Annotated in this window: 51 protein-coding genes and 1 tRNA gene (1 of these 52 running past the window's edge); 16 read left to right on the top strand and 36 right to left on the bottom strand. The window is 61.7% G+C overall.

Annotation, left to right across the window (positions count from 1 at the left end):
- The 4 genes from P3T25_RS30460 to P3T25_RS30445 all read right to left on the bottom strand — a co-directional run.
- Positions 1-176, bottom strand: the beginning of a protein-coding gene (locus tag P3T25_RS30460; protein ID WP_429360570.1) for a ribonucleoside-diphosphate reductase subunit alpha. It extends 2,830 nt beyond the left edge of the window; only the first 176 of its 3,006 coding nucleotides appear in the window; it begins with the start codon at positions 174-176; its stop codon lies off the left edge, out of view.
- Between the two features lie 529 nt (positions 177-705).
- Positions 706-1,302 (bottom strand): 1,6-anhydro-N-acetylmuramyl-L-alanine amidase AmpD, encoded by a 597-nt coding sequence (gene ampD, locus P3T25_RS30455; RefSeq protein WP_429360568.1) that lies wholly within the window; start codon positions 1,300-1,302, stop codon positions 706-708.
- Complete coding sequence (locus P3T25_RS30450) at positions 1,299-1,640, bottom strand: PP0621 family protein (protein WP_154558133.1); 342 nt, start codon at positions 1,638-1,640, stop codon at positions 1,299-1,301. The genes ampD and P3T25_RS30450 overlap by 4 nt, the downstream gene beginning before the upstream one ends.
- Before the next feature lie 10 nt (positions 1,641-1,650).
- A complete protein-coding gene (locus P3T25_RS30445; RefSeq protein ID WP_154558134.1) occupies positions 1,651-2,577 on the bottom strand; it encodes a cytochrome C assembly family protein in 927 nt (308 codons plus the stop codon).
- An 81-nt stretch (positions 2,578-2,658) separates the two neighbouring features.
- On the opposite strand from P3T25_RS30445, the gene ffh reads away from it, so the two are divergent.
- Both ffh and P3T25_RS30435 read left to right on the top strand, forming a co-directional pair.
- Positions 2,659-4,026, top strand: a complete 1,368-nt coding sequence (gene ffh / locus P3T25_RS30440; RefSeq protein ID WP_171926735.1) for a signal recognition particle protein — start codon at positions 2,659-2,661, stop codon at positions 4,024-4,026.
- Positions 4,027-4,169: 143 nt separating this feature from the next.
- Positions 4,170-4,721 (top strand): hypoxanthine-guanine phosphoribosyltransferase, encoded by a 552-nt coding sequence (locus tag P3T25_RS30435; protein ID WP_012434394.1) that lies wholly within the window; start codon positions 4,170-4,172, stop codon positions 4,719-4,721.
- Between the two features lie 135 nt (positions 4,722-4,856).
- Here P3T25_RS30435 and P3T25_RS30430 read toward each other — a convergent pair whose 3' ends face one another.
- On the bottom strand, positions 4,857-5,456 hold the full coding sequence (locus P3T25_RS30430; RefSeq protein ID WP_171926736.1) for a MarC family protein: 600 nt from the start codon (positions 5,454-5,456) through the stop codon (positions 4,857-4,859).
- 12 nt (positions 5,457-5,468) lie between these two features.
- Positions 5,469-7,205, bottom strand: a complete 1,737-nt coding sequence (locus P3T25_RS30425) for a proline--tRNA ligase (RefSeq protein ID WP_154558136.1) — start codon at positions 7,203-7,205, stop codon at positions 5,469-5,471.
- Between the two features lie 372 nt (positions 7,206-7,577).
- On the opposite strand from P3T25_RS30425, the gene P3T25_RS30420 reads away from it, so the two are divergent.
- Both P3T25_RS30420 and P3T25_RS30415 read left to right on the top strand, forming a co-directional pair.
- Entirely contained in the window at positions 7,578-8,321 is a 744-nt protein-coding gene (locus P3T25_RS30420) for an RNA pyrophosphohydrolase (protein WP_154558138.1), read from the top strand.
- A 76-nt stretch (positions 8,322-8,397) separates the two neighbouring features.
- Entirely contained in the window at positions 8,398-8,955 is a 558-nt protein-coding gene (locus P3T25_RS30415) for a CNP1-like family protein (RefSeq protein WP_154558139.1), read from the top strand.
- 114 nt (positions 8,956-9,069) lie between these two features.
- Here P3T25_RS30415 and proB read toward each other — a convergent pair whose 3' ends face one another.
- The 4 genes from proB to rplU form a co-directional block, all read right to left on the bottom strand.
- A complete protein-coding gene (gene proB, locus P3T25_RS30410; protein WP_093645233.1) occupies positions 9,070-10,188 on the bottom strand; it encodes a glutamate 5-kinase in 1,119 nt (372 codons plus the stop codon).
- A 73-nt stretch (positions 10,189-10,261) separates the two neighbouring features.
- Positions 10,262-11,386 carry an Obg family GTPase CgtA gene (gene cgtA / locus P3T25_RS30405; RefSeq protein ID WP_154558140.1) on the bottom strand — a complete coding sequence of 375 codons (1,125 nt, stop codon included), beginning with the start codon at positions 11,384-11,386 and terminating at the stop codon, positions 10,262-10,264.
- A gap of 229 nt (positions 11,387-11,615) precedes the next feature.
- Positions 11,616-11,879 (bottom strand): 50S ribosomal protein L27, encoded by a 264-nt coding sequence (rpmA, locus tag P3T25_RS30400; RefSeq protein WP_007180330.1) that lies wholly within the window; start codon positions 11,877-11,879, stop codon positions 11,616-11,618.
- A gap of 25 nt (positions 11,880-11,904) precedes the next feature.
- Complete coding sequence (gene rplU, locus P3T25_RS30395) at positions 11,905-12,216, bottom strand: 50S ribosomal protein L21 (RefSeq protein ID WP_007180329.1); 312 nt, start codon at positions 12,214-12,216, stop codon at positions 11,905-11,907.
- 239 nt (positions 12,217-12,455) lie between these two features.
- Here rplU and P3T25_RS30390 point away from each other — a divergent pair, with 239 nt between their 5' ends.
- The 9 genes from P3T25_RS30390 (at position 12,456) to P3T25_RS30350 (ending at position 20,571) form a co-directional block, all read left to right on the top strand.
- On the top strand, positions 12,456-13,448 hold the full coding sequence (locus tag P3T25_RS30390; protein WP_054040757.1) for a polyprenyl synthetase family protein: 993 nt from the start codon (positions 12,456-12,458) through the stop codon (positions 13,446-13,448).
- 36 nt (positions 13,449-13,484) lie between these two features.
- A tRNA-Pro gene (locus P3T25_RS30385) sits at positions 13,485-13,561 on the top strand.
- Positions 13,562-13,764: 203 nt separating this feature from the next.
- Complete coding sequence (locus P3T25_RS30380) at positions 13,765-15,069, top strand: HlyC/CorC family transporter (protein WP_171926738.1); 1,305 nt, start codon at positions 13,765-13,767, stop codon at positions 15,067-15,069.
- A gap of 132 nt (positions 15,070-15,201) precedes the next feature.
- The gene (locus P3T25_RS30375) at positions 15,202-16,509 is read left to right on the top strand and encodes a GspE/PulE family protein (protein ID WP_171926739.1); all 1,308 of its coding nucleotides are present in this window, start codon (positions 15,202-15,204) and stop codon (positions 16,507-16,509) included.
- Complete coding sequence (locus tag P3T25_RS30370) at positions 16,506-17,735, top strand: type II secretion system F family protein (protein WP_429360562.1); 1,230 nt, start codon at positions 16,506-16,508, stop codon at positions 17,733-17,735. Before P3T25_RS30375 ends, P3T25_RS30370 begins: the two co-directional genes overlap by 4 nt.
- A 26-nt stretch (positions 17,736-17,761) precedes the next feature.
- The gene (locus P3T25_RS30365) at positions 17,762-18,703 is read left to right on the top strand and encodes a prepilin peptidase (RefSeq protein WP_154558144.1); all 942 of its coding nucleotides are present in this window, start codon (positions 17,762-17,764) and stop codon (positions 18,701-18,703) included.
- 3 nt (positions 18,704-18,706) lie between these two features.
- A complete protein-coding gene (gene coaE / locus P3T25_RS30360; protein WP_429360559.1) occupies positions 18,707-19,315 on the top strand; it encodes a dephospho-CoA kinase in 609 nt (202 codons plus the stop codon).
- A gap of 200 nt (positions 19,316-19,515) precedes the next feature.
- The gene (gene zapD / locus P3T25_RS30355; protein WP_030100922.1) at positions 19,516-20,271 is read left to right on the top strand and encodes a cell division protein ZapD; all 756 of its coding nucleotides are present in this window, start codon (positions 19,516-19,518) and stop codon (positions 20,269-20,271) included.
- A gap of 102 nt (positions 20,272-20,373) precedes the next feature.
- A complete protein-coding gene (locus P3T25_RS30350) occupies positions 20,374-20,571 on the top strand; it encodes a DNA gyrase inhibitor YacG (RefSeq protein ID WP_171926742.1) in 198 nt (65 codons plus the stop codon).
- Positions 20,572-20,670: 99 nt separating this feature from the next.
- On the opposite strand, the gene P3T25_RS30345 is transcribed toward P3T25_RS30350, so the two are convergent.
- From P3T25_RS30345 to ltrA, 5 genes are all read right to left on the bottom strand, one after another.
- On the bottom strand, positions 20,671-21,093 hold the full coding sequence (locus P3T25_RS30345) for an NUDIX domain-containing protein (protein WP_154558147.1): 423 nt from the start codon (positions 21,091-21,093) through the stop codon (positions 20,671-20,673).
- Positions 21,090-21,959, bottom strand: coding sequence for an ATP-binding protein (locus P3T25_RS30340; RefSeq protein WP_154558148.1), 870 nt, complete (start codon positions 21,957-21,959; stop codon positions 21,090-21,092). Before P3T25_RS30340 ends, P3T25_RS30345 begins: the two co-directional genes overlap by 4 nt.
- Positions 21,960-22,001: 42 nt before the next feature.
- Positions 22,002-23,243, bottom strand: a complete 1,242-nt coding sequence (gene argJ, locus P3T25_RS30335; RefSeq protein ID WP_429360556.1) for a bifunctional glutamate N-acetyltransferase/amino-acid acetyltransferase ArgJ — start codon at positions 23,241-23,243, stop codon at positions 22,002-22,004.
- Positions 23,244-23,395: 152 nt separating this feature from the next.
- Entirely contained in the window at positions 23,396-26,206 is a 2,811-nt protein-coding gene (gene secA / locus P3T25_RS30330; protein ID WP_429360631.1) for a preprotein translocase subunit SecA, read from the bottom strand.
- A 202-nt stretch (positions 26,207-26,408) separates the two neighbouring features.
- A complete protein-coding gene (gene ltrA, locus P3T25_RS30325) occupies positions 26,409-28,109 on the bottom strand; it encodes a group II intron reverse transcriptase/maturase (RefSeq protein WP_429360554.1) in 1,701 nt (566 codons plus the stop codon).
- A gap of 1,232 nt (positions 28,110-29,341) precedes the next feature.
- Between ltrA and P3T25_RS30320 the strand changes: the two genes are divergently transcribed.
- Positions 29,342-29,827, top strand: a complete 486-nt coding sequence (locus tag P3T25_RS30320) for a DciA family protein (protein WP_054040773.1) — start codon at positions 29,342-29,344, stop codon at positions 29,825-29,827.
- Between the two features lie 81 nt (positions 29,828-29,908).
- On the opposite strand, the gene lpxC is transcribed toward P3T25_RS30320, so the two are convergent.
- The 18 genes from lpxC to coq7 all read right to left on the bottom strand — a co-directional run bounded on the left by lpxC (position 29,909) and on the right by coq7 (position 50,365).
- Positions 29,909-30,826 (bottom strand): UDP-3-O-acyl-N-acetylglucosamine deacetylase, encoded by a 918-nt coding sequence (gene lpxC, locus P3T25_RS30315; protein WP_097390468.1) that lies wholly within the window; start codon positions 30,824-30,826, stop codon positions 29,909-29,911.
- Between the two features lie 290 nt (positions 30,827-31,116).
- Positions 31,117-31,620: a peroxiredoxin gene (locus P3T25_RS30310; RefSeq protein ID WP_171926746.1), complete on the bottom strand. Its 504-nt coding sequence runs from the start codon at positions 31,618-31,620 to the stop codon at positions 31,117-31,119.
- Between the two features lie 248 nt (positions 31,621-31,868).
- Positions 31,869-33,065: a cell division protein FtsZ gene (gene ftsZ, locus P3T25_RS30305; RefSeq protein ID WP_054040778.1), complete on the bottom strand. Its 1,197-nt coding sequence runs from the start codon at positions 33,063-33,065 to the stop codon at positions 31,869-31,871.
- Positions 33,066-33,197: 132 nt separating this feature from the next.
- Entirely contained in the window at positions 33,198-34,430 is a 1,233-nt protein-coding gene (gene ftsA, locus P3T25_RS30300; RefSeq protein WP_074282118.1) for a cell division protein FtsA, read from the bottom strand.
- Between the two features lie 27 nt (positions 34,431-34,457).
- Positions 34,458-35,210: a cell division protein FtsQ/DivIB gene (locus P3T25_RS30295; RefSeq protein ID WP_154558151.1), complete on the bottom strand. Its 753-nt coding sequence runs from the start codon at positions 35,208-35,210 to the stop codon at positions 34,458-34,460.
- Positions 35,211-35,245: 35 nt separating this feature from the next.
- Positions 35,246-36,187, bottom strand: a complete 942-nt coding sequence (locus P3T25_RS30290; RefSeq protein ID WP_429360550.1) for a D-alanine--D-alanine ligase — start codon at positions 36,185-36,187, stop codon at positions 35,246-35,248.
- Between the two features lie 5 nt (positions 36,188-36,192).
- Positions 36,193-37,596 (bottom strand): UDP-N-acetylmuramate--L-alanine ligase, encoded by a 1,404-nt coding sequence (gene murC, locus P3T25_RS30285; RefSeq protein WP_154558152.1) that lies wholly within the window; start codon positions 37,594-37,596, stop codon positions 36,193-36,195.
- Positions 37,593-38,711, bottom strand: a complete 1,119-nt coding sequence (gene murG, locus P3T25_RS30280; RefSeq protein ID WP_429360548.1) for an undecaprenyldiphospho-muramoylpentapeptide beta-N-acetylglucosaminyltransferase — start codon at positions 38,709-38,711, stop codon at positions 37,593-37,595. The genes murC and murG overlap by 4 nt, the downstream gene beginning before the upstream one ends.
- Positions 38,708-39,988 (bottom strand): putative lipid II flippase FtsW, encoded by a 1,281-nt coding sequence (ftsW, locus tag P3T25_RS30275; protein WP_154558154.1) that lies wholly within the window; start codon positions 39,986-39,988, stop codon positions 38,708-38,710. The genes murG and ftsW overlap by 4 nt, the downstream gene beginning before the upstream one ends.
- On the bottom strand, positions 39,985-41,496 hold the full coding sequence (gene murD / locus P3T25_RS30270; RefSeq protein WP_171926749.1) for a UDP-N-acetylmuramoyl-L-alanine--D-glutamate ligase: 1,512 nt from the start codon (positions 41,494-41,496) through the stop codon (positions 39,985-39,987). The genes ftsW and murD overlap by 4 nt, the downstream gene beginning before the upstream one ends.
- A gap of 23 nt (positions 41,497-41,519) precedes the next feature.
- Positions 41,520-42,689: a phospho-N-acetylmuramoyl-pentapeptide-transferase gene (gene mraY / locus P3T25_RS30265; protein ID WP_154558156.1), complete on the bottom strand. Its 1,170-nt coding sequence runs from the start codon at positions 42,687-42,689 to the stop codon at positions 41,520-41,522.
- Positions 42,690-42,706: 17 nt separating this feature from the next.
- Complete coding sequence (locus P3T25_RS30260; protein ID WP_171926750.1) at positions 42,707-44,119, bottom strand: UDP-N-acetylmuramoyl-tripeptide--D-alanyl-D-alanine ligase; 1,413 nt, start codon at positions 44,117-44,119, stop codon at positions 42,707-42,709.
- Positions 44,116-45,663, bottom strand: coding sequence for a UDP-N-acetylmuramoyl-L-alanyl-D-glutamate--2,6-diaminopimelate ligase (locus tag P3T25_RS30255; RefSeq protein WP_154558157.1), 1,548 nt, complete (start codon positions 45,661-45,663; stop codon positions 44,116-44,118). Before P3T25_RS30255 ends, P3T25_RS30260 begins: the two co-directional genes overlap by 4 nt.
- Complete coding sequence (locus P3T25_RS30250; RefSeq protein WP_429360544.1) at positions 45,660-47,525, bottom strand: peptidoglycan D,D-transpeptidase FtsI family protein; 1,866 nt, start codon at positions 47,523-47,525, stop codon at positions 45,660-45,662. The genes P3T25_RS30255 and P3T25_RS30250 overlap by 4 nt, the downstream gene beginning before the upstream one ends.
- On the bottom strand, positions 47,522-47,872 hold the full coding sequence (gene ftsL / locus P3T25_RS30245; protein ID WP_115781101.1) for a cell division protein FtsL: 351 nt from the start codon (positions 47,870-47,872) through the stop codon (positions 47,522-47,524). Before ftsL ends, P3T25_RS30250 begins: the two co-directional genes overlap by 4 nt.
- Positions 47,869-48,822, bottom strand: coding sequence for a 16S rRNA (cytosine(1402)-N(4))-methyltransferase RsmH (gene rsmH, locus P3T25_RS30240; protein WP_154558159.1), 954 nt, complete (start codon positions 48,820-48,822; stop codon positions 47,869-47,871). Before rsmH ends, ftsL begins: the two co-directional genes overlap by 4 nt.
- A gap of 15 nt (positions 48,823-48,837) precedes the next feature.
- Positions 48,838-49,266: a division/cell wall cluster transcriptional repressor MraZ gene (gene mraZ / locus P3T25_RS30235; protein ID WP_025647927.1), complete on the bottom strand. Its 429-nt coding sequence runs from the start codon at positions 49,264-49,266 to the stop codon at positions 48,838-48,840.
- 466 nt (positions 49,267-49,732) lie between these two features.
- Positions 49,733-50,365: a 2-polyprenyl-3-methyl-6-methoxy-1,4-benzoquinone monooxygenase gene (coq7, locus tag P3T25_RS30230; protein ID WP_429360541.1), complete on the bottom strand. Its 633-nt coding sequence runs from the start codon at positions 50,363-50,365 to the stop codon at positions 49,733-49,735.
- 302 nt (positions 50,366-50,667) lie between these two features.
- Between coq7 and P3T25_RS30225 the strand changes: the two genes are divergently transcribed.
- Positions 50,668-51,852, top strand: a complete 1,185-nt coding sequence (locus tag P3T25_RS30225; RefSeq protein WP_429360539.1) for a porin — start codon at positions 50,668-50,670, stop codon at positions 51,850-51,852.
- A 214-nt stretch (positions 51,853-52,066) separates the two neighbouring features.
- Here P3T25_RS30225 and P3T25_RS30220 read toward each other — a convergent pair whose 3' ends face one another.
- Together P3T25_RS30220 and P3T25_RS30215 are read right to left on the bottom strand one after the other, a co-directional pair.
- Complete coding sequence (locus P3T25_RS30220; RefSeq protein ID WP_429360537.1) at positions 52,067-53,740, bottom strand: long-chain fatty acid--CoA ligase; 1,674 nt, start codon at positions 53,738-53,740, stop codon at positions 52,067-52,069.
- Positions 53,741-53,886: 146 nt separating this feature from the next.
- Positions 53,887-55,965 (bottom strand): molybdopterin-containing oxidoreductase family protein, encoded by a 2,079-nt coding sequence (locus tag P3T25_RS30215; RefSeq protein WP_154558163.1) that lies wholly within the window; start codon positions 55,963-55,965, stop codon positions 53,887-53,889.
- Between the two features lie 178 nt (positions 55,966-56,143).
- Between P3T25_RS30215 and P3T25_RS30210 the strand changes: the two genes are divergently transcribed.
- Entirely contained in the window at positions 56,144-57,340 is a 1,197-nt protein-coding gene (locus tag P3T25_RS30210; RefSeq protein WP_429360534.1) for a M20 aminoacylase family protein, read from the top strand.
- Between the two features lie 93 nt (positions 57,341-57,433).
- On the opposite strand, the gene P3T25_RS30205 is transcribed toward P3T25_RS30210, so the two are convergent.
- Positions 57,434-57,671 (bottom strand): hypothetical protein (locus P3T25_RS30205; RefSeq protein ID WP_429360532.1); only part of this gene is annotated, 238 nt, incomplete at its 5' end.

Below are 57,671 nucleotides of genomic sequence, written 5' to 3'. Positions count from 1 at the left end.
ACGGCGATGGCGATTTTCGACGGCTCGAACGACACCACGCTGCCGTTACGACGGATCACCTTGTAGTCGGCGTAGGTCACTTGCGGCGCGAGCGCCTGGGCGCCTTGTGTCTGGCCGAAGGTCTGGCCAGCCGGTGAACCCTCGTACCGGGTCGTCGCGTTGTCGGTGGTTTGCATGTGCAAAGCTCCTGGTCTTGGAAATGTTGCGGAGATAGCCGCGGATTAAAACGAACGCTGCGCCGCCGCGTGCGCAAGCGATGGGGTGCAGGAAAAAGGCCGGCTGAGCCGGGTGGTGGGATGCGACAGCGGTGAAGCCTGATTCGAATTGATAACGGTCTTCACCATGTGTGTCGCGATCACTTGCTATGCCCTTTTCCTGAATGTTTCTGGGCGCTGCCGCTTCTCTCGACCGGCCACGCCGCAGGAATTTTTATCGCTGCCCGGAATGCTTGCGGCGCCGTGCTTGGGAAGCGGGGCGCCGCAGACTTATGCACTCAGTTATGCACAGAGTTATACACACCGGACACAAGATATAGTGCAAAACTGAATTTCTGACACCAAGTATAGTGTAGTTTCAAGACAGGTCAAATCGTTTTATTTGCTTTCAAAGGCTTGACTTTTGCATAGCGCGACGCGAAGCCGACTCCCCGGAGAACAAGGCAGCGCCTTGTTCTCCTCGCATCACGCGAGGTTGCGCGAAGGGTCGTTACAGCGTTTTGGAAAACTTGAGATAGGGGAAGTACTGATCCGCCAACGCGGTGTCGCGCTGCAGACGCTGCCACTCGAAATGCGGCCCTGGATCGGTCTTACGACCCGGGGCGATGTCCGAGTGACCGGCAAGCCCTTCGACCGGATAGCGGGCCTTGAGCGCCGTCACAAGTGCACCGAGCGTGCGATATTGCGCCGCTTCGAAAGCAGTCGTATCACTGCCCTCCAGCTCGATGCCGATCGAGAAATCGTTGCAGCGCTCGCGGCCGAAAAAATTCGACGGCCCGGCGTGCCATGCCCGCTCGTTGCAGGACACGAATTGCTCGAGCGCGCCATCGCGATGAATCACGAAATGCGCCGACACCCGCACGCCGCGCAGATGCGTGTCGTAGTACGGGTGAGCGTCGCAGTCGAGTGTGTTCTGGAACAGTTCGGCGATCGCCGTGCCGCCAAACTCATCTGGCGGCAGGCTGATGTTGTGGACGACGATCAGCGTCGGCACGGCCCCTTCGGGCCGCGCTTCGAAATTCGGCGATGGCAGCTTGCGTGCGGCGGCAACCCAACCGTCGGCATCGACGGTGAACGCGACGTTCATCGAGCGTCGCGGCCCGAGGGACGCGCGCCATGACGCTGCGCGTGCGCGGCGCTGCAGAAAGGCTGCCCCGCCACCACCACGGAGTCGCTCTTCGGCGCGTGCACGCCGCACTCGGCGCAACGGATCATCGGCTCGGCGAGCTGGGGCTGCGCTTGCGGCGCATTGGGTCCACGCGCGCCGCCATTCGGACCGCTCTGGCCTCTTGCACCGCCGGCACCCGCGGCGCCATTCGCACCGGCGCCGGTGCGTTGCGACGCTTGCGCGTCATGGCGACGCAGCGCCTTGACCAGCCACTGGCCAACGATGAACAACAGGATCAGCAGAAAAATTTGTCGCATAGCAGGACACTCACACTACAGCACGGTGCAACAGCACCTCGAATACGAAACGGCTGCCGACGTACGCCAGCAACAGCGCGACGAACGACGCCAGCACCCAGCGCAATGCCGCACGGCCGCGCCAGCCGGAAACCTTGCGCGCAGTCAGCAGCGCGCCGAACATCACCCAGGAAAGAATCGCGAAGACGGTCTTGTGATCGAGCCGCAAGGCGCGGTCGACCAGTTGCTCGCTGAACAGGATGCCCGATACCAGCGTCAGCGTGAGCAGCACGAAGCCGGCGCCGATCAGACGGAACAGCAGCTTTTCAAGTGTCAGCAGCGGCGGCAAGGTGTCGAGCCAGCTCGACAGCCAGCCGTTGCCCGCCGCAGCCGTATTGCGTTGCGACATGCCGCCGCGCATGGCATGCAGACGCCGCTCGACCAGCAGCATCAGAACCGCGTGCAGCGCCGCGATCGCGAACAAGCCGTACGCGATATTGGCGATCAGAAAATGCAGCTTGAACATCGGCGCGGCTGAATACGGCAGCACGCGCACGCCATTGAACGCCAGCGGCAATAAAGAAGCGACGCAGGCAAGCGGCAACACCAGCAGGCGCAAGCCGTCGAGTGGAAAGAAAAAGCTCTCGATCCAGTAGATGCCGGCGCCGAGCCAGAACATCGCCGACAGCGCGAACGCGAAACCGAACACCATCGCGTTTTGGGGAAAGATGGTGGTGTGCAGCAGCACGCCGTGGGCAAGCAGCGCGACAAACAGCAGCGCGCGGCCCGAGGTGCTCATGCCCGAAGCGGCCGATGAGGCCGGGATGCCCGCGGAGACGGGCACCGGCGGCACGCTCTCGAGCATGGGGCGCAAGGCGGCGTGCCGGTGCGAGCGCCAGCCGGCCACGGCTAGACCGCCGTAGAGGAGCGCAGTGAGGGCATACAGTACAATATCCATATTCGAAGTTTACACTAGGCCCCTGCTCCGCGACGTCTCCCTCATCGCGCCCCGCTCCGGCCGCACAGTTCATCGCTCCCCATGCTCGACAATCTGACTCAACGGATGGCGCGCGTCGTCAAGACGCTGCGCGGCGAAGCCCGGCTCACCGAGGCGAACACCCAGGAAATGCTGCGTGAAGTGCGCCTCGCGCTCCTCGAAGCGGACGTGGCGCTGCCCGTCGTGCGCGAGTTCATCGCCAAGGTGAAGGAAAAAGCGCTCGGCGAGGAGGTGATCAGCAGCCTGTCCCCGGGTCAGGCGCTGGTCGGCGTGGTGCAGCGCGAGCTGACCGCGATCATCGGCGGCGACTATGAAGGCAAGGCTGTCGAGCTGAACCTCGCCGTCACGCCGCCGGCCGTCATCCTGATGGCGGGTCTGCAAGGCGCCGGCAAAACGACCACGGTCGGCAAGCTCGCCAAGCTCCTGCGCGAAAAGTACAAGAAGAAGGTCCTCACCGTTTCGTGCGACGTCTACCGCCCGGCTGCTATTGCGCAGTTGAAGACGGTGACCGAGCAGGTCGGCGCGGACTTCTTCCCGTCGGAACCGGATCAGAAGCCAGTGGATATCGCGATCGCCGCGGTGGATTGGGCCAAGCGCCACTACCACGACGTGCTGCTGGTCGACACGGCCGGCCGTCTGGGTATCGACGAAGCGATGATGGCCGAAATCACCGCGCTGCACAGCACGCTGAAACCGGCGGAAACGCTGTTCGTCGTCGACGCGATGCTCGGCCAGGACGCGGTCAACACCGCGAAGGCCTTTAGCGACGCATTGCCGCTCACCGGCGTCGTCCTCACCAAGCTCGACGGCGATTCACGCGGTGGCGCGGCGCTCTCCGTGCGCCACGTGACGGGCAAGCCGATCAAGTTCGTCGGCGTCGCCGAAAAGCTCGATGGCCTCGAAATTTTCTACCCGGATCGCATGGCGAACCGGATTCTCGGCATGGGCGACATTCTCGCCCTCGTCGAAGAAGCACAACGCGGTGTGGACGTTCAGGCCGCGCAGAAGCTCGCCGACAAGGTCAAGAAAGGCGGCGACTTCGACCTCAACGATTTCCGCGCGCAGCTTACGCAGATGAAGAGCATGGGCGGCCTGTCGTCGCTGATGGACAAGCTGCCCGCGCAGTTCCAGCAGGCCGCTGCCGGCGCCAATATGGGCATGGCCGAATCGCAGATGCGCCGCATGGAAGGCATCATCAATTCGATGACACCGCTGGAGCGCGCCAAGCCCGATCTGATCAAGGCCACCCGCAAGCGCCGCATTGCCGCCGGCGCAGGCGTGCAGGTGCAGGAAGTCAACCGCATGCTGAATCAGTACGACCAGATGCGCACGATGATGAAAAAGCTGAAGGGCGGCAATCTGCAAAAGATGATGCGCGGCATGAAGGGCATGATGCCCGGCATGCGCTAAGCTTTAGCAAGACGGCGGCGCGCGTGCTTCCGTGCATAAACAACGGCACGCGCGGCTGACTCCGGATTTGTGCGGGTTTATTCTGTACCGCACGCCGTCGTTCTCACCCACACTATGTATACAGTTACCGCCCGTCAGACGTCATGAACCGCGAAGAAGCTCTCCATATTTTTAGCCACTCCGAAGAAATCGTTTCGGCCGACGACGTCAACGCGTCGATCAGCGGCATGGCTGCCGCCATCCGCAACGAGATGAGCGAGGACTTCCCGCTCGTGCTGTCGGTGATGGGCGGCGCGGCGGTGTTCACCGGCATGTTGCTGCCGCACCTCGATTTCCCGCTCGAGTTCGACTACATCCACCTGACCCGCTATCGCAACACCACCAAGGGTGGCAATGAGATGCAGTGGCGCGTGGCGCCGGCTGAGTCGGTGAAGGATCGCGTCGTGCTGGTGCTCGACGACATCCTCGACGAAGGCGAGACGATGGCCGCGATCCGCGATCGCATCCTCGCGATGGGCGCGAAGCGCTTCCTGAGCGCGGTGCTGTGCGAGAAGATCATTCCGAAGGCCAAGCCGCTGCGCCCGGATTACTGTGGTTTCGAAGTGCCGGACCGTTACGTGTTCGGTTGCGGGATGGATGCGAAAGGCTACTGGCGCAACCTGCCGACTATTCGGGCGTTGACCGAAGGGGCTTAAAGCCTAGTTGTTCTGCCGGCGCCATTTACGGCGTGCATCGGCGTAAAAAAAGCGGCCCACACGAGCCGCTTTTTGTTTGTCAGGCCGGCGATAGCACTGTTGCGCTAACGTGCTGAACCCCGCACCCGATCTCACTCAAAGTTGATGCACAAAAGAGCGGATACCCCCGAGCATCATTTCGACTGAGATCGCCACCAGCACCAATCCCATCAGCCGTTCAAAGGCCATCATCGCGCGCTCGCCGAGCCACGCCTGAATGCGCTCGGCCAACATCAGCACGATCGCGCAGACGACCATCGTGACGGTCAGCGCGCCGATCCACTCGAACATCTTGCCGGGCGCCTGCGACGTCAGCAGCATCACCGTCGCCAGCGCCGACGGGCCAGCCAGTGCCGGAATGGCAAGCGGCACAATGAGCGGCTCGCCGCCGCGCGTGTCACCGCCGAACGGACCGTCAGGATGCGGAAACACCATCCTGAGCGCAATCAGAAACAGCACAATCCCGCCACCGATGCGCAAAGACTGGTCCGTCAGACTCATCATGCGCAGGAAGCGGTCGCCGACCACCATGAAGACCAGCAGGATCGCGAAGGCGATCGCCACCTCGCGGAGAATGACGATCGTGCGCCGCTTAGGCGATACGCTGCGCAGACAACTGATAAAGAGCGGAATATTGCCGAGCGGATCGGTGATCAGAATCAGCAGGACGGTCGCGGATACGAAGGTGTACTCCACCGTCCGCTCCGCTTATTGCGCCAATGCTGCGCGAACCTTGCCGATCACCGTTTGGGCGGCGTCTTCGACCGGCAGCAGCGTCGCTTCAGCGTCGCGGCGGCCTTGATACTCGAGCTTGCCGTCCTTGAGACCACGATCGCCGATCACCAGACGATGCGGCACGCCGATCAGCTCCCAGTCGGCGAACATCACGCCCGGACGTTCGCCGCGATCGTCGAGGATCACGTCGACACCGGCTTCGACCAGTTCCGCGTACAGCTTGTCGGCCTGCTCACGCACGGCTTCGCTGCGGTCGTAACCCATCGGGCACAGCACGACCTCGAACGGTGCGATCGACTCCGGCCAGATGATGCCCTTGTCGTCGAAATTCTGTTCGATCGCCGCGCCCAGAATACGCGTGATGCCGATGCCGTAGCAGCCCATTTCCATCGGCTGCGGCTTGCCGTTCTCGTCGAGACAGGTCGCGTTCATCGCTTCCGAGTATTTCTTGCCGAGCTGGAACACGTGGCCGACTTCGATGCCACGGCAGATGTCGATCACGCCCTTGCCGTCCGGCGACGGATCCCCCTTCTTCACATTGCGGATATCGGCGATGACCGGCTCCGGCAGATCGCGGCCCCAGTTCACGCCGGTGGTGTGGTAATCCACTTCGTTCGTACCCACCACGAAGTCGCTCATGTTCGCGACTGTGCGATCCGCGACGACTTTGATCGGCTTCTTCGTGTTGATCGGGCCGAGATAACCCGGCGGCGTGCCGAAGGTCTCGATGATCTCGGCTTCGGTCGCCATGCGGAAGTCCGCCAGACCCGGCAGCTTGCTTGCCTTGATCTCGTTCAGCTCGTGATCGCCGCGCAGCATCAGCAACCAGATGGTCGGTTCGGCGCCTTCGTTTTCCGTGGCGAGAATGATCGACTTGATGGTGCGCTCGAGCGGGATGTTCAGCAGCTCGGCCACGGCCTCGCACTTTGCTTTGCCCGGCGTCGCGGTCTTCTTCATCTCTTCGGTCGGCGCTGCGCGTTCCGCGTACAGCGGCAACGCTTCGGCCGCCTCAACGTTCGCAGCGAACTCCGAGGTCGGGCAATACGCGATCGCGTCTTCCCCGGTGTCGGCGATCACGTGGAATTCGTGTGAGCCGCTGCCGCCGATCGAACCGTTGTCCGCTGCCACTGCGCGGAAATCCAGGCCGAGGCGTGTGAAGATACGCACGTACGCGTCGTACATCTTGCGATACGACTCGCGCAGGCCTTCCGCGTCCTTGTCGAACGAGTACGCGTCTTTCATGATGAACTCGCGGCCACGCATCACGCCGAAACGCGGACGGATCTCGTCGCGAAACTTCGTCTGGATCTGATAGAAGTTCACGGGCAACTGGCGGTAGCTCTTGATCTGGCCGCGCGCGATATCCGTGACCACTTCTTCGTGGGTCGGTCCGAGCACAAAATCGGATTGCTTGCGATCCTTGAAGCGCAGCAGTTCGGGGCCGTACTTTTCCCAACGGCCCGATTCCTGCCACAGTTCAGCCGGCTGCACCGAAGGCATCAACAGTTCGATCGCGCCTGCCCGGTTCATTTCTTCGCGCACGATGGCTTCCACCTTGCGGATCGAACGCAGGCCGATGGGCAGGTAGTTATAGATGCCACCGGCAACGCGGCGGATCATGCCGGCGCGCACCATGAGCTTGTGGCTGACGATCTCGGCGTCGGCGGGCGCTTCTTTCAGTGTGCCGATAAAGAAACGGGAAGCTTTCATTCAGATTTTCCAAAAGCGGCGGCTCCGGAGGGACCGCCCGAAAGGTGAAAACGGTGGGGAAACCGACACAGACCCGGCCTCGCGCCGGCACGGACTTGCCACATACCCGGCCAAAGTCTGTCCAGGAATCCGGCTCAGACCCGGCAAATGGTCCGCGTATACCAGGCAAAACCCCGGCAAAACCGGCCCGATCGCGGCGCCGAAGCCGCCGCGCAAAGCCTTTGCAGCAAGGGATAAGGCACGGAAAGACTGACAGGCTACCGCAAACGCGGGCCTTTTGCGGCGAATCGTTCCAATCTGGTGCGAATCGGTGCGTCGGGTCCGTTATCTGTTTATAATCAAAGCAATTTTAAAGGATTCGAAGGTGGTTGTATGCTGGATCGTGAAGGCTTTCGCCCGAACGTCGGCATCATCCTCTTGAACGCGCACAACGAGGTGTTTTGGGGCAAACGGCTCCGTGAACATTCCTGGCAGTTTCCGCAAGGGGGCATCAAGTACGGAGAGACCCCCGTGCAAGCGATGTATCGGGAGTTACACGAAGAAACCGGGCTGCTTCCTGAGCACGTCAAGGTGATCGGTCGCACGCGCGACTGGTTGCGTTACGAGGTGCCTGACAAGTTCATCAAGCGCGAAGTACGCGGTCATTACCGCGGCCAGAAACAAATCTGGTTCTTGCTCCGGATGGTTGGACGCGATTGCGACATTTGCTTGCGCGCCACCGACCACCCTGAGTTCGATGCGTGGCGCTGGAACGAGTACTGGGTGCCGCTCGACTGTGTGATCGAGTTCAAGCGGGATGTGTATCAGTTGGCGCTGACGGAGCTATCCCGTTTCATGCGCCGGGCTGCGCCGCGTGCGGAAAAACCTGGCGGGCACCATGGGCCGCGTTATCCCCGGATAGCGTCGTCGATGGAAAGTCCGCCGGATTCGACGATGATGACGGTCACCACCTCGGTGACCACAGTCAGCATCGAAACGTCGATTCACACGACGTTCGCGTCTGATTGCGGTCCGGGCTCCGGGTCGGTTGCCGAAGTTGGCTCCGCGTCGGAACACGAAGACGAATCGGAGCGCGAAACCGCCGGCTCGCTGTTCCGCCCTGGCGTGCGCAATTAACAATTCTGTGCGGCTGTCCACGCCGCTTCTGCTGGTGCGGCTCAATGAGCCGCACCAGTGTTTCGAGGAAACCATATTGAAAGCACTTGCTCTCGTCGTGGCGTGCGTCGCCACCGGCGCCCTGCTGGCTGGATGTTCGAGCGCCGGCAAACCTACCAATAAAGACGACAGCGAGTTTGCCTACCTGTTGGACCGGCCGAGCACCTGGGTTGAAAACAAGGTGGACGCCTTGCCGCCGCTGCCGCAAGACTCGAATCTTCTGCCCTTCGAGGTTTCGGGCAATACGCCGCTGCATTTCGCGATCGATAGAAATTCGCTTACCGTCGGGACCGACGGCGTGGTGCGCTACACCGTCGTCGTAACGAGCCCGAGCGGCGCGCGCAACGTGAACTACGAAGGGATTCGCTGCGATACGTATGAATGGCGCCAGTACGCGGGGCTGAACGCCGATCACGACGGCTGGGATCAAACCGTCGCCAACGACTTCAGGCGCATTGAGAATGGCGCGCTGAACGCCTATCAGGCTGCGCTGTATCAGGATTACCTGTGTGCGAACAAGATGCCCACGGGCAACGCCAAGCAAATTGTCGAGAACATCCGCTACAAGCGCACGCAGACCTCGTTGATTCACTAAGGCCGTTTTCGCGAGCGTCCTTCTTCGAATGTGGAAGCCGCCGCGAATGTGAAAAAGCCGTTCCAGCTCACGCCGGAACGGCTTTTTTTCTGTCGTGCGAACCGTGCTCGGGAGTCAGACCAGCACAAGGTTGTCGCGGTGAATCACCTCAGGCTCCAGCATATAGCCGAGCACCGATTCAATGTCGCCGCTCGGACGCCGCTGGATCAGCTTGGTTTCCGCGCTGCTGTAGTTCGTCAGGCCGCGCGCTACTTCACGCCCTGCCGCGCTCAGGCAAGCGATCACTTCGCCGCGCGCAAACGCGCCCTGCACACCGACGATGCCGATCGGCAGCAAACTCTTGCCGCCTTCGGTCAGCTTTTCGACTGCGCCGTCGTCGATCACCACGTGGCCGCGCACCTGCAGATGATCGGCCATCCATTGCTTGCGCGCCGCCATGCGTGCAGTGCGCGCGATCAACTGTGTGCCGATCGCCTCACCCGAGGCAAGCCGTGACAACACGTCTGCTTCACGCCCGCTCGCGATTACCGTATTGGCGCCGCTGTGCGCCGCGCGTTTGGCCGCGAGAATCTTGGTCAGCATGCCGCCTCGGCCCAAGCTCGAACCCGCGCCGCCCGCCATTGCTTCGAGCTCCGGCGCACCGGCATCCGCCTGCTGAACGAGCGTCGCGTTCGGATCCTTGCGCGGGTCTGCGGTGAAAAGCCCCTGCTGATCGGTGAGGATAATGAGCGCATCGCCTTCGATCAGATTGGCGACCAAGGCGCCTAGCGTGTCGTTGTCGCCGAACTTGATTTCGTCGGTAACGACCGTGTCGTTCTCGTTGATGATCGGCACGACGCCCAGACGCAGCAGGGTCAGCAACGTGGAACGCGCGTTCAGATAGCGTTCGCGGTCGGCCAGATCGGCGTGGGTCAGCAGAATCTGCGCAGTCTGGATCGAATGCTCGGCGAAGCGGCTTTCGTAGACTTGCGCGAGACCCATTTGACCGACAGCCGCGGCCGCCTGCAATTCGTCGATTTCGCGTGGCCGCTTGGTCCAGCCGAGCCGCTGCATCCCTTCGGCAATAGCACCCGAACTGACCAGCACCACTTCCTTGCCCTGCGCGCGCAGTGCTGCAATCTGCGCGGCCCAGCGGCCGATTGCAGCATGATCGAGGCCGCGCCCGTCATTCGTAACGAGGCTCGAGCCGACTTTCACTACCAATCGCCGTGAATCTGCGATGACGGAACGCATTGTGCGCGGTCTCCCAAGATGACGCGTGATGCATGCCGGCAGCCCGTGCAGGCGCCGGCGCTCAGGCTTGTTATTACTGCTGCGGGTCGACGCTCGAGTCGTCCGACGCAGCGGCCGGTGCTTCCGGCTTTGCGCGGAAACGCACGTCAGCAGCGAGATCTTCGGCTTCCGCCGCGCGCTGCGCGTCCGAATGCGCGGCGATGTGGTCATACACCGCGTAGCAAAGACTTTCGCAACCCTGACCGGTCAGCGCAGAGATTTCGAACACCGGGCCCTCCCAACCGTAGCCTTCAAGGAAGGCCGACACGCGCGCTTCGCGCTCGTCTTCGGGCACCATGTCGAGCTTGTTGAGCACCAGCCAGCGGGGCTTCTCATAGAGCAGCTCGTCGTACTTGCGCAGCTCGTTGACGATCGCCTTGGCTTCCGCGACGGGATCGACGGCTTCGTCGAACGGCGCGAGGTCGACGATATGCAACAGCAAGCCGGTGCGCTGCAGGTGACGCAGGAACTGGTGACCCAGGCCGGCGCCTTCCGCCGCGCCTTCGATCAGGCCAGGAATGTCGGCAATTACGAAGCTGCGGCTCGGCCCAACACGTACCACGCCGAGATTCGGCGCGAGCGTCGTGAACGGATAGTCCGCGATCTTCGGCCGCGCGTTCGACACCGACGAGATGAAGGTCGACTTGCCGGCGTTCGGCATTCCGAGCAGACCGACGTCGGCCAGCACCTTCAATTCGAGGCGCACCATACGGCGCTCGCCGGGCTTGCCGTCGGTTTTCTGACGCGGCGCGCGGTTCGTACTGGATTTGAAATGCAGGTTACCGAGACCGCCCGCACCGCCCTGCGCGATTTGCACGCTCTGGTTGTGCTCGGTCAAATCGGCGATCAGCTCGCCGGTTTCCATATCGGTGATAGTCGTGCCGACCGGCATGCGCAGCGTGATGTCGTCGCCGCCCTTGCCGTAGCAGTCCGCGCCGCGGCCGTTTTCGCCGTTGCGCGCCAAATGTTTTTTCGCGTAGCGGTAGTCGATCAGCGTGTTGATGTTGCGGTCTGCAACCGCGATCACGCTGCCGCCCCGGCCGCCGTCGCCGCCATCCGGGCCGCCGAACGGAACGAATTTCTCGCGGCGCATCGACGCGCTGCCATCCCCTCCGTCGCCGGCGATGACTTCAATCCTCGCTTCGTCAATGAACTTCATGCGTAACTCCGTCCCGTGGTGTGCTGCTAGATGGTGCTGCTGGGTTGATGCTTTCAGATGCTGCTATTTTGCCGCGCCCGCCGTGCGGTGGGCAATCGGCCGATCGGCTAACCGCGCCGATTTGGCCGTGCAATCCGCCAATTCTTCGGACAAAAAGCGCTGCAATAAAAAAAGCCCCGCGAACTTCGCGGGGCCTTTTTCCGGTCCTGAAGCCCGTGCCTGATTAAACTCAGACTGCTGCCGGGACGACGTTGACCATGTGCTTCTTCGCTGCGCCCTTCGTCGAGAAATTGACGTGGCCGTCCGTCAGCGCGAACAAGGTGTGATCCTTGCCGATACCGACGTTTTCGCCCGGGTGCATGCGCGTGCCACGTTGGCGAACGATAATGCCGCCAGCGTTGATGGCCTGACCGCCGTAAACCTTGACGCCGAGACGCTTCGATTCAGAGTCGCGGCCGTTGCGGGATGATCCGCCTGCCTTTTTGTGTGCCATTTGATTTGCTCCTTAACCGTTGCGCTTACGCGTTGATCGCGTCGATGCGCAGTTCGGTATAGTTCTGGCGGTGGCCGCCATGCTTCTGGTAGTGCTTCCGGCGACGCATCTTGAAGATGGTCACTTTTGCGTGACGACCTTGCGACACGACGGTAGCCTTGACGGAAGCCCCACTGACCAGTGGCGTACCGAACTTAATCGATTCGCCTTCGCCCACTGCGAGAACCTGGTCGAGCGTGATTTCAGCGTCAATGTCTGCCGGTATCTGTTCTACTTTAAGTTTTTCGCCGACGGCAACTTTATACTGCTTGCCACCGGTTTTTATGACCGCGTACATTGAGAACCTCACTCTGTGTTCATTTTTCCCACGCACCGCGCGCGGAAACCCGTGATTATACATAGAGTTAGCTGCTCGGTCAAAACTCATTGAGAGTCGCCGCGCGCACCGCCCGGCGCCTTGCCGTCCAGCCCCGGCACACGGCCTGGCCGTTGCCTCCGTCGCGCCGTGCCGCAGCCTGCGACCCGGAACTGTCGCGATTCGCCTTATAATTCGCGGCACTACCCAATTCAGCCATCATGTCGTCGACTGCCACCCCCTCCTCCAACGCCGCCAGCCTGCTCGCTCCGATCGCCGAAGACATGCAGCAGGTCAATCGCGTCATACGGCACCGTCTGGCGTCCGACGTGATGCTGATCAATCAGATCTCCGAGTACATCATCAGCGCCGGGGGCAAACGGCTGCGGCCAGCGCTACTGCTGCTGGTGGCGGGCGCACTGGGCGAAACCACCGGGCATCGGCACGAACTCGCCGCGGTGGTGGAATTCATTCACACGGCCACGCTGCTGCACGACGACGTAGTCGACGAATCCGATCTGAGGCGCGGCCGCCAGACGGCCAATGCGCTGTTCGGCAACGCTGCGAGCGTGCTGGTCGGCGATTTTCTCTACTCTCGCTCGTTCCAGATGATGGTCGGCGTGGGCAAGATGCGCGTGATGGAAATCCTGTCAGAGGCGACCAACATCATCTCCGAGGGCGAAGTGCTGCAGCTGCTGAACATGCACGACGCCGACGTGGACGAAGCGCGCTACATGCAGGTGATCCGCTACAAAACCGCCAAGCTGTTCGAAGCTGCAGCCCAGCTCGGCGCGGTGCTGGCCGGTTCGGACGCCAAGACGGAAGCCGCCGCGGCGGAATTCGGCCGCCGCATCGGCACCGCGTTCCAGATCATGGACGACTGGCTCGACTACACGGGCACGGCTGAATCGATGGGCAAGAACGCCGGCGACGATCTGCGCGAAGGCAAACCCACGCTCCCGCTGATTTACCTGATCGAACGCGGCACGCCCGAGCAGTCGGCGCTCGCGCGGGAAGCCATCGAGCAAGGCGGCACCGATCGTTTCGACACCATTTTCGAGGCGATCACGCGTTCCGGCGCGCTGGATCACACACTCGAGTGCGCGAAGCAGGAAGCGATGGCCGCAGCTGCAGCAATTTCTTCATTTCCGGATTCCATTTTCAAAGATAGCCTGCTAGAATTATGTTCTTACTCGACGGCAAGACAGTCTTGAACGAGACTGAAACACCGTAAGAGTCCAGTACCAAATCGGGGTGTAGCTTAGCCTGGTAGAGCGCTACGTTCGGGACGTAGAGGCCGGAGGTTCGAATCCTCTCACCCCGACCAGATTTGCCTTGTTAGTTCAAGGCTCGAAAAACCGCCCAGCTTGCTTGGCGGTTTTTTTGTTTTGGGTCGCGATTTTTTGTGCCCCGCCGACGCCTTGCCACAACATACGATTTGTCCCAGTCTTCATAGACCATCCGCGGAGGCGGCTCGCCCAGCCCCCTCTGCTATATTCTCTCCATCCCGTCCCCTATCCTTCACTACGCGTGGAACAACTTCCCTTATGGGCGCAGATCGGCGCCGTCTTTCTGCTGCTTATCTGCTCCAGCTTCTTTTCGATTTCCGAAACGGCGATGATGGCGATCAACCGCCATCGCCTGAAACACCTTGCCAACCAGAATGCGCTCGGCGCAAAGACCACTCAGGGCCTGCTCGCGCACACCGACCAACTGTTGAGCGTGGTCCTGATCGGCAACAATCTGTTCAACACGATCATCCCGGTGCTCACCACCTCGATCGCGCTGCATACCTTCGGCCATAACAATGTAGTGCTGTCGATCGCGACCGGCATCGTTGCGTTCCTGATCATCGTGTTCGCGGAAATCACGCCGAAGATCGTCGGCGCGACGTTCCCCGAGAAGATCGCCCTGCCGGCCAGCCTGCTGATCGCGCCGATGATGCGCGTCGGCAAGCCGCTCGTCTGGTTCGTCAATCTGTTCGCGAATACGATCCTGCGCGTGCTGCATATCAATACCAAAGGCGCGCAAGATCAGCGGCTCTCCACCGAAGAGCTGCGCACCATCGTGCTCGAATCGGGCAGCTTCATGCCGACCAAGCACCGCAGCATTCTGTTGAACCTGTTCGACCTCGAAAACATTTCTGTCGACGACGTGATGATCCCGCGCCGCCGCATCGAAGCGCTCGACTTTGACGCACCGTTCGAACAGATCCTGCATCAGTTGGAAACCTGTTATCACAACAAGCTGATCGTCTATCAAGGCGACATCGACCGGGTGCTCGGCGTGCTCCACGTGCGCAAGACACTGGCTGCGCTGCACAACCAGGAACTGGAGCGCGAGACGCTGCGCGAACTGCTGGCCGAGCCGTATTTCGTGCCGAGCGGCACCCCGGTATTCCAGCAACTACAGTACTTCCAGGAAAGCCGTCACCGCACGGCGCTGGTCGTGAACGAATACGGCGAGTTGCAAGGGCTGGTTACGCCGGAAGACATCATCGAAGAGCTGATCGGCGAATTCACTACGTCGATTCCGCGTAGCGCCAATTCGCGCGGCGGATGGAACGAGAACGGCGAATGTATCGTGGCGGGCAGCATGCCGCTGCGCGAACTGAACCGCTGGCTGCATCTCACGCTGCCGACCGACGGACCGAAAACGCTCAACGGCCTGATCCTCGAGATTCTCGAAGAGATTCCGGACGGCGACGTTTGCGTGCAGATCCGCGAGGTGAAACTCGAAGTGATGCGCAGCGACGACCAGGCGATCCGCACCGTCAAGCTGTTCAAACCGCCCACTCGCACGGGCGCGAAAGCCGTCAAGGCGGCGCGCGGTTAAGGCCTACACGCTGCGCAGCGTCGCACATCGGCTCGAAACGCGCCATTAGCCGATTGGCTGAATGGTGGTGCCTGCGGCGTTACCGGATGATGGAGTCGTCGTGTTCTACAGGCGGCTCATCACCGGTCTCTCATGCAAGATTCTTTTCAACGCGCGGCGTCGTTGCGGCCTGTCGCCGTCGATAGCGAAAGTCCAGCGAAACCCAGACATAACGCCTTTGCGGCCGACACCAGTGCCAGCTCCAACCTCAACTCGAGTCTCCCCGATTCCGACAACGCGCCTGCCGTACGCCTATTGACCGACACCTTGCAGGAGGCAACCCGCCGCAATGCGTCGGACCTGCACATCGAGCCGGCGGAGCACGGCTGGCGCGTGCGTTTGCGTATCGACGGCGTACTGCATGAAATCCCTCAGCCCCCTGCGCATCTGCGCGATGCGTTCATCACGCGCGTGAAGGTGCTGGCGCGCATGGATATCGCCGAGCGGCGCGTACCGCAGGACGGACGGCTGCGTATTGCCACGTCGCCCGGTCGCGTCGAAGACTATCGCGTCAACTCGCTGCCTACGCTGTTCGGCGAAAAGCTGGTGTTACGCAGGCTCGACGCACTGCCCACCGATCTATCGCTCGACTCGCTCGGCCTCGATCTACGGCAACGTGAAGCCGTCGATGCCGCGATTCGCGCGCCGCACGGCCTCGTACTCGTCACCGGGCCCACCGGTAGCGGCAAGACGCTTTCGCTGTACTGCTTCCTGCACATGCTCAACGACGAGGCGCGCAATCTGTGCTCGGTAGAGGATCCGGCGGAGATTCAACTGGCGGGTATCAATCAGGTGAGCGTGCGCGAAAAGGCTGGCCTGACGTTCGCGGTGGCGCTGCGTGCGTTTCTCCGTCAGGACCCCGATGTGATCATGGTCGGCGAAATCCGTGACGACGAAACCGCCGATGTTGCCGTGAAGGCAGCGCAAACCGGTCACCTGGTGCTGTCCACCTTGCATACGAACGACGCTCCTGCTGCTGTCGCGCGCCTGATCGACATCGGCGTCGAGCCTTACAACCTGGCCGCCGCGCTAAGGATGGTGACGGCACAGCGGCTGGTGCGGCGACTCTGCGTGGCATGCCGCGCACCGGCGCCGCAATCGGCAGCGGCGCTGCGAGCAGCGGGCTTCGGCGACGATCGTCTCGACGGTTGGCAACCATTCGCCGCCACCGGATGCGAAGCCTGCCACGGCATCGGCTACCGCGGCCGCGTCGGAGTTCACCAGGTGATGCCGGTCTCCGATGCGATGCGCGAGTTGATCGTGGCACGCGCAGGCACCCATGAGCTGGCCCGGCTCGCGCAAACCGAACAGGTCGCCACCTTGCGCGACGCAGCCCTGGCGCGTGTACGCGACGGCACGACGAGCCTGACCGAAGCGCTGGCCGCCACCGAGGTCACATGAACACAGCGACGACTCACCCACCCCCAACGCCCGAGATGCGTTTCAGATGGCGCGGCGTCGATGCCGACGGCGTACAGAAAACCGGTGCGCTCATTGCGCCGGACGTCAGCACCGCACGAGCCATACTCAAGCGCGAAAAGCTGTTCATCGTCGAACTCGCGGCACGCGGGCACGCGCCACGCCCTCAAACCCGCACCACCGACGTCACGGTGTTCACACGCCAACTCGCCAGTCTGCTGCGCGCCGGCTTACCACTCGCGCCTTCGCTAGAACTGCTGGCGCAAGCGGATGATTCGCGCCGCCAAGGTATGCCGCGGATCGTCGGCGCACTGGCACGCGACATCACCGGTGGCCTGCGCTTCTCCGCAGCATTGCAGCGGCATCCTGCGCAGTTCAACGCGCTGTACTGTCAACTTGTCGAAGTCGGCGAAGCAGCCGGCGCGCTGCCGGCCGTCCTCGCCCGGATCGCCGACGACCGTGAACGCGCTGCCGCGCAGCGTGCCAAGGTGCGCGCGGCGCTCACCTACCCGGTCGCGATCCTGTTGCTTGCGATCGCAATTACCGCCGCGTTGCTGGTGTGGGTCGTGCCGACTTTCAAGCAGATCTTCGATGGCTTCGGCGCGAAACTGCCCGCGCCCACGCAGTTCGTGCTGGCCTTGTCGGCGGGTGCCGCGCGCTGGAGCATTCCTCTGGTCGTCACGGTTTTCGCCGCGGGCTCGGCTATGACGTTTCTGCTGCGACGTTCCGAAGCTGCGCGCATTCGGTTCGCCCGCTTATCGCTGACAATGCCGGTCGCCGGTTCATTGCTGCGCACGTTGTGCGCGGCGCGCTGGAGCCGCGCACTCGGTACCTTGCTGTCGGCCGGCACACCGCTCGCGGATGCGTTCGATTCACTGACTCACGCCACCGGCAACGCTTTCTTCGATCGCGCCACGGTGGAGATCGCCGCCCGGCTGCGGCGCGGCGAACGGCTCGCCGCCGCGATGCACGCGGCGCACTGCTTTCCACCGGAGGTAGTGCAGCCGGTTGCGGTTGCCGAGGAGTCCGGGGCGCTCGACACGATGCTGATCGATGTGGCGTCGCTCGCCGATCGTCAGGTAGACGAAAAGATCGGCACGCTCTCGAGCCTGTGCGAACCGCTTGTCATCATCGTGCTGGGCACGCTGGTCGGCGGCCTGGTGATCGCGATGTATCTTCCCATTATTCAACTCGGCAACGTGGTGTAGCATCGCAGCCGAATCCCACCCTTTATATGCAGGCTACCCTTCCGCCCGTGTCAGATACTTCTTCCAGCCTGTTTTCGGGCCTGCTGTCCGGCCACGTCACAACCAGTCTCGGCCTGGCGTTCGGCAGCTTGCCCAACGGCCTGCAGATCGCATTCGCGATCGTGTTCGGTCTGGTGATCGGCAGTTTCCTGAACGTGGTCGTGCATCGGGTGCCGATCATGCTGGAGCGTGCGTGGCGCGAGGAAGTCAGCGAGGCCACCGAACAAGCGCTCGAAGACGACGGCTTGCCCGCCCGCTACAACCTGTGGGTGCCACGCAGTGCGTGCCCTCATTGCGGCCATGTGCTCAGCGCGTGGGAGAACCTGCCGGTGCTGAGCTATCTGCTGTTGCGCGGGCGCTGCTCCGCATGCAAGACACGCGTAAGCCTGCGCTACCCGCTGCTCGAAATTGCCAGCGCCGCCTTCGCGGCCGGGGCGCTCGCGCTGTATGGGCCGACCGGCATGGCACTCGCCGCCTTCGGACTGTGCGCCGCGTTGCTCGCAATGAGCGCGATCGACATCGACACCCACCTGCTGCCGGACTCGATGACGCTGCCGCTCCTGTGGGCCGGCTTGATCGTGAACTTCAACGGCATGTTCGCGAACCTCCACGATGCCGTGCTTGGCGCGATCTTCGGCTATCTGGTGCTGTGGGTCGTGCATTGGCTGTTCCGTCTGGTGCGCGGCGTCGAAGGGATGGGTTATGGCGATTTCAAACTGCTGGCGGCGCTCGGCGCGTGGCTCGGCTGGGCAGCGCTACCGCAGATCGTGCTGATCGCGGCGGTCGCTGGCGCGGTGGTCGGCCTCGCGGCGACGTGGCGCGGCCGCATGCGCTTCGAAGAACCCCTACCGTTCGGGCCGTTTCTTGCAGCGGGAGGTGCTGTTACGCTATTTCTCGGCACACCGCTTTATCTGGCGTTGGGAGGCTGAAGCATGTTTGCTGTGGGATTGACCGGCGGCATCGGCAGCGGCAAATCGACCGTGGCTGACCTGTTCGCCGCGCACGGCGTGCCGCTGGTCGACACGGACCTGATTGCGCACCGCATCACGGCGCCGCACGGCATTGCGATGCCGCAGATTGCCGCGGAGTTCGGCAATTCGTTCGTGGCGGCAGATGGTTCGCTCGACCGCACCCGCATGCGCACGCTGGTATTCAGCGACGACGGCGCGCGCAAACGCCTCGAAGGCATCACGCATCCATTGATTCGTGCGGAGACCGAACGCGAGCAGCGCGAGGCGCAAGGGCCGTACGTGATCGTAGTAGTGCCGTTGCTGGTGGAGTCAGGTAGCTGGAAGACGCGCGTGAATCGTGTGCTGACGGTCGATTGCAGCGTCGAGACGCAAATCTCTCGCGTGATGAGCCGCAACGGCTTTAGCCGTGAACAGGTGCTGGCGATCATCGCCCGCCAGGCGACGCGCGAAGCACGCCTCGCCGCAGCCGACGACATCATCGACAACGACAACGACAACGCGCCGCTCGACGCACTCAAGACGCAGGTCGATGCACAGCATCGCGTCTATCTGTCCCTAGCGAGCGCGTGAGAATACGCTGAACATGGCTTGTAGCGTGCGTGGTTTGCTCAGCCATGCAGCGGCACGCATGCAAAGCACGCGCCAAACCGCCTGAAACACGTGAAAAAAGTTGCGAAAGCGCGCTGAAAAAGTGCGTGATTGCTAGGGTAGTCTCACGGCATTAGAATGTTCTGCATTCCCGTCACCGACCACGCCCGAGGCGAGCCCGCTTGATCCTTTACGAGTATCCCTTCAACGAGCGAATCCGGACGCTATTGCGCCTCGAAGATCTGTTCGAGCGCTTCACGTTCTTTCTGACTCAGGAAGACGCCAGGGAACATCACGTCGCACTGACAACGTTGTTCGAAATCTCTGAGGTTGCAGGTCGCGCGGATCTGAAGTCCGATCTGATGAAGGAGCTCGAGCGCCAACGGCAAACTCTGGCGCCGTTCCGGGGCAATCCGGGGATCGAGCAGAACGCGCTGGAGGCCGTGCTAGGGGAAATCGAGCAGACCTTGTCAGGGCTTTCACAGATGCAGGGCAAGACCGGCCAGCATCTGGCGGACAACGAGTGGCTTGCCAGCATCCGCAGCCGCGCGATCATCCCGGGCGGCACCTGCAAGTTCGATTTGCCTTCGTACTACGCGTGGCAGCAGATCCATCCTGATCAGCGTCGGCAGGATATCGCCAAATGGGTGACGCCGCTGCTGCCGTTGCGCGATGCGGCAACAATCGTGTTGCGCCTCGCGCGCGAATCGGGTCAGGCGTCCAAGGTCATGGCGATGCAGGGCAGCTATCAGCAGATGCTGTCGGGCCGTTCATACCAGTTGATGCAGGTACGGGTGGCACCTGAATTGCGGGTGATTCCGGAGGCTAGCGCTAACAAGTACATGCTCTGGGTGCGATTCACGGTGCAGGACGGCGATTTGCGTCCGCGCGCGGTGGATGTCGACGTGCCGTTCCAGCTCACGCTTTGCAGCCTGTAACGCTTGCCCTGTAGAACTGAATCGCGGGGCCGCGCCTTTAAAGCGGCGAAAAATGCCCCTATATTCGTAACTTGTTCCGTTTCCGATTGACTGCCTGACCGTATGCCTACCGTCGTCAAATGCCCCACTTGCGGCAAGGATGTCCGCTGGACTCCAGAAAGCCGCTTCCGCCCGTTCTGCTCTGACCGCTGCAAGCAGACCGACCTCGGCGCCTGGGCCGCTGAGAAGTACAAGATAGGCGGCACGGAGGAAGAAACGCCGTCTGATGAATCGCCTGGCGGGGACTACACCCCGCATTGAGCACTGCAGGTTGCAGACGCACACCGCATGCGCGGCGTGTTGCAGTTGCGCAGGACGGCGCTGCGCACGCAGCGCCGTTTAAAACCGCCGATAATTTCCCTAGTTTTTCTCAGCCGCGAGCCATTCCAGCACGGGGATCGTCGCCGGCAACAGTGGCGAGACATCCGCCGGCAGCGCCTGCCACACAAATGCCTGGCCTTCGCGGCCGTGCGGTTCGCCGGACCACTGCGTGACCTTGCAGAAGAACAGCCGCACGTAGGCGTGCGGGTAATCGTGTTCGAGCGTGTGCCAAAGATGGCTCGTCTTGACGTCGATACCCAGTTCCTCGTGCAGCTCGCGGGCTAGCGCGGCCTCGACCGACTCGCCCGCCTCCAGCTTGCCACCCGGAAACTCCCAGTACCCCTCGTACGGCTTGCCTGCCGGGCGCTGCGCCAGCAGATAGCGTCCATCCGGCTGAATCAGCACGCCGACGGCGACTTCAGTCACCGGGCGGCCAGCCACGTTCTTCTGCGCATCGTTCATGCCGGGGTCTTCCGTCCTGACCAGTCGCGAGCGAATTGCCACGCGACGCGCCCGGAGCGCGAGCCGCGCTCCAGCGCCCACACCAGCGCATCGCCGCGCGCCGCTTCGACTTCCGCGTCGTCGCAGCCGAAATGGCGCAGCCAGTGACCGATGATCGACAGGTAGTCGTCCTGCTTGAACGGATAGAAGCTGACCCACAGGCCGAAGCGCTCGGACAGCGAGATCTTTTCTTCGACCAGTTCGCCCGGATGAATCTCGCCGTCGGCCATGTGCTTGTACGTCTCGTTGTCGCTCATGTACTCGGGCAGCAGATGGCGGCGGTTGGACGTTGCGTAGATCAGCACGTTGTCTGACTGCGCAGCGATCGAGCCGTCGAGCGCGACCTTCAGCGCCTTGTAGCCCGACTCGCCATCTTCGAACGACAGGTCGTCGCAGAACACCACGAAGCGCTCCGGCCGCTGCGCGATCAGATCGACGATGTCGCCGAGATCGTGCAGATCGTCTTTATCCACTTCGATCAGGCGCAGGCCGTCTTTCGCATAGGCGTTCAGGCAAGCCTTGATCAGCGACGACTTGCCCGTGCCGCGCGCACCCGTCAGCAGTACGTTGTTGGCCGGCTGCTTACGCACGAACTGAAGCGTGTTCTGCTCGATCAACCCTTTCTGGCGATCGATGTTTTGCAGGTCGCCGAGCGTGATCGACGAAATGGCGGGCACCGGCTGCAGATAGCCGCGCCCCTGACGCTTGCGCCAGCGAAAGGCGACCGCTGCCGACCAGTCGATCTCCGGTTCGGCGGGAGGAAGCATCGCTTCGAGGCGGACGAGTACGGCTTCTGCCCGGGTCAGAAACTTTTCGAGTTTGTCCATGGCTGTAAGGTAAGCGGCCAAAACGCCGCGCAATAAACCTGGTTACGAACGATAGTCGGCGTTGATGCTCACGTAATCGTGCGACAGATCGCAAGTCCAGATCGTGGCTTGCGCATTACCGCGGCCGAGTACGACACGAATGCCGATCTCGCTCTTTTTCATGACGCGCTGACCGTCCTCTTCACGGTAGGCCGGATTGCGGCCGCCGGCGGTGGCGACCAGCACGTCGTCCAGATACAGATCGATCTTGCCGACGTCGAGATCGTCCACGCCGGCATAGCCGATGGCCGCGAGAATGCGGCCGAGATTCGGATCCGATGCATAGAAGGCCGTCTTCACGAGCGGCGAGTGGCCGATCGCGTACGCGATCTGGCGGCATTCGCCGACGCTCGAGCCGCCTTCGACATGCACGGTCATGAATTTGGTCGCGCCTTCGCCGTCGCGCACGATCAGTTGGGCCAAGGTCTGGGCGACTTCGGTCACCGCGTCGCGCAGCGCTGCATAAGCGGGCGAATCGGTGGACGTGATCGCCGGCAGGCTCGATTTGCCCGAGGCGATCAGGATGAAAGAATCGTTGGTCGACGTATCGCCATCGATCGTGATGCAGTTGAACGAGCGGTCCGCCACGTGCTTGACCAGCGCGTCGAGCACCGGTTGCGCGACGGCAGCGTCGAACGCGAGGAAGCCGAGCATGGTCGCCATGTTCGGCTTGATCATGCCGGCGCCCTTGCTGATACCGGTGAGCGTGACCGTGTGGCCGTCGATCGCGACCTGACGCGAGGTGGCTTTCGGCAAGGTATCCGTGGTCATGATCGCCTGGGCGGCGTCGTACCAGTTGGCTTCCTTGCGGTTCGCCAGCGCCGCGGGCAGACCCGCCTTCAGACGATCAACCGGCAGCGGTTCCAGAATCACGCCAGTCGAAAATGGCAACACCTGTTCCGGCGCGATGTCCACGAGGCGCGCCAGCTCGACGCAGGTTTCGCGCGCGGCCACGAGGCCAGGTTCGCCCGTGCCCGCGTTCGCGTTGCCCGTGTTGATCACCAGCGCGCGAATCGGCTTGCCGCCCGCGCGCACGCGCTCCAGATTCTCACGGCACACCGTGACCGGTGCGGCGCAAAAACGGTTCTGTGTGAACACGCCGCCAACCGTCGCGCCTTCGCCAACGGAAATGACCAGCACGTCCTTGCGGTTCGGCTTGCGGATATTCGCTTCCGCCCAGCCCAGCGTGACGCCGGCGACAGGGTGAAGTTGAGCGGGATCGATCGAGGGGAAATTGACAGCCATGGTCGCGACCTGTCGAAGAAAATGCCGGCGTGGCGCCGGCATCGAGGGATCGGTAACTGATGGCTCGAGCCTCTAGCCGAACCACCGCGAAATCATCAACAAAACATCGTGTAAAACAAAGCGGCGCGCTTAAAGCGCGCCGCTTTTCGGCATTATGCGATCTTGCCGTGACACTGCTTGTACTTCTTGCCGCTGCCGCACGGGCACGGGTCGTTACGGCCAACCTTCGGCACGTTGTCCACGCTCACGTCCGACCCAATGGCGTGCGAAGAGCCGTGGCTCATCGCGTCGCCGATCATGGCGGCGGTAGCCGCTTCCGCAGCGGCAGGCGCTGCTGCTGCCGCTTCGGCGAATTCGGCGTGACGGAACTCGACGTTTTCGAGGTGGCTGCCTTGCTCTTCGTATTGCTCGGCGGCCTGTTCCAGCTGTTCCGGCGACTGGATCTGCACGTTCATCACCACCCGGGTGACTTCGAGCTTCACGGCGTCGAGCATCGCGGCGAACAGTTCGAACGCCTCGCGCTTGTATTCCTGTTTCGGATTCTTCTGCGCATACCCGCGCAGATGGATACCCTGGCGCAGGTGGTCGAGCGCGGCCAGATGTTCGCGCCAGCTACGGTCCAGCGTTTGCAGCATGATTGAGCGTTCGAACGCGCTGAACGATTCGCGGCCGACCTGTTCAACCTTCGATTCGTACGCTTCGTCCGCGGCGGCTTCGACAGCTTCGAGAATCTCGTCCGCGCTGATCGAGTTCGACTCGTTGATCATTTCCTGGATCGCGAGGTCGAGCTGCCATTCGTTGCGCAGCACTTCCTCCAGCTCGGGCACGTCCCACTGCTCTTCGATGCTGCCGGCCGGCACGAACTGGTGAACGATATCGGCGATCACGCCGCCGCGCATCGCGCCGATCGTTTCGGTGATGTCGTTCGCTTCGAGCAATTCATTGCGCTGCTGATAAATCACCTTGCGCTGGTCGTTCGACACATCGTCGTATTCGAGCAATTGCTTGCGAACGTCGAAGTTGCGCGCTTCAACCTTGCGCTGCGCCGATTCGATCGAACGCGACACGATGCCCGCCTCGATCGCTTCGCCTTCCGGCATCTTCAGGCGGTCCATGATCGCGCGCACGCGATCGCCCGCGAAAATGCGCAGCAGCGGATCTTCCAGCGACAGATAGAAACGCGACGAACCCGGGTCGCCCTGACGGCCGGCACGGCCGCGCAACTGGTTGTCGATCCGGCGCGACTCGTGACGTTCGGTGCCGATGATGTGCAGACCGCCCGCGGCCTTCACCTGATCGTGCAGCGCCTGCCATTCGTCGTGCAGCTTCTGGATACGGCGTTGCTTCTCGTCTTCAGAAAGCGTTTCGTCCTTTTCGATGAAGGACGCCTGTTTTTCGGCATTGCCGCCGAGCACGATGTCGGTACCGCGACCGGCCATGTTCGTGGCGATCGTGACCCGCTTCGGACGGCCCGCTTCCGCGACGATCTCGGCTTCACGCGCGTGCTGCTTGGCGTTCAGCACTTCGTGCGGCAACCCGGCCTGCTTCAGCAGATGCGAGAGCAGTTCCGAGTTTTCGATCGAGGTCGTGCCGACCAGCACCGGCTGACCACGCTCGTGGCAATCGCGGATGTCGCGGATCACCGCGTCATAGCGTTCCTTGGCGGTCTTGTAGATCTGATCCTGCTTGTCGATCCGCTTCGGCGGACGGTTGGTCGGGATCACGACCGTTTCGAGACCGTAGATCTCGTTGAATTCGTACGCTTCGGTGTCGGCCGTGCCGGTCATGCCGGACAGCTTCGCGTACATACGGAAGTAGTTCTGGAACGTGATCGACGCGAGCGTCTGGTTCTCGCTCTGGATCTTGACGTGTTCCTTCGCCTCGACAGCCTGGTGCAAGCCATCCGACCAGCGGCGGCCCGACATCAAACGGCCGGTGAATTCGTCGACGATCACGACTTCGCCGTTCTGCACGACGTAGTGCTGATCCTTGAAGAACAGCGTGTGCGCGCGCAGTGCGGCGTACACGTGGTGCATCAGCGTGATGTTCTGCGGCGCGTACAGGCTTTCGCCTTCGCCAATCAGGCCCCATTCGGCGAGCAGACGCTCGGCCTTTTCGTGGCCCGATTCCGTCAGGAAGACCTGGCGGCCTTTCTCGTCCAACGTGTAGTCGCCCGGCTTTTCGACGCCGGTGCCGTCCGCTTTCTCTTCGCCGATCTGGCGTTCGAGCAGCGGCGGCAGCGCATTCATGCGCACGTAGAGTTCGGTGTGATCTTCGGCCTGGCCGGAGATGATCAGCGGCGTACGGGCTTCGTCGATCAGGATCGAGTCGACCTCGTCGACCACCGCGAAATTCAGGGCTCGCTGCACACGCGCATCGGTCTCGTAGACCATGTTGTCGCGCAGGTAGTCGAAGCCGAATTCGTTGTTGGTGCCGTAGGTAATGTCAGCGGCGTACGCTTCCTGCTTCGCGCCGTGATCCATCTGCGACAGATTGATGCCGACCGACAGACCGAGGAAGTTGTACAGACGCGCCATCCATTCGGCGTCGCGCTGGGCCAGGTAATCGTTGACGGTGACGACGTGCACGCCACGGCCGGACAGCGCATTCAGGTACACCGGGAGCGTAGCGACGAGCGTCTTGCCTTCGCCGGTGCGCATTTCGCCGATCTTGCCGTAGTGCAGGACCATGCCGCCGATCAACTGCACGTCGAAGTGGCGCATTTTCAGCGTCCGCTTGCTGGCCTCGCGGCACACCGCGAAGGCCTCCGGCAGGAGCTTGTCGAGCGACTCGCCGCTCGCGACGCGCTGGCGGAATTCACCCGTTTTGGCGCGCAGTTGATCATCCGTCAATTGCTCGATCTGCGGCTCGAGCGCATTGATCGCCGTGACGGTCTTTTGATATTGCTTGACTAGCCGCTGGTTGCGGCTGCCAAAAATCTTCTGTAGAAAACCGGTGGTCATCGGATCGGTGTCTGCGTCGCGGCTTCGGCTGGTTCGCGGCGTGCAGTTCATGCACGTGCGCTCCGGGGTCGGAAGGGCCTCGGCGGCTTAGTCCAAGAGTGAATTGTCGGGTAGCCCGACCTTCTTACGAAGATCGGGCCCCCCGAGAACCGTACGTGCGAGTTTCCCCGCATACGGCTCAAATCTACAAACAAAGTTCTGTCTACGACAGAACCGGCTTAGTTACTGCAAGTTTACCAACGTGTACCTGCTGGTGACAGTGCGGGTGAAGCAGAACCCGGTTGGACAACTTGTCTGACCCGCCGTGCATCCGATATTCCAGATGATGGTCGTGCCAGCCTGTGTCGTCCGTCAGGGCACAGCCGCAGAGCGCACACAACCCGCTCTGCGACATGTACAGCTTTGCCCACTGTTTCCGGTAACGCATCGAGTCCCACAGACGCGTCTGCCGCAGTTGCTCGCCATATTGCTCCCACTTCGGATCAAAGGGATTAAATTCTCCTTGGATCTTCTTGTGTCTCCTGATCGCCGTACCGCTGAGTTGGTACAACTCTGTCAGGCCCCAACTGCCATCGTCCCGAACCGTCCGGACCGCGAACACCCATTGTCGAGCGTCGATTGAGTGGAAGTACTTCTGTCGCACCCAACTGCTGCTCTTTCGCGGATGCCGCCGCTTGGACCACCACCAGAGCCTCCGGAACACCAGATGCTCCATGCGGGTGTACGCCTTTTTGGCCGTAACCGGATGGTGATACTGCGCCCACCCGCGCAACATTGGGTTTAACAGTCGGATCATGTCCTCCTGCTTCACCGTCTTGTTGCTGCTAATCGTTTCCGCCACCTTGCTGTAGAACGCTTGCGCATTCTTTTTGCTCGGTTTGATGAGCATCTTTCCCGTGTACTTCCGGAAATTCCACCCAAGGAAATCGAAGCCGTCATCAATGTGAGTGATCCGCGTTTTCTCCTCCGATAACTGCAGCCCTCGAACCGCAAGGAATGCCTCCACCCAAGGTCGGACCTCTTGCTCCAGTATCTCTCTCGAGTCACCGGTTATCACGAAGTCGTCCGCGTACCGCACCACATTCACCTTCAGCCTTCTAGCTTTCATGATCCCCAGTTTTGCACCGAGATGCGCCACCAGTTCTCGTTCCAGCCCGTTCAGCGTTACGTTCGCCAACGTCGGGGAGATGATGCCTCCCTGCGGCGTACCGGCCTCAGTCGCCCGTAGCTGGCCTTGATAAATCAGGCCAGCCTTCAACCATTTCCGGAGGATTCCTCTGTCCATCGGGACATTGTTTTCCAGCCAGTCATGACTGATGTGGTCGAAGCACCCCTTGATGTCCGCTTCTAGGACCCACTTGGCCGAGGCCTCTTGGGACATACAGACGCGGATTTGGGACATCGCGTCGGCTGTCGAACGATTCAGCCTGAACCCGTAAGAGTTCAGGTCGCTCGTCGATTCCGACACTGGCTCCAAGGCCAGCAGATACAGAGCTTGCATCGCCCTGTCCCGCATGGTCGGAATGCCCAGTGGACGTTCCTTCCCATTTGCCTTGGGGATGAAGACTCTCCGTAATGGCAGAGGCTTGTATCCGCGCCGCTTCAACCTGCCGATGGCTTCCCACCGGCTTTCAGGCGAATCCCATAGCTCGCGATCGACTCCAGCCGTTCGCGCACCCTGGTTTTGCGTAACACGTCGTACCGCATACAGCTTTGCAGACAACGTGCGGGTCAGCATCCGTTGCAGGGCTTTCACCCTGCGCCAGTCACCTTCCCGCGTCGCCTTCGCAATTCGAATCTGCATCCCTCTCACGTTCCGTTCAACCCGACGCCAATCTACGGCGTACCAGCTGTCTGGCGCGTGGGAAAGCGCAGATCCGGTCTTTCGACCAGATACTTTCATGCTGCTCTCCTGCTCGAAGAAATGAATCCCGAACGGAGAACAGATCGCCCCTTGCGGGAGCGATCTGCTCCCGCAAGGGGGTAAAAATATTCAGCAATGACTAAACGTATGCATATACGGCTAGACAAGGCCGACGTTCACTCTATCCAGCTAAAGGGCTAGTCAGGCGTCTCGCGACGGTAGACCAGACGGAAGTCTGCCCGCTTTCGCGTGGGGTGATGTCTCAACCCCTATCCGGGCCATTACAGCCCGACGTTCGCTTTTTCCGTCCTCCCATACCTGCACAATCAACAGCGTCCCTTACGGTTCGCCTGCCAGCCTTAATGCGCTGGCAACCATACAGGCTTACCACGTTCCCGGCATGTCACACGACTGACTTAGGTTCTGCCTATTCCCCGGCGGCGTTGACAACGACGTAGCCCGAGATTCGAGCGGGCTATCCAACCGCACACCTTTTGGTTAGTGCCTGACAGCAGCTTAGGCACTGCAATGCTAACGAGGTTTATCAGCAGTTCACTTCCGTTAACCCTATCAGCCAGCCTAGCGCCTCAACCCCGTTGCTGCTGGGAGTGTCCAAACCGTATCCTCGCGGAACCGATTTGCCCGAAACATCCGGGGGCTACATTGTCAGAAGAGCTTCATACCCCACCGTTGCCAGTGACGCGTGTCTTCCTAGGCTACTGCTGGTCGTACAGCAGGTTCACTACCCTCGCCGTAAAACTGACGAGGTCGAACAATGACACACCGAGCTTTCGCTCGTATCAGTTCGCGAATCCGTTGCCGATGACGGCGCAGGAAATTGCATACATCACCCCGCCCAGTCGGCGGAGATGAAGCCGCTGACTGGGCGGGACCTGACGGTAATCAGGTCAATACAATGCGATCAATCGGCCGAGATGGCCCGAATCACGCTTCACAAAAATATGGGGCGCAACCCCGAGGGGCCACACACTCAGCTACTAGAAAGTGCCCCGAAGGGCCTAAAGCACATCTACTACAGTCGATGCTCGTAACGTGAGCTAACGGACACGAGCGTGCGTGTCGCACCGAATCGCGCATTTTAGCACGCGCCCCCGCCCGCGCCTGTGTCAGCCGTGCGACGCCGGCAAGGCACAGAAAGCCCGCCGCAGCGACGTCCGACGGTACGCATTGAGGCGGGTCCGCGTGCATCCCGCGCGGTACAATCGCGGCGTGAACGCACATAGGGTGCGAACGCGCCGTCACTATCGAACATGAGCCGTATTCCGTCCTTTTCAAGGCCGCCGCCCAAGCAGTTCAAAGCGCGCCGCCCGCAGCCCGTCGCCGAAGTGCTGAATCGCACCGACGCATTCGTGGCCCTGCGCGCGGGCGTCGAGCAAATTGCGGCGCTGGAAAAGGATTTGCGCGAGCTGCTGCCGGATTATCTGGCCACGAGCGTGGAGCCCAGCTTCATCAAGGAAGGCGTGCTGGCCCTATTTGCCGCGCACAACGCGCTGGCCGCCCGCCTGCGCCAGATCGAGCCGAGGTTGCTGTCCGATCTGCAGCAGCGTGGCTGGCCGGTCAACGCGCTGAGAATTCGCGTGCGGCCGCAGCCTTTGAAGGAGCCGCCGCCGGTCAAACAGGCACGCATGACGCCAGTCGGCGCGGACGCGCTGCACGCGCTCTCCCAATCGCTCGCGCCCTCGCCGCTGCAGGAAGCTTTGGCGAAAATGGCAGCGCGGCATCGGAGAAATCGCTGAACAAAAAAATAAGCGGCCCAGAAGGGCCGCTTATTTTTCATCCATTCGTTTCGGACATTTCAGCCGAAGGCGCTACACAAATTACGCAAATGCCGTCTGCGTTTCGTACGCAAAGCCGCGCGGCGCCTTCTGCGTGTCGTCGAACGTGACGATTTCGTACGCATCTTCATGCGCCAGCAACTCGCGCAGCAGCGCGTTGTTCAGGCCGTGGCCCGACTTGTATGCCGTGTACGAAGCCAGCAACGGATGGCCGACCACGTACAGATCGCCGATCGCGTCGAGCATCTTGTGCTTCACGAATTCGTCGTCGTAACGCAGGCCGTCGTTGTTCAGAATGCGGTATTCGTCCAGCACGATGGCGTTATCCATGCTGCCACCGCGCGCCAAACCGAGTTCGCGCATCATTTCCACTTCATGCGCAAAGCCGAACGTACGCGCACGGGCGATTTCCCGCACATACGACGTATTGGCAAAATCCACTTCCAGCGCCTGGCCGGTTTTATCCACAGCCGGGTGACGGAAATCGATGGTGAATTTGAGCTTGAAACCGAAATACGGATCGAGACGCGCGAATTTATCGCCGTCACGAATTTCAACCGGCTTGGTGACCTTGATGAATTTCTTCGGCGCGTTCTGTTCTTCAATACCGGCCGACTGAATCAGAAACACGAACGAACCCGCGCTGCCGTCCATGATCGGAATTTCTTCAGCCGTGACGTCGATATAAAGATTGTCAATGCCGAGGCCTGCGCATGCGGACATCAAATGCTCGATGGTCGACACGCGCGCGCCGTCTTTCTGCAGTACGGAAGCCAGACGCGTATCGCCAATCGCCATCGCCGACGCGGGGATATCCACCGGCGTGGGCAAATCCACGCGCGAAAACACAATGCCAGTGTTCGCCGCCGCCGGGCGGAGCGTCAGTTCGACCTTGCGGCCGGAGTGCAGGCCGATGCCGACTGTCTTGACGATTGATTTGATAGTGCGCTGCTTCAACATGGTGATCTTCTATTCGATTGAAAATCCCAATCGGGACTTTTTATTCCATAGCGCGAAGTATACTCCAATACCCTAAGGAGCGTCGTTACACGGAACGTATCAATCTGTTTCGCTGCATTACCCAAAGCGCGCCCGTCAGGGAAAGCGTGACGGGCCGATGTCCGGAACGGAGGCGTTTCCGGTCATCGGCCCGAGTAACGGCCCGTCACAAAAGCGTCTTATGCGCCGTTGCCCTGATACAACGCGGTAACCGCGCAGGCTCGAGGCAAAGGCATCGAACGCAATCGTGCCTAGCTCAACGTAGCGAGGATACTCCCTGCATCGCTGACTTCGAATTTGCCGGCAGCCTCGACGTTCAACGTCTTGACCACGCCGTCGTCGACAACCATCGCGTAGCGCTGGGAACGGATTCCCATGCCGCGCGCCGACAAATCCTGCTCAAGACCGAGCGCCCGCGTGAAAGCCGCACTGCCATCCGCCATCATGCGCACCTTGCCCGAGGCGTGCTGATCGCGTCCCCACGCGCCCATTACGAACGCGTCGTTGACGGACACGCACCAGATCTCGTCGATGCCAAGCGCGCGCAACTGCTCGGCGTGCTCGACGTAACCCGGCACATGTTTGGCTGAACAAGTCGGCGTGAACGCACCGGGCAACCCGAAGATCACCACGCGCTTACCCGCCGTCTGCTCGCGCACGTCGAAGCTGTTAGGCCCCAGCGTGCAACCCGCCCGCGTGTCTTCGACGAACTCGAAGAGCGTCGCGTCGGGCAGCTTTTCACCTGCTTGAATCATGCTCAGTCCCTTGCATCGATGCGAAGTACGTTCGCACGTCGTCGTGTCGCAGTGAATTCAGCGGTTGCCCAACAAAGGCTCCGCCATGCGGCGACAGTTGCCCCGTCCGCTTCGCGAATCCGAAGAGGGCACTTGTCCTTGCCGCGAATCAGACGATACGCGGCTTGTTCGCCGTTCACCCGCCACGCTCGTGCATTCGTCCGCCGGCGCTACGCAAGCAGCACCGCAACGAAAGCCTGCTCGTGCGCTCAGTCCGCCTGCTTGCGCAGGAATGCCGGAATGTCGTACGTGTCGACGCCCTTTTCCTGCAGCGCCTGCACGTGCGAAGCCGCCGTATCGCGCGACGTGCGCCACACAGCCGGCGTATCCAGCGCGCCGTAATCCGCCGTGCTTGCGTGCGACTGCGACGGTGCGTAAGCAGCGTGCGCGCTGATCGGCTGATTGTCCGTGCCGGTGCGCAGCAGCGTCATCGGTGCCGATTGCTGCTTCTTCGCCGCACGGCCCAGACCCGTTGCCACGACCGTCACGCGCAGCGCGTCGCCCATTGCATCGTCGTACACCGCGCCGAAAATCACGGTTGCGTCTTCAGCAGCATAGCTCTTGATGGTGTTCATCACTTCGCGCGTTTCCGACAGACGCAGCGAACGGCTCGACGTGATGTTGACCAGCACGCCACGCGCGCCCGACAGATCCACCCCTTCCAGCAGCGGGCTGGCCACAGCCTGCTCGGCAGCCAGACGCGCGCGATCGACGCCGGCAACCGTCGCCGTGCCCATCATCGCCTTGCCCTGCTCGCCCATCACCGTCTTCACGTCTTCGAAGTCGACGTTCACCAGACCGTCGACATTGATGATTTCCGCGATACCGGCAACTGCGTTGTTGAGAACGTCGTCTGCGCACTGGAAGCACTTGTCCATCTCGGCGTCATCGCCCATCACCTCGAACAGCTTGTCGTTCAGAACGACGATCAGCGAGTCGACGTGATCCTCCAGTTGCTGCGAACCAGCTTCTGCCACGCGCATGCGCTTGCCGCCTTCGAATTCGAACGGCTTGCTGACCACGCCAACAGTCAAGATACCCATTTCCTTGGCGATCTGCGCGACCACCGGTGCTGCGCCCGTGCCCGTGCCGCCGCCCATACCGGCGGTGATGAACACCATGTGCGCGCCACGCAGTGCGTCGGCGATGCGCTCACGTGCTTCTTCTGCTGCGGCGCGGCCCATTTCCGGCTTGGCGCCAGCGCCCAGACCCGTGTTACCGAGCTGGATCACCGCGGAAGCGCGCGAACGCGACAGAGCCTGCGCGTCCGTGTTCATCACGATGAAGTCGACGCCTTGCACGCCTTTGTTGATCATGTGCTGAACGGCATTGCCGCCAGCGCCACCTACTCCGATCACCTTGATGATGGTGCCGTTCGTTTCGGTTTCCAGCATCTGGAATTCCATGTTGCCTCCGTCAAGATAAAAAATTGCAGCCACTTCGGCCGTTATTCGGCAGGAGATCGGGCAACCTCCTGTCGCGCGCCAGCCGCCGGCACCAGCGCGTATTTACGTAAAACCGTTCGAAAAGCGAATTCGTTAGAAGTTGCCGAGGAACCAGTCTTTCATTCGCGTGAAGACCTGACCCATCGACCCCGACTGCACAGCGACCTTGCGGCCGCGCATCCGTTGCGAGCGTCCTTCGAAGAGCAGACCCATCGCCGTCGAATAACGCGGGTTACGCACGACGTCAGCGAGACCGCCCGCGTATTCCGGCACGCCAATTCGCACCGGCTTCAGGAAAATGTCCTCGCCGAGTTCGACCATGCCGAGCATCATCGACGCGCCGCCGGTCAGCACCACGCCGGAGCTAAGCAGTTCCTCGTAACCCGACTCGCGCACCACCTGCTGCACGAGCGAAAACAGTTCTTCGACCCGCGGCTCGACCACCGCCGCCAATGCCTGACGCGACAGCGTGCGCGGACCGCGCTCGCCGAGACCCGGCACTTCGATCATTTCGTCCGGATCGGCCAAGGCTTGCTTTGCAATGCCGTAGTCGACCTTGATGTCTTCCGCGTCCGGCGTCGGCGTGCGCAGCGCCATCGCGATGTCGCTGGTGATCTGGTCGCCGGCGATCGGAATCACCGCCGTGTGACGAATCGCGCCTTCGCTGAAAATCGCAATATCAGTCGTGCCGCCGCCGATATCGACCAGCACCACGCCGAGTTCTTTTTCGTCTTCCGTCAGTACCGCGAGCGACGAAGCCAGCGGCTGCAGGATCAGATCGTTCACTTCGAGCCCGCAACGGCGCACGCACTTCACGATGTTCTGCGCCGCGCTCACCGCACCGGTGACGATATGCACCTTCACTTCCAGGCGGATGCCGCTCATGCCGATCGGCTCGCGCACATCTTCCTGACCGTCGATGATGAATTCCTGCGTCAGGATATGCAGCACCTGCTGATCGGTCGGGATGTTGATCGCCTTCGCCGTCTCGATCACGCGCGCGACGTCTGTCTGCGTGACTTCCTTTTCCTTGATCGCCACCATGCCGCTCGAATTGAAGCTGCGGATATGGCTGCCGGCGATCCCGGTAAATACGTTCGTGATCTTGCAATCGGCCATCAGCTCGGCTTCCTCGAGCGCGCGCTGAATGGACTGCACGGTGGCTTCGATGTTCACCACCACGCCCTTCTTGAGCCCCTTCGATTCGCTCTGGCCGAGGCCGATCACCTCGTAGTGGCCCTCGCCCTTCAACTCGGCGACGATAGCCACTACCTTCGACGTCCCAATGTCGAGGGCGACCAGCAGATCTTTATAGTCTTTACTCATAGCGTGCTCATTGCGTGTGATGTCCGTTTACTTCTTGCCCTTGTCGGGTTCGCTGATGAAGCGCATGCCAGCGGCACGAATCGCGAAACCGTTCGGATAGCGCAAGTCCGCATACTCGATATCCTTTCCCCAACGTTGCGTCACCGCGTTCCACGCCGCGGTCAGGCGCCTGCTCCGATCGAGCAATGTGTCCTGATTGCGTTCGCGTCCAAGTTCCACCTGCATGCCGTTCGACAGCTTCACCGTCCACGCGTAACGCGGCGACAGCGTGACTTCTTCGGGCGTCGCGCCCAACGGCGCAAACCACTTCTTGAAGTCGCTATAACGCGCGACGACTTCCTTGGCCGTACCGTCCGGTCCGTCGAACGCGGGCAGCTCTTCTTCGAGCTCGCCCTGGTTCGCGGTGAACAGTTCGCCGTCCACGCTTACCAGTTGATCGCTGCCCCACGTTCCTAGCGGTTTGTACTCTTCAAGCGTGACAGCCAGTGCGTTCGGCCAAACCCTCCGCACACTCGCGTGGCGCACCCATGGCATCTGCTCGAACGCCTGGCGCGCGACGTCGAGATCCACCGTAAAAAAGTTGCCTTTCAAGCGCCCTACTACACCCGCGCGCACCGTCGGCGAATTGATGTGCTCGGTGTCGCCGTCGATCTGGATTTCGCGTAACGCGAAATTCGGACGCTGGATGAGCCAGTAACCGCCTGCCGCCAGCAGCACGAGCACCAGCAACGCATGCAATGCGTTGGCGGCGAGATTGAGCTGGCGAACGTTGTTCCACATGGAGTTGCTTTCGGGTTGCCCCGGTTAGTCCTTTGTTAATCCTTGAGCGTCAGCGCCAACACGCCGACCACCAGTTCCTGATAGCTGATGCCCACCGCACGCGCCGCTTTCGGCGGCAGCGAGTGATCGGTCATCCCAGGCGCCGTGTTCACTTCGAGGAGGTACGGGTTGCCATCTGCGTCGAGCATGAAATCGGCACGACCCCAATCGGTGCAGCCAAGTACGTCGAACGCGCGGCGCGCCAGCACTTTCAGGCGCGACTCTTCGTCAGCCGCCAGACCGCACGGAATCAGATACTGCGTGTCGTTCGCGATGTACTTCGCGTGGTAGTCGTAAAACTCGCCGGCCGGCACGATGCGGATCACCGGCAGATCCAGATCGCCGGCGATACAGGCCGTAAATTCGCCGCCGCCCTCGATGCTCTTTTCCACCACGACGATCTTGTCGTACTTGACCGCTTCAAGCAGCGCTGCCGGCAATGCGTCGGCGCTTTTCACCTTGATCACCGCGACGCTTGAGCCTTCGCTGGCCGGCTTCACGAACAGCGGCAAGCCAAGCTTCGCGACGATGTCTTTTGCGCGTGCTTCGTAGTCGTCGCCGCGCAGCACGGCCTCGAATGGCGGCGTCGGAATGCCGAGTTGCTGCCACACGAGCTTGGTGCGGAACTTGTCCAGACCCAGCGCCGAGCCGAGCACACCGCTACCGGTGTAACGGATGCCGTAAAAATCCAGCGCACCCTGAATCTGGCCGTTTTCGCCATAACCGCCGTGCAACGCGTTGAACGCGCGCACGAAGCCTTCGTCCTTCAATGCGGCGAGCGGACGCTCGGCCGGATCGAACGGATGGGCGTCGATACCGGCGTCGCGCAGACCTTGCAGCACGAGGCGGCCGGAATTGAGCGACACCTCGCGCTCGGCGGAATCCCCACCGAGCAGCACTGCTACTTTGCCGAACTGTTTAGGGTCGATGCTGCTCATTTCACTCACACCTTCGTTTCTTGCGCCAGGCGACCCGGCACACCGCCGATCGAACCCGCGCCCATCGTGATCACCACATCGCCGTCGCGCACCACTGCTGAGAGCGCGTCCGGCACTTCATCAACCGTATCGACAAACACCGGTTCGACCTTGCCCGCCACGCGCAACGCGCGCGCGAGAGCGCGGCCATCCGCGGCGACGATCGGCGCTTCGCCGGCCGAATAAACTTCGGTCAGCACGAGCGCGTCGACGGTCGACAGCACCTTCACAAAATCTTCGAAGCAATCGCGCGTACGCGTGAAGCGGTGCGGCTGGAAGGCCAGCACCAGACGCCGCCCCGGAAACGCGCCACGCGCCGCCGCAACCGTTGCCGCCATTTCGACCGGGTGATGGCCGTAATCGTCGACCAGCGTGTATGCGCCGGCCGGATTGCCTTCCGATACGACCGGCACTTCGCCGTAGCGCTGGAAGCGTCGGCCCACGCCGTTGAAATCCGCCAGCGCTCGCTGGATATCGGCATCTTTCACTTCAAGTTCAGTCGCAATTGCAATTGCGGCCAAAGCGTTCTGCACGTTGTGCTCGCCCGGCAGGTTCAAGACGATGTCGATCGGCGCCGCGTCTTCGCGCATTGCCGTGAAATGCATCTTGCCGCCGTGCGCTTCGACGTTGACCGCGCGCACCTGTGCGTCCGGCGCAAAGCCGTAACGGATGATCGGCTTCGACACGAACGGCAGGATCTCCTTCACGTTCGGATCGTCGACGCACAGCACCGCGATGCCATAGAACGGCAGGCGGTGCGTGAATTCGATGAACGCCTGCTTGAGCCGCGCGAAGTCGTGGCCGTAGGTGTCCATGTGATCGGCGTCGATGTTCGTGATGACTTCGATCACCGGGAACAGATTCAGGAACGACGCATCCGACTCGTCCGCTTCGGCGACGATGAAATCACCCGTACCCAGACGCGCATTCGCGCCCGCGCTGATCAGGCGACCGCCAATCACGAACGTCGGATCGAGCCCGCCCGCCGCCAGCACGCTCGCCACCAGCGAAGTCGTCGTGGTCTTGCCGTGCGTGCCGGCAATCGCGATGCCCTGCTTCAGGCGCATCAGTTCCGCGAGCATCACCGCGCGCGGCACGATCGGAATGCGGCGATGACGCGCGGCCAGCACTTCCGGGTTGTCGCTGCGCACTGCTGTGGAAACAACCACAGCGTTCGCGCCTTCGATGTTCTCCGCCGCATGGCCGATCGCGATGCGTGCGCCGAGTGCGGCGAGGCGATCGGTGATCGCGTTGCTCGACAAATCCGAGCCGCTCACCTGATAGCCGAGGTTGACCAGCACCTCCGCGATGCCGCTCATGCCGACACCGCCGATGCCGACAAAGTGAATATGTTTGACGATGTGTTTCATTGCTTTCCTTCTGGGCTCGCGCCCGAAATCGAACCCGCCACAGTCGCGCAAATCTGTGCGACCTGTTCCGTGGCGTCGGGTTTCGCGAGCGAGCGCGAACGCTCTGCCATCTCTGCGAGGGTTTCTCGCGTCTGGCTGCGCAACCAGTCGGCGAGCATTTCCGCCGACAGATCGCGTTGCTGCACGACCAGCGCCGCGCCGTTGTCGGCGAGGAACGCTGCATTAGTGGTTTGGTGATCGTCTACTGCAAACGGGAACGGCACGAAGAATGCCGCCACGCCTACTGCTGAAATCTCCGACACGGTCATCGCACCCGAACGGCAGATCACCAGATCCGCATTCGAGTACGCGCTTGTCATGTCGTCGATGAAAGGCACGAGTTCCACATCGGCACCGGCCTGCAGGCCCGCTGCCGCATAGTTCTCGCGCAGTGCTTCAATATGCTTCGCGCCCGCCTGATGCACGATGCGCGGACGTTCATTCGGCGCCAGCAGCGCAACCGCGCGCGGCACCACTTCATTCAACGCCGCCGCGCCCAGACTGCCGCCCACCACCAGTACATTCAACGGACCGCTGCGCGCTGCGTAGCGTGCTTTGGGTGCAATTGCGCCCGCAAGTTCCGCACGAATCGGGTTTCCGGTCCATTCGCCGTGCGGCAATGCATTCGGAAATGCAACCAGCACGCGTTTCGCGACTTTCGCGAGCACCTTGTTGGCGAGACCCGCAATCGAATTCTGTTCATGCAACACCAGCGGACGGCCGCTCAATGCGGTCATCAAACCCGCCGGGAACGTGATGTAACCGCCCATGCCGAGCACGACATCCGGCTTCACGCGACGCAGCACACTCAAACTCTGCGAACAAGCGCGCAGCAGATTCAGCGGCAGCATCAGCTTGGTCTTCAGGCCCTTGCCGCGCAGCCCGCCGAAGCGCACGTATTCCATCGGGATGCCGTGTTTCGGCACCAGCGTGGCTTCCATGCCCGCCGGATTGCCGAGCCATACGACCTTCCAGCCCCACGCCTGCATCAGATGCGCGACCGCGAGCCCCGGGAACACGTGTCCCCCGGTGCCACCGGCCATCACCATCAGCGTGCGTTGCGGGAGAGCCGTCATACCTTCCCTCCGCGCATGAGCACCCGGTTCTCGTAGTCCACACGCATCAATACGGCCACTGCCACGCAGTTCAGCACGATGCCCGAGCCGCCGTAGCTGACGAGCGGCAACGTCAGACCTTTGGTCGGCAGCAGGCCGAGATTCACGCCCATGTTGATAAAAGTCTGCGCGCCGAACCAGATGCCAACGCCCTTCGCGACTAACCCGGCAAACGTCCGGTCAAGTGCGAGCGCCTGACGGCCGATCTCGAACGAACGGCGCACGATCCAGTAAAACATCAGGATCACGACGAGCACTCCGACAAAACCCAGTTCCTCGCCGATCACCGCGAGGATGAAGTCGGTATGTGCTTCCGGCAGGTAGTTGAGCTTCTCGACACTGCCGCCCAAACCCACGCCAAACCATTCGCCACGCCCGAACGCGATCAACGAGTGCGTCAATTGATAAGCCTTGCCTTGCGCGTAACGGTCGTCCCACGGATCGAGGTAAGCAAAGATCCGCTCACGACGCCACGGTGATGCCCATACCAGCAAGCTGAACGTACCGACCGCAGTCGCCACGAGGCCGCCGAACAGCTTGCCGTTCACGCCGCCGAGGAACAACACGCCCATCGCGATCGCAGCGATCACCATGAACGCGCCCATGTCCGGCTCAAGCAGCAGCAACGCGCCGACGAGACCCACTGCAACTGCCATCGGCAGAAAGCCCTTGGCGAAGCTGTGCATGTATTCCTGCTTACGCACCGTATAGTTCGCCGCGTAAATCGTCACGGCCAGCTTCATGATTTCCGACGGCTGCATGTTCGTGATGCCGAGCGGAATCCAGCGACGCGCGCCGTTCACGCCCTTACCGACGTGCGGGATCAGCACGATCACCAGCGCGGCCAGCGAAATCAGGAACAGCTTCGGCGCGTACTTATCCCACGTCGAGATCGGAATGCGGAACGACACGACGCCGATCACCGAGCCCATCACCACGAAAATGATCTGGCGCACGAGGAAGGCATAGTCGCGGTACGACGCGTACTTCGGCGAATCGGGCATCGCGATCGACGCCGAATACACCATCACGACGCCGAGCCCGAGCAACGCGACGACCACCCACAGCAGCGAGTGATCGTAGTCGAGCATCCGCGAGCGCAGCGGACGCACGCCGTTCACGGCGCTCGCGAGACCACTGCCGCCGGTGCGGCCGGAGGTGCGGCCCGTGCTACCCGTATCGCCATTGCCGGCACGGGAGCCGGCCAGGCGCGAACCGAAACGTTCCGACCAGCTCATATCATCGTCCCCCGTTCAGCCGCGATGTCTTCCACCGTGCTGCGGAACACCGCCGCGCGATGGGCGTAACCCTTGAACATGTCAAAGCTCGCGCAAGCCGGCGACAGCAACACGGCGTCCCCGGGTTGCGCCAATGCGGTGGCGGCCCGCGTCGCGTCTTCGAGCGTCGCGTGGTCGGTCATTGCGATGCCGGTGTCTTCCAGCGCGGCGCGGATCTGCGGTGCGTCGCGGCCGATCAGCATCACGGCGCGGCACCAGCGCATCACCGGCTCGGCGAGCGGCTCGAAATCCTGGCCCTTGCCGTCGCCACCGGCGATCAGGACCGCGCGCTGTGCGAGACCGTCGAGCGCGGCAACCGTCGCGCCGACATTGGTGCCCTTGCTGTCGTCGACGTAATCGACGCCTTCGATCGATGCGATCAATTCAACCCGATGCGGCTCGCCACGATATTCGCGCAGACCGTGCAGGAGCGGTGCGCCAGGCAGACCGATCGCGCGCGCCAATGCGTACGCAGCCAATGCGTTGGCGGCGTTGTGCAGGCCGCGGATACGCAATGCATCCGCAGGCATCAGGCGTTTGAGCGCGATGTTCTTCGGTGCCGCCACTTCGTTCTTGCGACGGCGCGTCGGCGCGGGTTCGTCGCTGACGTCGCGATCGTGCGCTTCGACCAGCCAGATCATGCCGTTGTCGCGCAGCAGACCATAGTCGCCGTCGTTCTTCGGCTCGGTCACGCCGAACGTGACCATCGCAACGTCGCCGTCCGAAGGCGCAAGCGCCATCACGCGGGCGTCATCGCGATTCAGCACGCGTACGGTTTGTGTACCGAAGATGCGGCCCTTCGCAGCAGCGTACGCATCCAGGCCGCCGTGCCAGTCCAGGTGATCTTGCGTGATGTTCAAAACGACCGCTGCATCCGGTGTAAACGTGTGTGCGGTTTCCAACTGGAAGCTCGACAGTTCCAGCACCCACACGTCGGGCAACGCGGTGTTGTCGATCGCTTCGCTGAGCTTGTCCAGTGCCGCCGGGCTGATGTTGCCCGCCACCGCGACCTTCTTGCCGGCGCGTTCGCACAAGAGGCCAGTGAGGCTCGTCGTCGTGGTCTTGCCGTTGGTGCCGGTGATCGCGATCACCTTTGGCGCATAGCCGCTTTCGCCAAGCGTCTTCAATGCTTGCGCGAAGAATTCGAGTTCGCCCCACACGGGGATGTCTCGCTCACGCGCAGCAGTGATGAGCGGCAGCAAGTCAGCGGCGAGCGGCGACAACCCCGGGCTGATCGCGACGAGTTCGACGCCTTCGAGCAACGAGAGCGAGAACGGGCCGCCGACGAACTCGGCATCGACGCTGTGCGCTTCCAGCGCGGACAGGTTCGGCGGCACTTCGCGCGTATCGGCCACACGCAGCCGACAGCCGTGCCGCGCGCACCAGCGCGCCATCGCGAGACCGGATTCACCGAGTCCCAGCACGAGCACCATCGGCTTTTGCCGATCCCGAAACTTCTCGCCAAACATCGCCTGCTTCCCCTAAATACGACTTAACGCAACTTGAGCGTGGACAATCCGAACAGACACAACATCAACGTGATGATCCAGAAGCGCACCACCACCTGCGTTTCCTTCCAACCCGACAATTCAAAATGGTGATGCAGCGGCGCCATTTTGAAGAGACGCCGCCCTTCGCCGAAGCGGCGCTTGGTGAACTTGAACCACGTCACCTGCAACATCACGGAAAGCGTCTCCGCGACGAAAATGCCGCCCATGATGAAGAGCACAATTTCCTGACGCACGATCACGGCGACCGTGCCAAGTGCGCCGCCGAGCGCGAGCGCCCCGACGTCGCCCATGAACATCTGCGCCGGGTGCGTGTTGAACCAAAGGAACGCGAGCCCTGCCCCGCCCATCGCCGAACAGAAGATCAGCAATTCACCGGCACCGGGGATATGCGGAAACAGCAGGTACTTCGAATAGACCGAACTACCCATCACATAAGCGAACACACCGAGCGATGCACCGACCAGCACGACCGGCATGATCACGAGGCCGTCGAGACCATCGGTGAGATTGACCGCGTTACTCGCGCCGACGATCACCAGATACGTCAGTACGATGAAGCCCCATACGCCGAGCGGATAGCTGATCGATTTAACGAACGGCAGCATCAGGTCGGCGCGCGCCGGCAAGCCCATCGACAAGCCGCTGCGCACCCACGCCATGAACAGGTCGAACACGCGCACGTTGCTCGCTTCGGACACGCTGAACGCGAGATACACCGCCGCGAACAGGCCGATCACCGACTGCCAGAAATACTTTTCACGCGACGACATCCCGCGCGGGTCCTTGTAGACCACCTTGCGGTAATCGTCGACCCAGCCGATCACGCCGAAACCGAACGTGACGAGAATCACGATCCAGATGAAACGGTTGGTCAGATCGGCCCACAGCAACGTTGCCACGGCGATGCCGAGCAGAATCAACACGCCGCCCATCGTCGGCGTACCGGATTTGACGAGGTGCGTTTGCGGACCGTCTTTACGAACGGCCTGACCGACCTTCATCGCGGTCAGCTTGCGGATCACCGCCGGGCCACAGACGAGCCCGATCAGCAGCGCGGTGATGGTGGCCATCACCGCTCGGAAAGTCAGATAACTGAACACGCGCAAGAAGCTTGCGTCATTCTGCAGCCATTGCGCCAGCGCCAGTAGCATGCTTCGGTCCTTCTATTTCAATGTGCAGCGGGCGTATTGCCCGCTGCGTTGGGTTGTGGACTCGTTACGGCGTCCACCACGCGTTCCATTTGCATGAAGCGCGAGCCTTTCACGAGAAGCGTTGCAGCGGCGCCAAAACCCGCCTGCTGCAATTGCGCGACCAGCGTGCCGACATCGGCCACGTGATGTGCGCCCGTGCCATACGCGGTGCAGGCGTCGCGCGAGGCGTCGCCCATGGCGTACAGGACGTCGATACCGCGTTCTTTGGCGTAGGCACCGATTTCACGGTGAAACGCCGGGCCGTTGTCGCCGACTTCGCCCATGTCGCCCATCACCAGCACGCGCGGTGATTCGCGCGACGCGAGTACGTCGATCGCCGCGCGCATTGAATCGGGGTTCGCGTTGTAGGTGTCGTCGATCACCGTTGCGCCGGCGAGTGTGCCGAGCGCGGCGCGCTTCACCTGCAAACGGCCTTTCACGGCGCCGAACGATTCGAGGCCGCGCTTGATTGCGTCGAGCGACACGCCTGCAGCGAGCGCGGCGGAAGTCGCGGCCAACGCGTTGTGCGCGTTGTGGTTGCCGAGCACTTGCAGCGTGACGTCGACGTGGCCTTCCGGTGTGTCGATGCTCAGAACGTTGCCGGTGAACGTGCCGGTTACGGCGGCTTCGGTCACGCGCTCGGCGGTGTTCAAGGCGAAGTCGATGATGCGGTTGCCGGTTGCGGCGACGCGCCAGATGCTTGCGTAGGCATCATCGGCCGGGAACACGGCGACGCCTTCCGGCGTGAGCGCGTGAATCACGCTGGCGTGTTCGAGCGCAACGGCTTCGACTGTCGCCATGAATTCCTGATGCTCGCGCTGTGCGTTGTTCACCACCGATACCGTCGGCTCGGCGATCTTCGCGAGCAGCGAGGTCTCGCCCGGATGGTTCATGCCGAGTTCGACCACCGCCAGTTGATGCGCGGCGTGCAGACGGAACAGCGTGAGCGGCAAGCCGATATCGTTGTTGAAGTTGCCAGCAGTCGCGAGGCGTGCGTCCGCGCCGACCGCAGCGGCGAAGATCGATGCGATCATTTCCTTGACCGTCGTCTTGCCGTTGCTGCCCGTCACGGCGACGAGCGGCATGCTGAATGTGCGCCGCCAGCCGCGCGCAAGTGCACCGAGCGCGAAACGCGTATCGGCTACGCGCAAAGCGGGCACGTGCCAGTCTTGAGGCGTGCGCGTCACCAATGCCGCCGTGACGTTACGCGACGCGACTTCCGGCAGGAAATCGTGCGCATCGAAACGCTCACCCTTGATCGCGACGAACAGATCGCCCGGACCGACACTGCGGCTATCGGTCGAAACACGTTCGAACGTGACGTTGTCGTCACCCAGCACGGTGGCGCCGGGGATCAGCGCAGCGGCTTCACGCAGCGAGAACATGGTCATTCGCCACCTCCGCGTGCGTGCGTCGCCCGTGCGGCGAGCGCAAGGCGAGCATGGTCCTGATCGGAGAACGCGCGTTTCTTACCCATGATTTCCTGTGTTGCTTCGTGCCCCTTGCCGGCCAGCACGATGACATCTTCGCGCGCGGCGCAGCGGATCGATTGCAGGATCGCACTTGCGCGGTCTTCGATGCGACGGGCCTTCGACGCGTCTTTCATGCCTGCGGCAATCTGCTCGATGATCGACTGCGGATCTTCGCTGCGCGGGTTGTCGCTCGTCACGACGACGCCGTCGGCGAGCTTCTCGGCGATCGCGCCCATCAGCGGACGCTTGGTCGCGTCGCGGTCGCCGCCGCAACCGAACATGCAGATCAGTTCGCCGCCGCGTGCGGCCGCCATCGGGCGCAGTGCTTCCAGGGTCTTTTCCAGCGCGTCCGGCGTGTGCGCGTAATCGATCACGACGAGCGGCTCATCGTTCTGCAAACGGCCGCCGAGACGCTGCATGCGGCCATTTACCGGTTCGAGCTTCGCCAGTTCGGCCAGTGCGGCGTCAAAAGGCACATCAGCGGCAAGCAATGCGCCGAGTACGCCGAGCAGATTACTGACGTTGAAAGCGCCGAGCGTTTGCACTTCGACGTCGGCATTGCCCCAGTCGGATGTGGTCAGGTGAAACGCGGTGCCGATCGCGGTGGCGCGCACGTTCGAGGCGAGCAGCAACGCGTCGGCTTGCGGCGCGTCTTTGAGCGCTTCGTCGAGACCGAAGGCGACCGTGCGAGCATGGCCCTTCGTGCTCGCGAGCAGCCGACGACCTGCAGCGTCGTCACGGTTGATCACCGCGGCGCGCAGTTCCGGCCATGCGAAAAGACGCGCCTTCGCCGTTTCGTACGCTTCGAACGTACCGTGATAGTCGAGGTGGTCCTGTGTGAGATTCGTGAACACGGCGATGTCGAACGCCGTGCCGTTCACGCGGCCTTGATGCAGCGCGTGCGACGACACTTCCATCGCGACTGCTTGAGCGCCGGCATCGCGCAATTGCGCGAGACTGCGTTGCAGTTGCGGCGCGTCGGGCGTCGTGAAACCGGTGTGTACGAGTTGACCCGGCAGACCGGTGCCGAGCGTGCCGATGATCGCACAACGCTTGCCGAGCGCGGTCAAGGCTGCCGAGATCCATTGGCTGCAGGAGGTCTTGCCGTTCGTGCCGGTGATACCGACCGTCAGCATGCCGTCGCTCGGATCGTTATACCAGGCGCTCGCAATCGAACCGGCGAGTTCGTTCAACGCCGGCACGGCCAGTGTAGTGGACGAATCGATCGCACCGCTAAAGCCTTCGGGCTGAACCAGCACGGCTGCCGCGCCACGCTCGATCGCGCCGTCGATGAACGGACGGTTGTCCGCGCCGTCGACCGCATAGGCGAAAAACGCGTCGCCCGCTGCAAGCGAGCGCGTGTCGGCGTGCAGATGCGCGCCTGGCTGCACGCGAGCGTGCAGCCAGTTGAGTGCGTCGGCAATTTGCCGGTGCGCTGGGTGCTTCTTACGCAGCGCGCTCATCGCACAACTCCGGGATGGCTTTTCTCGTTGGCGGAAATCGTCATTTTCTTCGCGCCGGCGCTGGTGGAAAGTTTCTTGACCGTTGCGGGCGAGGGCGGTGCGCCTGGCGCAGCAGGCGCTGAGTCGTCCGACACGACCATCTGTTTGACCGGCATATCCGGCGGCACATTCAGCGAACGCAGCGTGTCGCCGACAATCGACGAGAACACCGGACCGGACACCTGACCGCCGAAGTGGCTGCCCGCCGTCGGTTCGTCGACCGACACGGCGACGACGATGCGCGGATTCGGCATCGGCGCCATGCCGACGAACGAGGCGCGGTACTTGGAGTGGTCGTAGCCGTGAGCACCATGCTTGTACGCAGTGCCGCTCTTGCCGCCGACGCGATAGCCCGGCACGGCCGCATCCGGCGACGTGCCGCCAGGCGCCGTGACGGTTTCAAGCATCGCGCGCACTTCGCGAGCGGTGGTGGGCGCGAAAATTTGCGGCCCCGTGGCCGGCTGATCGCCAGTCGTGCGGAAAATCGACACCGGCATGATCTCGCCGTCATGCGCGATCGCGGTGTAAGCACGACCCAACTGGAACAGCGACACCGACAAGCCGTAACCGTACGACATGGTCGCCTGTTCAATGCGGCGCCAGCTCTTCCACGGACGCAGACGGCCCGCCGCCGCGCCCGGGAAGCCGACCTTCGGCGCCTGGCCGAGACCGATGCTGGTGTACATGTTCCACATCTCTTCGGGCTTGAGCTGCATCGCGATCTTCGTCGCGCCGATGTTGCTCGACTTCTGGATCACGCCGCCTACTGTCAGCACGCCGAACGCGCTGTCGTCGGTAATTGGCGCACCGTCGAGCACAAAGCGGCCCGGCCCCGTATCTACCAGTGTAGTCGGCGTCACGCGGTGCAGATCGAGCGCGAGCGACACCGTGAACGGCTTCATGATCGAACCCGGCTCGAAGGTATCCGTGAGAATGCGGTTGCGCAACTGGTCGCCCGTGAGGTGCGAACGGTCGTTCGGGTTGTACGTCGGGTAGTTAACCAGTGCGAGCACTTCGCCGGTTCGCACGTCGATCACCATCGCTGCGCCAGCCTTCGCCTTGAATTTCTCGACGGCCGCTTTCAGGTTCGTATAAGCGATGTACTGGATCTTGCTGTCGATCGAGAGATCGACGTCCTGGCCGTTATGCGGCACGACCTGTTCGTCCACGTCCTCGATGATGTGGCCCATGCGGTCCTTAATGACGCGGCGGCTGCCCGACATGCCGGCCAGCAACTTCTGATCGCCGAGTTCGACGCCTTCCTGGCCCTCGTCTTCCACATTGGTGAAGCCGATCAGGTGAGCCGTGATCTCGCCTTCCGGATAAAAGCGCTTGTACTCGTCGCGTGCGTAAATGCCGGGGATGTCCAGCTCGGTGACTTTCTCGGCGACGTCGACCGGCACCTGCCGCTTCACGTAGACGAAGTTCTTGTCCTCGGACAGCTTGGCGCGCAACTCCTTGTTCGTCATGCCGAGCAGCTTGCCGAGCTGATTCAGCTTGTCGGCCCCGAGGTCGTCCGGCACCGAATCGGGAATTGCCCAGATCGCGCGCACCGGCAGACTCGTGGCGAGCACGAGGCCGTTGCGGTCGAGAATCTTGCCGCGCGTGGCCGGCAGTTCGAGCCGGCGCTGATAGCGGATTTCACCCTGCTTCTGATAGAAGGCGTTGCCCGGCCCCTGAATCCAGAAGGCGCGCGCGGTCAGCGCGACAAACGCCATGAACAGCATGAACACGACGAGTTTCGAGCGCCACATGGGCAGGCGCACCGACAGGATCGGGTTCGCCGAAAAGGCGACGCTTTTGCGAGTCGACGATTTTTTCATCGCACGCCTCCGCGACGGCTCGCGACCGGCGCCGACGCCGGGCCGGAAGTCGGGATCGGTGCGTCCTCAGCCTTGGCGGCGCCCGGATCGAGCGTCAGGTACTGGGTGCGCCCGGTCGTGACTGATTGCATCTTCAGGGAATCAGTGGCGATCTGCTCGATGCGCGACGTCTTCGACAACGCGCTCTGCTGATATTGAAGCTGCGAATAATCCTGCTGCAACTGACGCTCCTGCGATTGCGCACGCTGCAACTGGATAAAGATCTGACGCTGCTGATTGGTGGCGTTGACGACAGACAAAGCGCAGCCCATCACGATCATCAGCAGGAAGATATTGAGGCGGCTCATGGCGCGATCCGCTCCGCCACACGCATCACGGCAGAACGGGCGCGCGGATTCGCGGCGACTTCAGCGTCACTGGCGAACACGCGGCCGATGATTTTGAGCGGAGGGCTCGGCAGATCGACCGCACGAATCGGCAGACGGCGATCCACCGCAGGCGTACTGGCGTGCGCCTGCATGAATCGTTTGACGATCCGGTCCTCGAGCGAATGAAAGCTGATGACCACCAGCCGCCCCCCTTGCTCCAACAGCGACAACGCTGCTTCTAAAACGACTTGCAGCTCCGCAAGCTCTTGATTGATGTGAATCCGTATAGCTTGAAAGGTGCGGGTTGCCGGATCCTTGCCCTTCTCACGGGTTTTGACGACGTTAGCCACGATTTGGGCAAGCTCGCCCGTGCTGACGAGAGGCCCAAGACGGTCGGACTCTGCCCGGCGAGCAACAAGCGCCTTTGCAATCTGAAAAGCAAACCGTTCTTCCCCATAATCTCGTATCACCTCCGTCAGTTCCTGCACCGTGGCCCGCGCCAGCCAGTCAGCAGCTGACTCGCCGCGCGTCGGGTCCATCCGCATGTCGAGCGGGCCGTCGGCGCGGAAACTGAAACCCCGCTCCGGGTCGTCGACTTGCGGCGACGACACACCCAGATCCAGCAAAACACCCGACACCCGCCCTACCCCGCGCTCCGCAATCGCGTCACGCAGTGAAGCAAAACTCTCGTGCACGATGCCAAAGCGCGGATCGGCAATCTGCTGAGCCGTGGCAATGGCGAGCGGGTCTTTGTCGAACGCGATCAGGCGTCCGGCTTCACCCAGCTTCTCCAGCACCAGGCGGCTATGACCGCCGCGCCCAAACGTACCGTCCACATAAACGCCGTCCGCGCGCGTGACCAGCGCTTCAACCGCCTCTTCCAGCAGCACCGTGCGATGCTGCAATTCGTTTCCCATCGCAGGTGCCATATATGTAGTCCGCGATCAGAACGTGAAATTCTTTAACGCTTCGGGCATGCCCTCAGCGATCGCTGCCTGTTCCTTTGCTGCGTAAATTTGTGCGTCCCACAATTCAAAGTGACGACCCATGCCGAGCAGGTTCACTTCCTTTTCCAGCGAGCCGGCCGCGCGCAATTCCGGCGACACGAGCACGCGGCCCGCGCCGTCCATATCGACGTCCATGGCATTGCCGAGAAAAATGCGCTTCCACCAGGCCGCATTCATAGGCAGCTTGTCGACCTTGTCGCGGAAGATCTCCCACTCCGGGCGCGGAAAGAGCAACAGGCAGCCGTCCGGGTGCTTGGTGATCGTCACCCGGCCCTCTGCCTGTGTTTGCAGCGCATCCCGATAGCGAGAGGGAATCGACATCCGCCCTTTCGCATCGAGCGTCAGCGCCGACGCCCCTTGGAACACTTCGCTCTCCCGTGTCGACCAGAGTTAGCGCTTTAGCGCTTTACTCTGGTCCCATGCAACCTAGTTGCGGTCGGCGTTTTTTTCGCCGGCTGTCCGATTCGTGAAAATCTACCCGAAACCGCCTGTGAGATCACACAAAAATACACTTTCTCACACTGTCTCCCACTTTAGAGTAACGCTAAACAGGGGTCAAGGGAGATACGCGCTTTTCGAGCGAATTTTGTTTGTTAGAACAAGGACTTAGCGTGACTCCTTCACGTCAGACATAAAACGGAAAACCGTTATAAATGAATGAGCTAGTGAATCTTGTGAAGGTGATACGTGAAAAGTGCGAGGGAAAGGCGCGGAATGTAAGAGATCGTGAAGCGGGATCGGGAGGTGTTTGCTGGCGTTCCGGGTATTTCAAGCGGACGGCGCGCGAGGCGCCATCCCACTCTCAGGCGGTGCGTGAGCAGCGGTCTCGAACTTATATGTAGTAGGCGGTGCGTGTCATGACTTTCGATACCGCTCGCATCAGCGCTCGCGCAGGGAACGGTAGCTCGACGCCGCCCGCGTCCATGGCGGATTTGCCGTGCTCCGCTTCATCTACGCGCATCTGTTCGACGATCGCGCGCGACTCGCGGTCGGCCTCGGGCAACTGATCCAGATGACTATCCAGATGCTGCTCGACCTGGCGCTCGGTTTCGGCCATGAAGCCGAGACTCACCCGATCACCCAGGCGGCCTGCCGCGAGGCCGATTGTCAGCGCACCTGTATACCAGAGCGGGTTCAACAGACTTGGACGCGAATCGAGCGCCTCGAGGCGTTTGGCGGTCCACGCCAGATGATCCTCTTCTTCTGTGGCAGCGTGATTAAACACAGCTCGCAAAGACGGCGACCTGGTAGCAAGTTTTTGAGCCTGATAAAGCGCTTGGGCGCACACCTCACCGACGTGGTTCACACGCATCAGACCGGCCGCATGCGCGCGTTCCGCCGGGGAGAGCTCGGCAGGCTCCGCCGCCGATTCTTGCGGAATCGGCAATGGACGACTCATCCGCGACACGCCGGTTATTGAGCGTAAACCCCTATCAAACTCGCTAATCAACTCGTCCAGAAACATTCAGCACTCCCTGATTCGACAACCGCCCCGCCGCGCCGACAGGTCCCCGCGACAAGACTTTGCGGGGTAAACCCGGCGTCGCGAAGGCCTTGAATTCAAACGATTCCGACGGCCAATTTCAGATTTTAGACCATGTTGCGTAAACGAAACAGGACCGGTCCCGGCCGTCTCCTTTTTCTTTGTGCCATGTAGGCCTTTTGTTACATTACGTGCAACTTCTCGCGAAGTTGGACAAGCAAGGCCTCAACGCTAGACAAATATTCGCCTTGTACAAAAGATTCGTAATCCTTGGAGATCATTCGATGAAAAAGTCGCTTCTCGCTCTCGCAGCACTGGGCGCATTCGCAGGCGTCGCTCATGCTCAGAGCAGCGTGACCCTGTACGGTATTATTGATGAAGGCTTCAACATGACCACCAACGTCAAGACGGCGTCGGGTGGCCGGCATCTGTACAACCTGTCCAGCGGCGTTCTGCAAGGTTCGCGTTTCGGCCTGCGCGGCACGGAAGATCTGGGCGGCGGTCTGAAGGCAATCTTCGTGTTGGAAAACGGCTTTGACGTGAACACCGGCAAGCTGAATCAAGGCGGCCTGATGTTCGGTCGTCAAGCTTACGTCGGTCTGTCGACGAGCCAGTTCGGCACGGTTACGCTGGGTCGTCAGTACGACTCCGTGGTTGACTATGTCGGTCCGCTGGAAGCGGGCGATCAATGGGGTGGCTCCATCGCAGCTCACCCGAGCGACCTCGACAACTTCAACAACTCGTTCCGCACCAACAACACGGTCAAGTACACGAGCGCAAACTACGGCGGCCTGACGTTCGGCGGCACGTACAGCTTCGGCGGTCAAGCCGGCAATTTCTCGCAGAACCAGATCTGGTCGTTGGGCGCTGGCTACAACAACGGTCCTCTCGTTCTCGGCGTTGGTTACTTGAACGCACGCACCCCGGCAAATGCGGGCGGCCTGTTCAACACGCCCTCCGCACCGACAGCGGCAAACTTGGCTGTGACGTCGGGCGTGTACACCGGCTTCGCGTCGGCTAACACGTACCAGGTCATTGGTGCAGGCGGCGCATACACGTTCGGCGCAGCAACGATCGGCGCGACGTACTCGAATATCCGCTTCGGGAACCTGGGCGCTACGTACACATCGCCGTTCAAGGGTCAATCGGCTACATTCAACAACGCAGAAATCAACTTCAAGTATCAGTTGACCCCCGCGTTGCTGGTCGGTGCAGCATATGACTACACCCGCGGCGCGGAAATCGAAGGTCAATCGCGCGCTCAGTACCACCAAGGCGCAATTGGCGTGGATTACTTCCTGTCCAAGCGTACCGACGTGTACGTGACGGGTGTGTACCAGCACGCTTTGGGCGAGACGCTGAACACTGCAGGTGGCCTGACTCCTGCAACTGCATCCATCGCCAGCATCACCCCGTCGGCGAACCAGAACCAGTTCACGGCTCGCATCGGTATCCGCCACAAGTTCTAATAAGTCGTAATAAAGCAGTTTGCCTCAAAGGCGCCTTCGGGCGCCTTTTTTTATGGCCACAGCCGTGCACTGTCGGCTGGTTTGCGTGGAGACGATGACTCAACGACAAAGGCCCGGCAGACTTTCGTCTGCCGGGCCTTTGTCTTTCTTCTCCGCAATGCGTTGCTTGGTGCCGGCTCTATTCAGGCCGATGGGCTACATGCGCTTACTGCGCTTAAGCCCGGCCATCACGCAATTCGCGACGCAGAATCTTGCCAACATTGCTCTTAGGCAACTCTGTACGGAATTCGACGATCTTCGGCCGCTTGTAGCCCGTCAATTGCTGTTTGCAATACGCGAAGATGTCCGCATCGGTGAGCGCCTGGTCCTTCTTCACGACAAACAGCTTCACCGCTTCGCCTGAATGCTGATCCGGCACACCGACCGCGGCGACTTCGAACACGCCCGGCAGCTTGGCAACCACGTCCTCAATCTCGTTCGGATAGACGTTGAAGCCGGAGACCAGAATCATGTCCTTCTTCCGATCGACGATCTTGACGAAGCCATTTTCGTTCATCAAGCCGACATCGCCCGATTTGAAGAAGCCATCCGGCGTCATGACCTTGGCCGTTTCGTCCGGACGGTTCCAGTAGCCCGCCATCACCTGCGGCCCGCGGATGCAGATTTCCCCCGGTTGGCCCAGCGGTACCTCGTTGCCTTCGTCGTCGCGAATCGAGATTTCCGTCGACGGCAGCGGCAAACCGATCGTGCCGCTATATTCCGTGACGGTGACCGGATTGCAGGTGACGCACGGCGAGGTCTCTGACAGACCGTAGCCCTCGATGATCGGCGTGTGCGTATGCTCGAACCAGCGCTTGGCGACAGCTTCCTGCACTGCCATACCACCGCCATTTGCTGCGATCAGCTTCGAAAAATCCAGTTTGTGGAAGTCCGGGCTGTTCAACATCGCGTTGTACAGCGTGTTGACGGCGGGAATCGTCGTGATCGGATAGCCTTCGAGCGCCTTGATCATGCCGGGGATATCGCGCGGATTCGGAATCAGCACGCCGAGGCCGCCAGTACGGATCGTCAACAGCCCGCAGACCGTCAGCGCAAAGACGTGATAAAGCGGCAAGGCAACAACCGTGACGAACTGGTCGATGTCCTTGCGGTTCGCGCGAACCGGATCGAGCCAGATTTCCGACTGCAACACGTTGGCGATCAGGTTCCGATGCAGGAGCGTCGCGCCCTTGGCCACGCCGGTCGTGCCGCCTGTGTACTGTAGAAACGCGACGTCGTCTGGACCTTGCTGGACCGGCTTAAAACTCTGGCGACCGCCTTCGGCGATCGCCGTGTTGAATTTGACGTGGCCCGGTAGACTCCACGCCGGTACCATTTTCTTCACGCGCCGCACGACAAAGTTCACCAGCGCGCCCTTCACGCCCATCAGATCGCCCATTGCGGCGACGACGACGTGCTTGATCGACGTATTGCGCACGATCGCCTGCAGCGTGACAGCGAAGTTTTCGAGCAGGATGATCGCTTCCGCGCCGCTATCCTTGAGCTGATGCTCGAGCTCCCGCGGGGTGTAGAGCGGGTTCACATTCACCACAACGTAGCCCGCGCGCAAGATCGCCGCAATCGCGACAGGATATTGCAGCACGTTCGGCATCATGATCGCGATGCGCGCGCCGCGGGCAAGACCCTTCGACTGAAACCACGCGGCCAGCTTGCGCGAGAGCTCGTCGAGCTCGCCGTAGCTGATCTCCTTGCCCATGCAGACAAACGCCGGTTTGGCGCGGTGGTCGCGGAAGGCTTCTTCGAGCAGTTCGGCGACGGACGAATAGCGAGTCGGGTCAATCTCTGCGGGAACGCCGGGTGGATAAGATTTCAGCCAGATTTTGTCCATGCAGCGTCTCCTCCTTTATTTTCGAATGGTCGTGCTAAAAACGCATCGTAGCATGGGCTTCCCTGTGTTATTCGTGAAAAGCGGCCAGGTTAGACTGCAACCTCGAACCCGTTAAGAGCCGTTGCAGCGGGATTTTTGAACGTGTTTCAGGCGCGTTCGACTTCGACGAGGCAGTCGTAGAACGTGGCTGATCCACCCAGATCGGTGAGCGCCTGGCTGGTGACCTGATTGGCGTTGCAGCCGTCAGGCGCGAGCTTCTTCCACCAGATTGACAGGCCGACCACGAGCCCTTTACGTGTCTTGTCGGTGACACGGGCGCGCGCCTGCATCGCGCCACGATCGTTGAATATGCGCACCAGGTCACCGTCGGCGATGTTTCGCTGCTGCGCGTCGGCCGGGTGGATGTCCAGGTGCGGCTCGCCTTCTGTCGAGCGCAGGCTTTCGATGTTCACGAAGGTGCTGTTCAGGAAGTTACGGGCAGGCGGCGAGATCATCGCAAGCGGGTAACGAGCGGCGAGTTCAGGCGCACCGTCTTCGGATTCGTAAGGCGGCAGGTAGTCGGGCAACGGATCGAGCCCTTGCAGCGCGAGGCGCTCGCTGAAGAACTCGCATTTGCCGGACGGCGTGCGAAAGCCGCCCTCTGCGAATGGCGCGTCAGGCAGATTCAGTGCGGCCCAGCCGGTTTTCTTTAGCGAGTCCCAGTTCACGCCTTCCAGCGTTTTGTCGTTCCAGCGGAAAGCAGACTGCGCGATAGCGTCGTCACTCTCGTAAAGCGCCGGTTCCTGCAGGCCCATGTGGCGCGCCAGGCCGCGAAAGATTTCCGTGTTCGGGCGTGCATCGCCGACCGGCGCGATCGCCGGCAAGTTGGCCATCACGTGCGTGTGTCCGTACGACTTGTGCACGTCGAGATGCTCCAACTGCGTCGTGGCAGGCAAAAGCAGATCGGCGTAGTCCGCGGTGTCGGTCTGAAAGTGCTCGAGGACGATCGTGAACAGGTCTTCGCGTGCAAAACCTGCGGCGACCCGTTCCGAGTCCGGCGCGACCGCCACCGGATTCGAGTTGTAGACGATGATCGCCTCGACTTTCGGGCCGAACGTGGCATCGCCCGGATGCAGCAACGCGTCGCCGATTGCGTTCATATTGATGACGCGCGAAGTCTTGGCGGGCCAGCCCGGCATCAGGTCCGGCCGCTGCAACGCGTGCGAGTCCACTGGCGCCCATCCGCCCGAAGACAGCAACACACCACCCGCTCGCTCGCGCCATGCACCCGTCAGCGAAGGCAGGCAGGCGATTGCGCGCACAGCGTTACCGCCGCCACGCACCCGCTGCAGGCCATAGTTCATCCGGATTGCGGCCTTTTTCGTGCTGCCGTAAAGGCGCGCAAGATTGACGATCACCTGCTCGTCGACACCGCAGATTTGAGCAGCACGTGACGGCGGATAACTGAGCGCGCGGACCTTCAGTTCAGCAAAGCCCAAGGTATGAGCCGCGATGTAGGCGTGATCGAGAAGATTTTCCGTGATCAACACGTTGATCATGCCGAGCGCCAAAGCGCCATCAGTTCCGGGTTTCAGCGCAATGTGCTGGTGGCATTTTTCCGCCGTCAGCGATCGATACGGATCGATCGCGATCAGCCTTGCGCCGCGACGCTTGGCTTCCTGGGCGCGTGTCCAGAAGTGCAGGTTCGAAGCGATGGGGTTCGAGCCCCAGATCAGGATGACCTCGCTTTCGCCGAAAAACTCGGTGAGCATGCCAATGCCGGCGCCGTAGGTGTATTTCAACCCCGCCGCACCGGCGGCTGCACAAATCGTGCGGTCTAACTGCGATGCGCCGAGTTTGTGAAAGAACCGTTGCGCAATGCTGTCGCCTTGGACCAGACCCATCGTACCAGCGTAGCTGTAGGGCATGATGGCTTCGGGCGCACGGCTCGCGATCTCCGACAGGCGCGTTGCCGCGAACTCAAGCGCCTCATCCCAACTGATCGGCTCAAAACGGCCTTCGCCTTTGCGGCCGACGCGCTTCATCGGTGTCGTCAACCGATGCGGATGGTGCACCCGCTCGGCATAGCGGCTGACCTTGGTACATAGCGCGCCTTGGGTCGGCGGATGATCGGGATCGCCAACGACCTTGATCGCCCGTCCGCCTTCGACGGTCACGCGCATCGCGCAGGTATCAGGGCAATCGTGCGGGCACACCGCGCGGGCGAATTCAGTCGGAGCATTCATCGGCGATCCGTCCAGGAGAGCGTTAAGCGGCGGGGCAATCCCGAATTTTATTACGTCCTTTGCCCGTTGACCCGTATGGTGCCGCCAAAAACGCCTTCGGCGTAGAATCGGTTATCAACGTGCCCGGGCAATATGGCCCCGAGCGATTCCACGCAAAGCAAAGCACAAGCGCACCATCATGAAACTGATCCCAGAAATCCAGGCCGCCCACGGCGAAATTCAAACCCTTCGACGAACCATTCATGCCCACCCCGAGCTGCGTTACGAAGAAACAGCAACTGCGGATCTGGTTGCCCGGACACTTGAGTCTTGGGGCATCGAAACTCATCGCGGATTGGGAAAAACGGGCGTAGTCGGCGTACTGAAGCGCGGTAACGGATCGCGCTCGATCGGACTGCGCGCCGACATGGACGCGCTGCCGATTCAGGAGCTAAACAGCTTCGACCATCGCTCGCAGAACGACGGCAAAATGCACGCGTGCGGCCATGACGGACATACCGCGATGCTGCTCGGCGCGGCACGGCATCTGGTCAAGCATGGAGAATTTGACGGCACGATCGTATTCATCTTTCAGCCAGCAGAAGAAGGCGGCGCCGGCGCACAGGCAATGATCGACGATGGCCTTTTCACGAAGTTTCCGGTCGATGCGGTCTTCGGCATTCACAACTGGCCGGGCATGCCGTCAGGCCACTTCGGCGTGACCGAAGGCCCGATCATGGCGTCCAGCAACGAATTTCGCATTGAAATCAAGGGCGTGGGTTCACACGCGGCACTGCCGCACAACGGACGCGACCCCGTGTTCACCGCGGTTCAGATTGCGAGCGGGCTGCAGAGCATCATCACGCGAAACAAGAAACCGCTCGATACCGCCGTATTGTCGATCACCCAGATTCACGCCGGCGACGCCCTCAATGTCGTCCCGGACGATGCGTGGATCGCAGGGACCGTGCGGACGTTTACCACCGAAACGCTCGATCTGATCGAAACACGCATGCGCAAGATCGCCCAGAGCACGGCAGAGGCTTACGATTGCTCGGTCGATATCCACTTCCATCGAAACTACCCGCCGACCATCAACAGTAGCGAAGAGACCCGCTTCGCGGCGGCGGTCATGAAGGAAATTGTCGGCGTGGAAAATGTCGATGACGCGGTCGAACCGACGATGGGCGCCGAGGATTTTTCATTCATGCTGCTGGCGAAGCCGGGCTGTTACGCATTTCTCGGTAACGGCGACGGTGGGCACCGGGACTCAGGACATGGTGCCGGGCCTTGCATGCTGCATAACGCGAGCTATGACTTCAACGACGAGCTATTGCCAATCGGCGCGACGTATTGGGTTCGGCTGGCGCAGCGATTTCTGGCACAAGAGAAATAAAGCGGCTGAATGGATCTGGGAGACGGCTTGTGATTCCGCCGTCGCTGCCACTGTGCGTATGTCGACGCGCGGCGCTACTGATGTCGGACGTGCTTATCTGGAGCTGACGCGGTACGCGAACGCGCTGCGGATCGGGAAGGAGTGAGACCAGAAGAGCCGGAGCGCTTCGAGGGTCTGACGGCGGCGATGTTTTCTGCGCCTGTTTTTGCCGGGTAAACGCAGAAACCCCACCTTTTCGGGGTGGGGTTTCTGGTCTTGCAGGGGAGCCTGACGATTACCTACTTTCACACGGGAATCCGCACTATCATCGGCGTGGAGTCGTTTCACGGTC

The sequence above is a fragment of the Paraburkholderia sp. GAS32 genome (assembly GCF_050434225.1).
Classification (GTDB): domain Bacteria; phylum Pseudomonadota; class Gammaproteobacteria; order Burkholderiales; family Burkholderiaceae; genus Paraburkholderia; species Paraburkholderia madseniana.
Note: the sequence above shows the minus strand (reverse complement) of the source record. Positions and strands in the feature narration are given on the sequence as shown.

What these genes read in the sequence shown, in the direction of transcription:
- rplU (WP_007180329.1), bottom strand. Translation starts at nt 12,216, where the DNA reads ATGTACGCGGTCATAAAAACCGGTGGCAAGCAGTATAAAGTTGCCGTC.
- P3T25_RS30260 (WP_171926750.1), bottom strand. Translation starts at nt 44,119, where the DNA reads ATGACCATGTTCTCGCTGCGTGAAGCCGCTGCGCTGATCCCCGGCGCC.
- ftsW (WP_154558154.1), bottom strand. Translation starts at nt 39,988, where the DNA reads ATGAGCTGGTCGGAACGTTTCGGTTCGCGCCTGGCCGGCTCCCGTGCC.
- P3T25_RS30340 (WP_154558148.1), bottom strand. Translation starts at nt 21,959, where the DNA reads ATGGACAAACTCGAAAAGTTTCTGACCCGGGCAGAAGCCGTACTCGTC.
- P3T25_RS30310 (WP_171926746.1), bottom strand. Translation starts at nt 31,620, where the DNA reads ATGATTCAAGCAGGTGAAAAGCTGCCCGACGCGACGCTCTTCGAGTTC.
- P3T25_RS30290 (WP_429360550.1), bottom strand. Translation starts at nt 36,187, where the DNA reads ATGAGCAGCATCGACCCTAAACAGTTCGGCAAAGTAGCAGTGCTGCTC.
- ftsA (WP_074282118.1), bottom strand. Translation starts at nt 34,430, where the DNA reads ATGAGTAAAGACTATAAAGATCTGCTGGTCGCCCTCGACATTGGGACG.
- argJ (WP_429360556.1), bottom strand. Translation starts at nt 23,243, where the DNA reads ATGGCTGTCAATTTCCCCTCGATCGATCCCGCTCAACTTCACCCTGTC.
- murC (WP_154558152.1), bottom strand. Translation starts at nt 37,596, where the DNA reads ATGAAACACATCGTCAAACATATTCACTTTGTCGGCATCGGCGGTGTC.
- P3T25_RS30255 (WP_154558157.1), bottom strand. Translation starts at nt 45,663, where the DNA reads ATGAGCGCGCTGCGTAAGAAGCACCCAGCGCACCGGCAAATTGCCGAC.
- P3T25_RS30220 (WP_429360537.1), bottom strand. Translation starts at nt 53,740, where the DNA reads ATGGACAAAATCTGGCTGAAATCTTATCCACCCGGCGTTCCCGCAGAG.
- P3T25_RS30390 (WP_054040757.1), top strand. Translation starts at nt 12,456, where the DNA reads ATGTCGTCGACTGCCACCCCCTCCTCCAACGCCGCCAGCCTGCTCGCT.
- ftsL (WP_115781101.1), bottom strand. Translation starts at nt 47,872, where the DNA reads ATGAGCCGCCTCAATATCTTCCTGCTGATGATCGTGATGGGCTGCGCT.
- P3T25_RS30435 (WP_012434394.1), top strand. Translation starts at nt 4,170, where the DNA reads ATGAACCGCGAAGAAGCTCTCCATATTTTTAGCCACTCCGAAGAAATC.
- coq7 (WP_429360541.1), bottom strand. Translation starts at nt 50,365, where the DNA reads ATGTTTCTGGACGAGTTGATTAGCGAGTTTGATAGGGGTTTACGCTCA.
- cgtA (WP_154558140.1), bottom strand. Translation starts at nt 11,386, where the DNA reads ATGAAGTTCATTGACGAAGCGAGGATTGAAGTCATCGCCGGCGACGGA.
- P3T25_RS30425 (WP_154558136.1), bottom strand. Translation starts at nt 7,205, where the DNA reads ATGAAAGCTTCCCGTTTCTTTATCGGCACACTGAAAGAAGCGCCCGCC.
- ffh (WP_171926735.1), top strand. Translation starts at nt 2,659, where the DNA reads ATGCTCGACAATCTGACTCAACGGATGGCGCGCGTCGTCAAGACGCTG.
- coaE (WP_429360559.1), top strand. Translation starts at nt 18,707, where the DNA reads ATGTTTGCTGTGGGATTGACCGGCGGCATCGGCAGCGGCAAATCGACC.
- P3T25_RS30450 (WP_154558133.1), bottom strand. Translation starts at nt 1,640, where the DNA reads ATGCGACAAATTTTTCTGCTGATCCTGTTGTTCATCGTTGGCCAGTGG.
- lpxC (WP_097390468.1), bottom strand. Translation starts at nt 30,826, where the DNA reads ATGTTGAAGCAGCGCACTATCAAATCAATCGTCAAGACAGTCGGCATC.
- P3T25_RS30320 (WP_054040773.1), top strand. Translation starts at nt 29,342, where the DNA reads ATGAGCCGTATTCCGTCCTTTTCAAGGCCGCCGCCCAAGCAGTTCAAA.
- P3T25_RS30445 (WP_154558134.1), bottom strand. Translation starts at nt 2,577, where the DNA reads ATGGATATTGTACTGTATGCCCTCACTGCGCTCCTCTACGGCGGTCTA.
- P3T25_RS30350 (WP_171926742.1), top strand. Translation starts at nt 20,374, where the DNA reads ATGCCTACCGTCGTCAAATGCCCCACTTGCGGCAAGGATGTCCGCTGG.
- mraY (WP_154558156.1), bottom strand. Translation starts at nt 42,689, where the DNA reads ATGCTACTGGCGCTGGCGCAATGGCTGCAGAATGACGCAAGCTTCTTG.
- P3T25_RS30215 (WP_154558163.1), bottom strand. Translation starts at nt 55,965, where the DNA reads ATGAATGCTCCGACTGAATTCGCCCGCGCGGTGTGCCCGCACGATTGC.
- P3T25_RS30225 (WP_429360539.1), top strand. Translation starts at nt 50,668, where the DNA reads ATGAAAAAGTCGCTTCTCGCTCTCGCAGCACTGGGCGCATTCGCAGGC.
- P3T25_RS30210 (WP_429360534.1), top strand. Translation starts at nt 56,144, where the DNA reads ATGAAACTGATCCCAGAAATCCAGGCCGCCCACGGCGAAATTCAAACC.
- ltrA (WP_429360554.1), bottom strand. Translation starts at nt 28,109, where the DNA reads ATGAAAGTATCTGGTCGAAAGACCGGATCTGCGCTTTCCCACGCGCCA.
- proB (WP_093645233.1), bottom strand. Translation starts at nt 10,188, where the DNA reads ATGCGTTCCGTCATCGCAGATTCACGGCGATTGGTAGTGAAAGTCGGC.
- P3T25_RS30295 (WP_154558151.1), bottom strand. Translation starts at nt 35,210, where the DNA reads ATGTGGAACAACGTTCGCCAGCTCAATCTCGCCGCCAACGCATTGCAT.
- P3T25_RS30250 (WP_429360544.1), bottom strand. Translation starts at nt 47,525, where the DNA reads ATGAAAAAATCGTCGACTCGCAAAAGCGTCGCCTTTTCGGCGAACCCG.
- rsmH (WP_154558159.1), bottom strand. Translation starts at nt 48,822, where the DNA reads ATGGCACCTGCGATGGGAAACGAATTGCAGCATCGCACGGTGCTGCTG.
- P3T25_RS30375 (WP_171926739.1), top strand. Translation starts at nt 15,202, where the DNA reads ATGCAAGATTCTTTTCAACGCGCGGCGTCGTTGCGGCCTGTCGCCGTC.
- ampD (WP_429360568.1), bottom strand. Translation starts at nt 1,302, where the DNA reads ATGAACGTCGCGTTCACCGTCGATGCCGACGGTTGGGTTGCCGCCGCA.
- P3T25_RS30365 (WP_154558144.1), top strand. Translation starts at nt 17,762, where the DNA reads ATGCAGGCTACCCTTCCGCCCGTGTCAGATACTTCTTCCAGCCTGTTT.
- murG (WP_429360548.1), bottom strand. Translation starts at nt 38,711, where the DNA reads ATGACGGCTCTCCCGCAACGCACGCTGATGGTGATGGCCGGTGGCACC.
- ftsZ (WP_054040778.1), bottom strand. Translation starts at nt 33,065, where the DNA reads ATGGAATTCCAGATGCTGGAAACCGAAACGAACGGCACCATCATCAAG.
- P3T25_RS30420 (WP_154558138.1), top strand. Translation starts at nt 7,578, where the DNA reads ATGCTGGATCGTGAAGGCTTTCGCCCGAACGTCGGCATCATCCTCTTG.
- rpmA (WP_007180330.1), bottom strand. Translation starts at nt 11,879, where the DNA reads ATGGCACACAAAAAGGCAGGCGGATCATCCCGCAACGGCCGCGACTCT.
- murD (WP_171926749.1), bottom strand. Translation starts at nt 41,496, where the DNA reads ATGTTTGGCGAGAAGTTTCGGGATCGGCAAAAGCCGATGGTGCTCGTG.
- P3T25_RS30345 (WP_154558147.1), bottom strand. Translation starts at nt 21,093, where the DNA reads ATGAACGATGCGCAGAAGAACGTGGCTGGCCGCCCGGTGACTGAAGTC.
- P3T25_RS30370 (WP_429360562.1), top strand. Translation starts at nt 16,506, where the DNA reads ATGAACACAGCGACGACTCACCCACCCCCAACGCCCGAGATGCGTTTC.
- secA (WP_429360631.1), bottom strand. Translation starts at nt 26,206, where the DNA reads ATGACCACCGGTTTTCTACAGAAGATTTTTGGCAGCCGCAACCAGCGG.